48 protein-coding genes (1 of these 48 running past the window's edge) are annotated in these 50,930 nt (G+C 57.3%); 19 read left to right on the top strand and 29 right to left on the bottom strand.

From position 1 onward, the window contains the following. Nucleotides 1–266 precede the first annotated feature (266 nt). Nucleotides 267–1,028 (top strand): NAD kinase, encoded by a 762-nt coding sequence (locus AC2FIM_RS05320; protein WP_142632779.1) that lies wholly within the window; start codon nucleotides 267–269, stop codon nucleotides 1,026–1,028. Nucleotides 1,029–1,290: 262 nt separating this feature from the next. Here the strand turns inward: AC2FIM_RS05320 and AC2FIM_RS05315 are convergent, their stop codons facing one another. The 3 genes from AC2FIM_RS05315 to AC2FIM_RS05305 form a co-directional block, all read right to left on the bottom strand. Next, nucleotides 1,291–2,730 (bottom strand): amidase family protein, encoded by a 1,440-nt coding sequence (locus AC2FIM_RS05315; protein ID WP_271948036.1) that lies wholly within the window; start codon nucleotides 2,728–2,730, stop codon nucleotides 1,291–1,293. A gap of 73 nt (nucleotides 2,731–2,803) precedes the next feature. Continuing rightward, nucleotides 2,804–4,693 (bottom strand): propionate-CoA ligase PrpE, encoded by a 1,890-nt coding sequence (prpE, locus tag AC2FIM_RS05310; RefSeq protein ID WP_271948034.1) that lies wholly within the window; start codon nucleotides 4,691–4,693, stop codon nucleotides 2,804–2,806. A 265-nt stretch (nucleotides 4,694–4,958) separates the two neighbouring features. Then, nucleotides 4,959–7,232 (bottom strand): NADP-dependent malic enzyme, encoded by a 2,274-nt coding sequence (locus AC2FIM_RS05305; protein WP_142632785.1) that lies wholly within the window; start codon nucleotides 7,230–7,232, stop codon nucleotides 4,959–4,961. A 186-nt stretch (nucleotides 7,233–7,418) separates the two neighbouring features. Between AC2FIM_RS05305 and AC2FIM_RS05300 the strand changes: the two genes are divergently transcribed. From AC2FIM_RS05300 to upp, 7 genes are all read left to right on the top strand, one after another. Continuing rightward, nucleotides 7,419–8,111 carry a hypothetical protein gene (locus AC2FIM_RS05300; RefSeq protein ID WP_496731800.1) on the top strand — a complete coding sequence of 231 codons (693 nt, stop codon included), beginning with the start codon at nucleotides 7,419–7,421 and terminating at the stop codon, nucleotides 8,109–8,111. After that, nucleotides 8,086–9,177 (top strand): cupin domain-containing protein, encoded by a 1,092-nt coding sequence (locus AC2FIM_RS05295; RefSeq protein ID WP_271948028.1) that lies wholly within the window; start codon nucleotides 8,086–8,088, stop codon nucleotides 9,175–9,177. The genes AC2FIM_RS05300 and AC2FIM_RS05295 overlap by 26 nt, the downstream gene beginning before the upstream one ends. Before the next feature lie 102 nt (nucleotides 9,178–9,279). Next, nucleotides 9,280–9,672, top strand: coding sequence for a cytidine deaminase (locus AC2FIM_RS05290; protein ID WP_496677966.1), 393 nt, complete (start codon nucleotides 9,280–9,282; stop codon nucleotides 9,670–9,672). Between the two features lie 4 nt (nucleotides 9,673–9,676). Beyond that, complete coding sequence (locus tag AC2FIM_RS05285; protein WP_496677965.1) at nucleotides 9,677–10,984, top strand: thymidine phosphorylase; 1,308 nt, start codon at nucleotides 9,677–9,679, stop codon at nucleotides 10,982–10,984. Beyond that, the gene (locus AC2FIM_RS05280) at nucleotides 10,981–12,192 is read left to right on the top strand and encodes a phosphopentomutase (RefSeq protein WP_496677964.1); all 1,212 of its coding nucleotides are present in this window, start codon (nucleotides 10,981–10,983) and stop codon (nucleotides 12,190–12,192) included. The genes AC2FIM_RS05285 and AC2FIM_RS05280 overlap by 4 nt, the downstream gene beginning before the upstream one ends. Further along, nucleotides 12,189–13,175 (top strand): adenosine deaminase, encoded by a 987-nt coding sequence (locus AC2FIM_RS05275; RefSeq protein ID WP_282027861.1) that lies wholly within the window; start codon nucleotides 12,189–12,191, stop codon nucleotides 13,173–13,175. Before AC2FIM_RS05280 ends, AC2FIM_RS05275 begins: the two co-directional genes overlap by 4 nt. Continuing rightward, the gene (gene upp / locus AC2FIM_RS05270; protein ID WP_281994363.1) at nucleotides 13,172–13,804 is read left to right on the top strand and encodes a uracil phosphoribosyltransferase; all 633 of its coding nucleotides are present in this window, start codon (nucleotides 13,172–13,174) and stop codon (nucleotides 13,802–13,804) included. Before AC2FIM_RS05275 ends, upp begins: the two co-directional genes overlap by 4 nt. A 6-nt stretch (nucleotides 13,805–13,810) precedes the next feature. On the opposite strand, the gene AC2FIM_RS05265 is transcribed toward upp, so the two are convergent. After that, complete coding sequence (locus AC2FIM_RS05265; protein WP_496677962.1) at nucleotides 13,811–14,824, bottom strand: hypothetical protein; 1,014 nt, start codon at nucleotides 14,822–14,824, stop codon at nucleotides 13,811–13,813. A gap of 152 nt (nucleotides 14,825–14,976) precedes the next feature. Between AC2FIM_RS05265 and AC2FIM_RS05260 the strand changes: the two genes are divergently transcribed. The 3 genes from AC2FIM_RS05260 (at nucleotide 14,977) to AC2FIM_RS05250 (ending at nucleotide 17,472) form a co-directional block, all read left to right on the top strand. Next, entirely contained in the window at nucleotides 14,977–15,912 is a 936-nt protein-coding gene (locus tag AC2FIM_RS05260) for a DMT family transporter (protein WP_271948019.1), read from the top strand. Beyond that, on the top strand, nucleotides 15,909–16,556 hold the full coding sequence (locus AC2FIM_RS05255; protein ID WP_142632803.1) for a sulfotransferase family 2 domain-containing protein: 648 nt from the start codon (nucleotides 15,909–15,911) through the stop codon (nucleotides 16,554–16,556). Before AC2FIM_RS05260 ends, AC2FIM_RS05255 begins: the two co-directional genes overlap by 4 nt. A gap of 187 nt (nucleotides 16,557–16,743) precedes the next feature. Next, nucleotides 16,744–17,472, top strand: a complete 729-nt coding sequence (locus AC2FIM_RS05250; protein WP_246097113.1) for a Hint domain-containing protein — start codon at nucleotides 16,744–16,746, stop codon at nucleotides 17,470–17,472. A gap of 67 nt (nucleotides 17,473–17,539) precedes the next feature. On the opposite strand, the gene AC2FIM_RS05245 is transcribed toward AC2FIM_RS05250, so the two are convergent. The 8 genes from AC2FIM_RS05245 to AC2FIM_RS05210 form a co-directional block, all read right to left on the bottom strand. Then, nucleotides 17,540–19,741: a 3-hydroxyacyl-CoA dehydrogenase NAD-binding domain-containing protein gene (locus AC2FIM_RS05245; protein ID WP_496677960.1), complete on the bottom strand. Its 2,202-nt coding sequence runs from the start codon at nucleotides 19,739–19,741 to the stop codon at nucleotides 17,540–17,542. Beyond that, a complete protein-coding gene (locus tag AC2FIM_RS05240; RefSeq protein ID WP_496707883.1) occupies nucleotides 19,734–20,222 on the bottom strand; it encodes a cupin domain-containing protein in 489 nt (162 codons plus the stop codon). The genes AC2FIM_RS05245 and AC2FIM_RS05240 overlap by 8 nt, the downstream gene beginning before the upstream one ends. Beyond that, nucleotides 20,222–21,433 (bottom strand): acetyl-CoA C-acetyltransferase, encoded by a 1,212-nt coding sequence (locus AC2FIM_RS05235; RefSeq protein WP_142632809.1) that lies wholly within the window; start codon nucleotides 21,431–21,433, stop codon nucleotides 20,222–20,224. Before AC2FIM_RS05235 ends, AC2FIM_RS05240 begins: the two co-directional genes overlap by 1 nt. Before the next feature lie 10 nt (nucleotides 21,434–21,443). Beyond that, entirely contained in the window at nucleotides 21,444–22,082 is a 639-nt protein-coding gene (locus tag AC2FIM_RS05230) for a glutathione S-transferase family protein (RefSeq protein WP_496707884.1), read from the bottom strand. 79 nt (nucleotides 22,083–22,161) lie between these two features. After that, the gene (locus AC2FIM_RS05225) at nucleotides 22,162–22,374 is read right to left on the bottom strand and encodes a hypothetical protein (protein WP_142632813.1); all 213 of its coding nucleotides are present in this window, start codon (nucleotides 22,372–22,374) and stop codon (nucleotides 22,162–22,164) included. A 51-nt stretch (nucleotides 22,375–22,425) separates the two neighbouring features. Beyond that, the gene (locus AC2FIM_RS05220; RefSeq protein ID WP_496677959.1) at nucleotides 22,426–24,207 is read right to left on the bottom strand and encodes an acyl-CoA dehydrogenase C-terminal domain-containing protein; all 1,782 of its coding nucleotides are present in this window, start codon (nucleotides 24,205–24,207) and stop codon (nucleotides 22,426–22,428) included. Between the two features lie 48 nt (nucleotides 24,208–24,255). Further along, nucleotides 24,256–24,657 carry a MerR family transcriptional regulator gene (locus AC2FIM_RS05215; protein ID WP_142632817.1) on the bottom strand — a complete coding sequence of 134 codons (402 nt, stop codon included), beginning with the start codon at nucleotides 24,655–24,657 and terminating at the stop codon, nucleotides 24,256–24,258. 298 nt (nucleotides 24,658–24,955) lie between these two features. Further along, on the bottom strand, nucleotides 24,956–25,324 hold the full coding sequence (locus tag AC2FIM_RS05210; protein WP_142632819.1) for a MerR family transcriptional regulator: 369 nt from the start codon (nucleotides 25,322–25,324) through the stop codon (nucleotides 24,956–24,958). Nucleotides 25,325–25,437: 113 nt separating this feature from the next. Between AC2FIM_RS05210 and AC2FIM_RS05205 the strand changes: the two genes are divergently transcribed. The 3 genes from AC2FIM_RS05205 to AC2FIM_RS05195 are packed head-to-tail and all read left to right on the top strand — an operon-like array spanning nucleotide 25,438 to nucleotide 27,698. Beyond that, nucleotides 25,438–25,857 carry a PaaI family thioesterase gene (locus AC2FIM_RS05205; RefSeq protein ID WP_496677957.1) on the top strand — a complete coding sequence of 140 codons (420 nt, stop codon included), beginning with the start codon at nucleotides 25,438–25,440 and terminating at the stop codon, nucleotides 25,855–25,857. Further along, nucleotides 25,857–26,372: a PaaI family thioesterase gene (locus AC2FIM_RS05200; protein ID WP_496677956.1), complete on the top strand. Its 516-nt coding sequence runs from the start codon at nucleotides 25,857–25,859 to the stop codon at nucleotides 26,370–26,372. Before AC2FIM_RS05205 ends, AC2FIM_RS05200 begins: the two co-directional genes overlap by 1 nt. 9 nt (nucleotides 26,373–26,381) lie before the next feature. Next, nucleotides 26,382–27,698, top strand: coding sequence for an MATE family efflux transporter (locus AC2FIM_RS05195; RefSeq protein ID WP_496677954.1), 1,317 nt, complete (start codon nucleotides 26,382–26,384; stop codon nucleotides 27,696–27,698). On the opposite strand, the gene arsC is transcribed toward AC2FIM_RS05195, so the two are convergent. Genes arsC through AC2FIM_RS05175 form a run of 4 tightly spaced genes read right to left on the bottom strand, consistent with a single transcriptional unit; the run spans nucleotide 27,695 to nucleotide 29,854 of the window. Next, nucleotides 27,695–28,036, bottom strand: a complete 342-nt coding sequence (gene arsC, locus AC2FIM_RS05190) for an arsenate reductase (glutaredoxin) (protein WP_142632827.1) — start codon at nucleotides 28,034–28,036, stop codon at nucleotides 27,695–27,697. The genes AC2FIM_RS05195 and arsC overlap by 4 nt on opposite strands. Continuing rightward, nucleotides 28,033–29,091: a quinone-dependent dihydroorotate dehydrogenase gene (locus AC2FIM_RS05185; protein ID WP_142632829.1), complete on the bottom strand. Its 1,059-nt coding sequence runs from the start codon at nucleotides 29,089–29,091 to the stop codon at nucleotides 28,033–28,035. Before AC2FIM_RS05185 ends, arsC begins: the two co-directional genes overlap by 4 nt. Beyond that, nucleotides 29,088–29,519, bottom strand: a complete 432-nt coding sequence (locus AC2FIM_RS05180; RefSeq protein WP_142632831.1) for a DUF1330 domain-containing protein — start codon at nucleotides 29,517–29,519, stop codon at nucleotides 29,088–29,090. Before AC2FIM_RS05180 ends, AC2FIM_RS05185 begins: the two co-directional genes overlap by 4 nt. Next, nucleotides 29,516–29,854: a DUF952 domain-containing protein gene (locus AC2FIM_RS05175; RefSeq protein ID WP_142632833.1), complete on the bottom strand. Its 339-nt coding sequence runs from the start codon at nucleotides 29,852–29,854 to the stop codon at nucleotides 29,516–29,518. Before AC2FIM_RS05175 ends, AC2FIM_RS05180 begins: the two co-directional genes overlap by 4 nt. A gap of 107 nt (nucleotides 29,855–29,961) precedes the next feature. Between AC2FIM_RS05175 and AC2FIM_RS05170 the strand changes: the two genes are divergently transcribed. Beyond that, nucleotides 29,962–31,539: a bifunctional metallophosphatase/5'-nucleotidase gene (locus tag AC2FIM_RS05170; protein WP_142632834.1), complete on the top strand. Its 1,578-nt coding sequence runs from the start codon at nucleotides 29,962–29,964 to the stop codon at nucleotides 31,537–31,539. Between the two features lie 65 nt (nucleotides 31,540–31,604). On the opposite strand, the gene AC2FIM_RS05165 is transcribed toward AC2FIM_RS05170, so the two are convergent. Continuing rightward, nucleotides 31,605–33,263: a tetratricopeptide repeat-containing sulfotransferase family protein gene (locus tag AC2FIM_RS05165; RefSeq protein ID WP_271948003.1), complete on the bottom strand. Its 1,659-nt coding sequence runs from the start codon at nucleotides 33,261–33,263 to the stop codon at nucleotides 31,605–31,607. A 55-nt stretch (nucleotides 33,264–33,318) separates the two neighbouring features. Between AC2FIM_RS05165 and AC2FIM_RS05160 the strand changes: the two genes are divergently transcribed. Together AC2FIM_RS05160 and mnmH are read left to right on the top strand one after the other, a co-directional pair. Continuing rightward, the gene (locus tag AC2FIM_RS05160; RefSeq protein WP_271948002.1) at nucleotides 33,319–33,984 is read left to right on the top strand and encodes an SOS response-associated peptidase; all 666 of its coding nucleotides are present in this window, start codon (nucleotides 33,319–33,321) and stop codon (nucleotides 33,982–33,984) included. A 44-nt stretch (nucleotides 33,985–34,028) separates the two neighbouring features. Then, complete coding sequence (mnmH, locus tag AC2FIM_RS05155) at nucleotides 34,029–35,081, top strand: tRNA 2-selenouridine(34) synthase MnmH (protein WP_496707885.1); 1,053 nt, start codon at nucleotides 34,029–34,031, stop codon at nucleotides 35,079–35,081. Here the strand turns inward: mnmH and selD are convergent. The 7 genes from selD to AC2FIM_RS05120 are packed head-to-tail and all read right to left on the bottom strand — an operon-like array spanning nucleotide 35,072 to nucleotide 43,167. Then, on the bottom strand, nucleotides 35,072–37,231 hold the full coding sequence (gene selD / locus AC2FIM_RS05150; protein WP_496707886.1) for a selenide, water dikinase SelD: 2,160 nt from the start codon (nucleotides 37,229–37,231) through the stop codon (nucleotides 35,072–35,074). The two genes, mnmH and selD, sit on opposite strands and share 10 nt — an antisense overlap. Before the next feature lie 5 nt (nucleotides 37,232–37,236). Beyond that, nucleotides 37,237–37,623, bottom strand: coding sequence for a Na+/H+ antiporter subunit G (locus AC2FIM_RS05145; protein WP_142632844.1), 387 nt, complete (start codon nucleotides 37,621–37,623; stop codon nucleotides 37,237–37,239). Nucleotides 37,624–37,630: 7 nt separating this feature from the next. Next, on the bottom strand, nucleotides 37,631–37,900 hold the full coding sequence (locus tag AC2FIM_RS05140; RefSeq protein ID WP_142632846.1) for a K+/H+ antiporter subunit F: 270 nt from the start codon (nucleotides 37,898–37,900) through the stop codon (nucleotides 37,631–37,633). Next, entirely contained in the window at nucleotides 37,897–38,397 is a 501-nt protein-coding gene (locus tag AC2FIM_RS05135; protein ID WP_142632848.1) for a Na+/H+ antiporter subunit E, read from the bottom strand. The genes AC2FIM_RS05140 and AC2FIM_RS05135 overlap by 4 nt, the downstream gene beginning before the upstream one ends. Continuing rightward, nucleotides 38,394–39,938, bottom strand: coding sequence for a monovalent cation/H+ antiporter subunit D (locus tag AC2FIM_RS05130; protein WP_142632850.1), 1,545 nt, complete (start codon nucleotides 39,936–39,938; stop codon nucleotides 38,394–38,396). The genes AC2FIM_RS05135 and AC2FIM_RS05130 overlap by 4 nt, the downstream gene beginning before the upstream one ends. Continuing rightward, a complete protein-coding gene (locus AC2FIM_RS05125) occupies nucleotides 39,935–40,294 on the bottom strand; it encodes a Na+/H+ antiporter subunit C (protein WP_142632852.1) in 360 nt (119 codons plus the stop codon). The genes AC2FIM_RS05130 and AC2FIM_RS05125 overlap by 4 nt, the downstream gene beginning before the upstream one ends. After that, nucleotides 40,294–43,167, bottom strand: a complete 2,874-nt coding sequence (locus tag AC2FIM_RS05120) for a monovalent cation/H+ antiporter subunit A (protein ID WP_496677974.1) — start codon at nucleotides 43,165–43,167, stop codon at nucleotides 40,294–40,296. The genes AC2FIM_RS05125 and AC2FIM_RS05120 overlap by 1 nt, the downstream gene beginning before the upstream one ends. Before the next feature lie 226 nt (nucleotides 43,168–43,393). Here AC2FIM_RS05120 and AC2FIM_RS05115 point away from each other — a divergent pair, with 226 nt between their 5' ends. Then, nucleotides 43,394–43,867 (top strand): rhodanese-like domain-containing protein, encoded by a 474-nt coding sequence (locus AC2FIM_RS05115; protein ID WP_496707888.1) that lies wholly within the window; start codon nucleotides 43,394–43,396, stop codon nucleotides 43,865–43,867. Next, nucleotides 43,864–44,679 (top strand): CE1 family esterase, encoded by an 816-nt coding sequence (locus tag AC2FIM_RS05110; RefSeq protein ID WP_496707889.1) that lies wholly within the window; start codon nucleotides 43,864–43,866, stop codon nucleotides 44,677–44,679. The genes AC2FIM_RS05115 and AC2FIM_RS05110 overlap by 4 nt, the downstream gene beginning before the upstream one ends. Here the strand turns inward: AC2FIM_RS05110 and mdoH are convergent, their stop codons facing one another. From mdoH to AC2FIM_RS05085, 5 genes are all read right to left on the bottom strand, one after another. Next, nucleotides 44,680–46,548, bottom strand: a complete 1,869-nt coding sequence (gene mdoH, locus AC2FIM_RS05105; protein ID WP_496707890.1) for a glucans biosynthesis glucosyltransferase MdoH — start codon at nucleotides 46,546–46,548, stop codon at nucleotides 44,680–44,682. After that, nucleotides 46,545–48,044 (bottom strand): OpgD/OpgG family glucan biosynthesis protein, encoded by a 1,500-nt coding sequence (locus tag AC2FIM_RS05100; RefSeq protein WP_496677946.1) that lies wholly within the window; start codon nucleotides 48,042–48,044, stop codon nucleotides 46,545–46,547. Before AC2FIM_RS05100 ends, mdoH begins: the two co-directional genes overlap by 4 nt. Then, entirely contained in the window at nucleotides 48,041–49,258 is a 1,218-nt protein-coding gene (locus AC2FIM_RS05095) for an OpgC family protein (RefSeq protein ID WP_281994375.1), read from the bottom strand. The genes AC2FIM_RS05100 and AC2FIM_RS05095 overlap by 4 nt, the downstream gene beginning before the upstream one ends. 34 nt (nucleotides 49,259–49,292) lie before the next feature. Beyond that, nucleotides 49,293–50,663, bottom strand: coding sequence for a tetratricopeptide repeat protein (locus tag AC2FIM_RS05090; protein ID WP_496677945.1), 1,371 nt, complete (start codon nucleotides 50,661–50,663; stop codon nucleotides 49,293–49,295). A gap of 181 nt (nucleotides 50,664–50,844) precedes the next feature. Continuing rightward, nucleotides 50,845–50,930 carry the 3' portion of a CaiB/BaiF CoA transferase family protein gene (locus tag AC2FIM_RS05085; RefSeq protein WP_142632866.1) on the bottom strand. It continues 1,099 nt past the right edge of the window, so 86 of the gene's 1,185 nt are visible here — the last part of the coding sequence; its start codon lies beyond the right edge, outside the window — the gene reads right to left on this strand; it ends in the stop codon at nucleotides 50,845–50,847.

Raw genomic sequence — 50,930 nt, 5'->3', positions numbered from 1 at the left:
CGCTGACGGCCCAGCTCGGACGTGATCGAGCCGAACAGCTCTGGGTCGCGCGCTGAGAGAGACTGGGTGAAAAAACCGGTATCACGTAGATTGGCGTTCATGGGGGCTCCACAATGCTGGGATTTCTTGCGGATTTCCTATCGGAAACGGGGCATCGGCAAAAGGCTTAAAGCGACGATTTGGCCAACGGTGGCGTCAAGTCTGGTCTATAGGGGAAAGGTATGATTGTTTCGGAACCAAATGTGCAGCACTGGAAACCACAATAGATGATTCAAAGAATCGCTTTTCTTGCCAGCGACGCCAAGGTGGCTCAAACCGCACGCGACAAACTGGTCAGGCGCTATGGCAATGCGGCGCCGCGTGATGCAGGTGTAATTGTCGCGCTGGGTGGGGACGGCTTTATGCTGCACACTTTGCACAACATGCAGCACCTCGATACGCCCGTATATGGCATGAATCGTGGAACAATCGGGTTCCTGATGAACGAGTTCCACGAAGAAGATCTGATGGACCGTCTTTCCGCCGCTGAAGAAGAGGTCATCAACCCGCTGGCGATGCGCGCGATGGATCAGTCCGGAAAGATCCATGAGGCGCTAGCCATCAATGAGGTCTCTTTGCTAAGGGCAGGCCCTCAGGCGGCGCGGCTGAGGATCAGTGTGGACGGTCGCGTGCGCATGGATGAATTGGTTTGCGATGGCGCTTTGCTGTCAACGCCAGCAGGATCGACGGCTTATAACTATTCCGCGCATGGGCCAATCCTGCCGATTGGATCGGATGTTCTAGCCCTGACAGCGATTGCAGCCTTTCGTCCGCGACGCTGGCGGGGCGCGCTGCTGCCCAAAATCGCCCAGGTTCGGTTCGATGTGTTGGACGCGGACAAGCGGCCGGTCATGGCGGATGCGGATTCAAATTCATTTCCGGATATTGATTGGGTCGAAATTCGATCTGAACCGGCGATTCGGCACCGTATCCTGTTCGACCCGGGCCACGGCCTGGAAGAGCGTCTGATTTCGGAACAGTTCACCTAAATGGAAGGTCAGGTACGAATTAATCGCGCTTGTGTGAACCAGTTCACATGAATCCGATTAACATTAAGGTACTGTGAACTTGCCTGGAGAACACGCCATGGTGGAAGTGAGTGGCCATCAACGGCGGTTTCGAAATGAACGTGCAGTTTATGTGCGGGCGAGGGTAGGTGGTGCTACGCTCGTTATCGGATTTCTAGGCATATTTTAGAAAGCGGACCCCGGGTACAAAACCCCGGGGTCAATTTTTTTGGACAACGTTTATTTAGAAGGACGTCCCCATTTTCTTCCACAATGGCAGGCACATTTGCCCCACCCGGTCTTCTATTGCCGCGGCGGCGTCTACGGCCATATCCTCGCGCCATCTGCGGGCTGCGATCTGGATGTTGATCGGCTGCGGCCCATGCGGCAGCTCGGCCAGCCGCGCCGGAACACATGCCGCGGGCAGGCCGATGAAGTTCATCGCATAGGAATAGACCGCACAGCCCAGAACTTCATGCACGCCCTCGGCGCCCTCGGTGTCTCGGTCCGGTTTGAAGAACGGCTGTGGCAGGAATGGTGACAGGACCAGAGGATAGTTTTGCATGAACAGAGACCACTCGCGCGCATAGTGGCTGCGTTTGGCCAGCATTTCGATAAGGTCTGTGCCAACTATGGGTGGGAATTCCTGAAAGTAGACCTCGAATATGTCGCGGATTGTTTTTGATCCCGCAGCCTCGATATCGGCTTTCAACAAGGTCAGAACTTCACCCATCAGGGCGCGGTACCCACCACGACCAGCTTCAAAGATATCGGGTGGTGCGACCTCTTCCACTACATAGCCTGCTTCGATCAATGCATCGCGTGCCGTATCCAGAGCCTTGCCGACTTCGGGATGCAAATCGTATCCAAAGGTCTGCTTGGTGAAGGCGACCTTGATCGGGCCGGTTTGGTCCTCACCCCGCCACGGCATCGGCACGTGAAACGGATCGCGCGGATCGGGCGCGATCAAGCTGGGCATGGACAGGTGCAGGTCCGCTGCGGAGCGCGTGATCAGACCCTGCACCGACATCGATTGTGCCAGTATGCCCCGTTCTGCCGATTGGCTGGGATTCCACGCCGGAACACGACCCAGACCCGGTTTGACGGTGACCGCCCCATTGGCGGCGGCAGGAAATCGCAGGCTGCCCCCTATATCGTTGCCATGGGCCAGCGCACCGATCCCAGCCATCACAGCCGCGCCCGCGCCACCAGAAGATCCCCCGGGCGAGATATGACGCCCCCAGGGGTTATACGTGCGGCCATGCAGTTCGTTGTCTGTGTCAGCACGGAATGAAAATTCGGGCGTGTTTGTGCGACCGATGACGATGGCGCCCGCCTTTTGCAGGTTGGAAACAACCGGCGCATCATCCGGGGCGATCACGTCTTTCAGGGCAACGACCCCATTCGAGGTCGCATGTCCTTTTTGATCGACGTTGATCTTGATGGTGACCGGCACACCATGCAGGGGGCCAGGCTGCTCTCCGCCACTGACCGCCTTATCCAGATTTCGCGCACGGTCCAGCGCTTGTGAACTCAGATCTTCAACAACCGCATTCAGCGCAGGATTGACCTGTTGCATCCGGTCGATGGAGGCTTTGACGGCCTCTTCCGCGCTGATTTCCCTGTTGCGCGTCAACGCGGTCAGATCGGTGGCGTTCAGACGCCAGATGTCGGTTTCTGTCATGGGGCCTCACTGTCTTGGTCAGACAGTAGAGGCCCGGTGTCAGGTTGCAAGAGGCGGCAGGCGCGCCGATTTTCTACTGGGCGTAGCCGATGGATTTGAGGGCCTCGGTGATCTCGTCCAGAATCGCCGGATCGTCGATGGTGGCGGGCATCTTGTAGTCCTTGCCATCCGCAATCGAGACCATGGTTCCGCGCAATATCTTGCCCGACCGCGTCTTGGGCAGCCGGTCGACAACCACGGCCAGCTTGAAGGCAGCGACCGGTCCGATCTTTTCGCGAACCAACTTGACGACATCCTGAACGACGTCACCGTGGTCCCGATCACAGCCCGCATTTAGGCACAAGAAGCCAACCGGCATCTGGCCCTTCAGCTGATCCGACACACCGATCACGGCGCATTCGGCAACGTCAGGGTGCGCGGCCAGAACCTCTTCCATGCCGCCGGTGGACAGACGATGGCCCGCGACGTTGATCACGTCATCGGTGCGCGCCATGATGTAGAGGTACCCGTCCTCATCAACCATGCCCGCATCGCCGGTTTCATAATATCCGGGAAAGTGATTCAGGTACGAGCTTTTGAACCGGTCTTCGGCGTTCCACAGCGTTGGCAGAGTGCCGGGGGGCAGGGGCAGCTTTACCGCAATCGCGCCCAGCTCTCCGGGTTTCATCGGGTGGCCACCTTCGTCCAGGATCTGCACATCGTAACCGGGCATCGGCTTGGCAGGTGACCCTAGCTTGGTTGGCAGTTCTTCAATCCCCAGCGGATTGCCCGCGATGGTCCAACCGGTTTCGGTTTGCCACCAATGGTCGATGACCGGAACGTTCAGCGCGTCTTTGGCCCATTCGATCGTGTCGGGATCCGCCCGCTCTCCGGCCAGAAACAGGGCTCGCAGGCAGGAGAGGTCGTATTCAGGGATTAATTCCCCCTTGGGATCTTCACGTTTGACCGCGCGGATTGCGGTGGGAGCAGTGAAGAAACTGCGAACATTATGCTCGGATATCACCCGCCAGAAGGTTCCTGCGTCTGGGGTTCCAACCGGCTTGCCCTCGAACACTATCGTGGTGTTGCCGTGGATCAGCGGCGCGTAGCAGATGTATGAGTGGCCAACGACCCAGCCGACATCCGAGGCCGCCCAGAACACATCGCCGGGGTCTACGTTATAGATGTTCTTCATCGTCCAGTTCAGCGCGACCAGATGACCGGCAGTTGGCCGCACAACCCCTTTGGGCGCTCCGGTCGTGCCCGATGTATACAGGATATAAGCTGGATCATTGCCATCGACAGGAACACATTCCGCAGGCTCAACACCGTACTGGAACCCGTGCCAGTTGAAATCACGCCCCTCGATCAAATGCGCAACCTCTTGTTCGCGCTGGAATATCACGCAGAAATCGGGCTTGTGGCTGGCAAGTTCGATGGCACCGTCAAGCAGCGGTTTATAATGCACCACACGGCCCGGCTCCATCCCGCAAGAAGCGGCGATGATTGCTTTTGGTTTGGCGTCATCAATACGGACCGCCAATTCGTTGCTTGCAAAGCCACCAAACACAACCGAGTGCACCGCACCCAGCCGGGCACAGGCCAACATCGCCTCAAGCGCTTCGGGGATCATCGGCATATAGATGATAACCCTGTCGCCCTTTTCGACACCTTTTGCCCGCAATGCCCCGGCCAAAGTAGCGACCCGATTGCGCAGTTCGACATATGAGATCTCGCGCTTGGTGTGGGTGATTGGGCTGTCATAGATGATGGCCGTCTGTTCACCGCGACCATTCTCGACATGGCGATCAACTGCATTCCAGCAGGTGTTGACCCTGGCATCACAGAACCATTCATAAAGAGGAGCATTGTCGTCAAACAAAGCCTTGCTGGGTGGCCGAACCCAATCAATTCCTTTTGCAGCTTCCATCCAGAATGCCTCTGGATCGGATTTCCAGCTCTGGTAAACGTCCTGATATGCCACTTTGGTCTCCTCCGAAAAATCCCTGCACCGTGTCTAGGGCGGGGTATAGGGGGCAGACAAGCGGTCGAAGTGACGGGGCGTCACTTTATCGCAAAATATTTGCAGATGTATAAGAATTTCCCTGCTAATTTTTGCAAACCTGTCGGCAATTTATGGATTTTGCGCGCCGAATTCACAGTTTTGCAAAACTGCAAATGTATTGGTGCAAATATGAAGGAATCAGTCCGGGCACCTGTTTCGGTGCCCGGAGGGGATCCGTGACCCTTTACCCGTAATGAGCGACAGGCGTTCCTGCGATCGCCGCCATGTTCAGTAACCCGCGTGCGGTGATCGAGGGGGTCACGATATGTGCCTTGTTGCCCATACCCATCAGGATCGGGCCAACTTCCAGCGCGTTGGCCTTCATCTTCAGGATGTTGCGCACACCGCTGGCGGCATCTGCGTGGGCAAATATCAGGACGTTGGCGACACCTTCTAGACGTGAATGCGGGAAGATGCGCGACCGCAGTTCAGGGTCAAGCGCTACGTCCAGATTCATCTCACCCTCATATGTGAAATCGCGCGGCTCCGAGTCCAGAATCTCCAAAGCGGCCCGCAGGCGCTTGCCCGAGCCTTCGGCCTGATTGCCGAATTGAGATTGCGAACAGAACGCGATTTTTGGCTCCAACCCGAAACGCCGGACATGACGGGCCGCGCCCAGGGTGGTTTCGGCAAGCTCTGCAGGCGTTGGTAATTGCCTCACATGTGTATCGGCGATGAACAAGGGGCCGTCTTCAAGAACCATCAGAGACAAAGCGCCATGTGCGCGCAGGTCGCCATTGGCCAACACCTGTTCGACATAGCTTAGGTGCCAGCGGTATTCGCCAAAGGTTCCGCAGATCAGGCTGTCGGCCTCGCCACGCTGGACCATGATCGCCCCAATGGCTGTGCTGTTGGTGCGCATGATGGCCTTGGCCAGATCAGGGGTGACACCGCGGCGCTGCATGATCTGGTGATATGAGGTCCAGTAATCATAGTAGCGATTGTCATGTTCCGGGTTCACGATCTGAAAATCCTCGCCGGGACGCACGGTCAGGCCCAGGCGCTCGCATCGCGCTTCGATGACTTCGGGACGTCCGATCAGGATCGGTGTTTCCGTGGTTTCTTCCAGAATGGCCTGAGCGGCGCGCAGCACACGTTCGTCCTCGCCCTCGGCAAATACTATTCGGCGCGACGCAGCTGCTGCGGCCTCGAAAACCGGGCGCATGATCAGGGCGGATTTGAAAACCGTCTGGTTCAGGCGCTCTTTATAGGCCTCCATATCTGGAATCGGACGCCTGGCAACGCCACTGTCCATAGCCGCCCGGGCCACTGACGAGGACACAACAGCGACGAGGCGCGGGTCAAAAGGTTTTGGGATCAGATAGTCAGGTCCGAAGGTCAGTTGCTCGCCCTTATAGGCGGCGGCGGCTTCTGCACTGGTCGTTGCCCGGGCCATATCAGCGATACCGTCTACGCAGGCGATCTGCATAGCGTCGTTAATTTCGGTCGCACCAACATCCAGGGCGCCCCGGAAGATGAAAGGAAAGCACAGAACGTTGTTCACCTGATTGGGAAAATCACTGCGACCGGTTGCGATGATCGCATCGGGGGCCACTTCGCGAGCTGCGTCCGGCAGAATCTCGGGCGTCGGGTTAGCCAGCGCGAAGATGATTGGTCTGTTGGCCATTTTCGCGACCATTTCGGGTTTCAGGACATTCGGTCCGCTAAGCCCCAGAAACAGATCGGCATCCCCGATCACGTCATCCAGCGTGCGCAGATCAGTCTTTTGCGCAAATTGGCTCTTGTGCGGGTTCATGTCCTCGGCTCGCCCTTCATAGACAAGCCCGTGAATGTCACACAGCCAGATGTTTTCGCGTTTCACACCCAGCTTCACCAGCATGTTCAGGCAGGCGATCCCAGCCGCGCCTCCGCCGGTCGAGACGATTTTGATATCCTCGAACTTTTTCCCGGCAACGTACAGCGCGTTCTTGGCAGCGGCGCCCACGACGATTGCGGTGCCGTGCTGGTCATCGTGAAAAACGGGGATGTTCATCCGCTCGCGGCACAGTTTTTCGACAATAAAACAATCGGGGGCTTTGATGTCCTCAAGATTGATTGCCCCGAACGTGGGTTCCAGCGCGCAAACGATATCGGCCAGCTTTTCGGGGTCGGATTGGTCAACCTCGATGTCGAAACAGTCGATCCCTGCGAATTTCTTGAACAGAACCGCTTTGCCTTCCATCACCGGCTTAGAAGCCAGAGCGCCTATATTGCCCAGGCCCAGCACTGCTGTTCCGTTCGAGACCACGCCAACAAGATTGCCCCGCGCAGTGTAAAGCTCGGCGTTGGATGGGTCGGCCTTGATTTCCAGGCTGGCCTCGGCGACGCCGGGCGAGTAGGCGCGCGCCAGATCCCGACCGTTGGCCATGGGTTTCGTAGCCCTGATTTCGAGCTTTCCAGGCTTTGGGTGAGCGTGATAATCAAGCGCGGCCTGTCGCAGGTTGGGAGTGTCAGACATAGGCAATTCATCTCCGTTCCGAATTTGGTTGAAGGGTTAAACTATTTCTGGCGCCTTGGCTACGTGACGTCACTTCATAAATGGATTTTTGCCAAACACGGCCGTAGGTTGAATTATGTTCTAATATGGTTACGGTCGCGCATCTTCATATTCGGCACCGCTTCCACAGGAGATCGAAGGCCCAAGATGACCCCGGAAAAACAATCTCAGTCGATACCCGTCACAACCGATACCAAGCGGTCCTTTGGGCTGGACCAGCCGCTGTTTCGTGCAGCGATTGGAGTTGCGTTGCTGATCTTGGTGGTCCTCTGTATCTGGCCGGTGCAGGCGATGTCCCTCAGCCATGAGGGTGGCCCGTTCGAATCCATTTCGGCCGCGGCGCTTGTTCTGGCCGGGGGCATTGCGCTTTTCCGGTATCGCGGGATTTCCCGTCTCTATATCGGTCTCGTCTGTTTGCTGCTGGCAGAGCGCGAACTTGCTGCGGATATCTATGCCGTAGATAGCTTGCCATATGAGATTCTGAATGGGCTGGACACGCTGCTCGATATGAACGCGGTTCGCGTCATCCTGGCTGTTTTGGTTCTGGGCGGCTTGCTCTGGCACGGGGTGCCAAACGGGTGGCGTGCGTTCAAGCATCGGGTCCCGTTTCTAATGGTGTTCTTTCTGGCCGGTATGTGTGCGGTGGTTGCGCAGGGGTTGGAAGAAGTCAGTGGCGCACTGAAAGACGACCTGTCGGACCAGATGATCATGCGTTTGTTTGTGTTGGAAGAAACGCTTGAGATGTTCTTTTCGATTGGCATTTTGGCTTCTGTTCTGATCGGATGGCCCAAAGCCACGACCGAAGAGAACTTGAATGACCAGCAATCAGACCAAAGCTGAGATTCGTCTGCCGACGCAGGAATTACGTGACGACATCCCGTTTTTTACCAAGGTACTGGGGATGCGGATGGATATGATCTATCCGGCTGATGACCCTCGGGTCGCCGTGTTCTCGGGGCATGGATTGCGATTACGGATCGAACAGGATGCACCCGAGGCGCCCGGAATGTTGCGCATTCTGACCGAAAATCCGGATCAGTTTGCGGCTGGCCAGCGCAGTTTGGTCGCGCCGAACGGGACGCGTGTCGAAATTGATGAACTGAACCCGCCGATGGTGATGCCGGATACCGTGCATTCCTTTGTCGTGCGCAGACTCAAGGATCAGGCCCCGTGGGTCATCGGGCGCGCCGGAATGCATTATCGCGATCTGGTACCCGATCGCTTGGGCGGGTCGATCATTGCCAGCCATATCCGCATTCCCGATGGCGGTCCGGTTCCGGACATGGTGCATTTCCACAAGGTCGGGTTTCAGTTGATTTTCTGCATCCATGGCTGGGTCGATGTGGTTTACGAGGATCAGGGCGACAAGATGCGCCTGACCGCCGGCGATTGCTTTATTCAGCCGCCCGAAATCCGCCATCGTGTGTTGGAAGCATCGGACAATGTGCAGGTGATCGAAATTGGTGTTCCCGCCGAACATGTCACCGAAATCGACCACGAAATGCAGTTGCCAACCCCGCAATTCCGCCCGGATCGCGAATGGCAGGGCCAGCGCTTTGTCTACAACCGGGCCGAGGGGGCAGAATGGGGGCCGTTCCGTTTGCCGGGCTACATCTGTCGCGACACCACGATTGCCCAGAACACGATGGGTGTCGCAGGCGTTCAGGTGGTGCGTCGGGGGCAGGGTGACACCGCCTGGGCTAAACATGATACCGATATTCATTTCACCTTCGTTATGAACGGTGAGCTTACGCTTGAAGGCGAGGGGCGCGACCCGTATCGGCTGGAACAAGGTGATGCCTTTGTCATTCCACCGGGCATGCGGACACGCCTGTCTGATCCGACCGATGATGTTGAACTGCTTGAGGTCACGCTGCCTGGCGTGTTCAATACGGTTCTGGATTAAGCATTTTGGCTCAGGAATTCTGCGCTCGGGGCTTCAATTCCCCGGGGGCTTTCATTTAGGGTATGACTTTCTGACCAGATGATCAAAAAATGGGGAATCGCCATGAGCTTGAAAGACGCAGCCTTGTCCGTGCGGGAAAACGCCTATGCGCCTTATTCCAATTTCAAGGTCGGCGCGGCGATCCGGTCCCTGTCGGGGCAGATCTACTCCGGTTGCAATGTGGAAAACGTGGCCTATCCCGAAGGCACTTGCGCCGAGGCCGGAGCCATTGCCGCCATGGTCGCTGCTGGCGAGCAGGAACTGACCGAGGTTTACGTGGTCGCGTCGTCTCCTCAGCCAGTACCGCCGTGCGGGGGGTGCCGCCAGAAACTGGCCGAGTTCGGCAAGCGTGACGTCAAGGTGGTATTGGCCAGCTTGGACGGGGCGGAGTTGAAAACCACTATCGGGGATCTGCTGCCAGGCGCATTTGACGCCTCGCATATGGAGGTTGTCTGACCCCATGGACGCCCGCTCGATCATCGCAAAGTTGCGCCGCAAGGATATACCCTCCGCCGAGGAACTGCACTGGTTTGCCCAGGGGCTTGCCGATGGTGGGGTCAGTGACGCGCAGGCAGGGGCCTTTGCGATGGCGGTTTGCATGGGTGGGTTGGGTGCGCAGGGCCGTGCCGATCTGACCATTGCGATGCGCGACAGCGGCGATGTCCTGAACTGGGATGTGGAAGGTCCGGTAATCGATAAACACTCGACCGGGGGTGTGGGCGACAGCGTCAGCCTGGTACTGGCCCCCGCACTGGCCGAGCTTGGGGCCTATGTGCCAATGATTTCTGGCCGGGGACTGGGACATACGGGCGGCACGTTGGACAAACTTGAATCCATCCCCGGTGTGACCACCCAGATCAGCCAGGACCGGCTGGTGCAGGTGCTGAACGAAACGGGGGCAGCCATTGTCGGCACCACCGGGCAAATCGCGCCAGCGGACAAACGGCTTTACGCCATTCGGGATGTCACGGCGACAGTAGAAAGCCTCGACCTGATCACCGCGTCGATCCTGTCGAAAAAGCTTGCAGCCAGCCCGGATGCACTGGTGCTGGACGTTAAGGTTGGCAGTGGGGCCTTTATGAAAACCCTTGATGACGCGCACAATCTGGCACAGGCGCTGACTGAAACCGCCAACGCTGCAGGGTGTCGGACCTCAGCAGTCATAACCGATATGAACCAGCCGCTTGCCTCTGCGCTGGGCAATGCACTTGAGGTGGATGAGGTCATGAAGGTATTGACCCAAGCGCCTGACGCGCCGTTGGCTGTGATCTCTGCCGAACTGGGTGGGGTTCTGTTGGCTGACGCCGGTATGTTTGCCACTTCAGAAGAAGGCCGGGACAAAATCGCCAAGGTCATCCGCGATGGCCGTGCCGCAGAACGGTTTGGCCGCATGATGGCCGCAGTTGGGGCACCCATTCACTTTGTCGACGATTGGTCGCGCTATTTACCCGAAGCCAGCGTGATCCTGGAAGTGCCCGCTCCCGCTGCGGGCTATGTAACCACGATAGACGGAGAGGCGCTGGGCCTTGCGGTTGTCGAATTGGGTGGCGGACGTCAGGTTGAAAGCGATGTGATCGACCCTGCGGTCGGGCTGTCAGATCTGGTGCGACTGGGCGACCGGGTCGAAAAAGGCGTTCCATTGGCTGTCGTCCATGCCGCCCGCGAGGATGCCGCGCGACGTGCGGCTGATGCTGTTCAAAAGGCGATCACGCTTGGAACGGGTAAACCAGTGGTGCCATCCCTTGTCCACGAGAGGATCACGCCATGAGCCGCGCCTTCCTTGTGGTGATGGATTCTGTGGGTATCGGCGGCGCGCCCGATGCTGATCAGTTCTTTAATGGCGACATGCCGGATACTGGGGCAAACACTCTGGCCCATATCGCGCAGGCTTGTGCACAAGGTCAGACGGAAGAGGGGCGATCCGGGCCTTTGCATCTACCGCATTTGGATGCGCTGGGGTTGGGTGCTGCGGCACGGCTGGCCTCGGGTGCGGAAACGCCGGGTTTGCTGGCCCAGCCGACAGGTCTGTGGGGTTGCGCCTGTGAGGATTCACCGGGCAAGGACACGCCATCGGGGCATTGGGAGCTAGCAGGGCTGCCTGTGCCGTGGCACTGGCATTACTTTCCAAATACAACACCATCATTTCCGGCTGATCTGAGCAAGGCCGCAGCCGAGGCCGCCGGAACCGAAGGGATTTTGGGGGATTGCCACGCCTCGGGCACCACGATCATCGCCGAATTGGGGGCCGAGCATATGCGAACCGGTTGGCCGATCTGCTATACCTCGGCCGACAGTGTCTTTCAGATCGCCGCGCATGAAGAAAGTTTCGGCCTAGACCGTCTGCTTGACCTCTGCCGCGCGCTGGCCCCACGTTTGCACCAGATGAAAGTGGGGCGTGTGATCGCACGGCCCTTTGTCGGCTCGCCCGAACAAGGGTTCACCCGCACGACCAACCGCAAGGATTTTGCCATCGTGCCGCCCGCTCCGGTGCTGACGAACTGGTGTCAGGATGCGGGCCGCCGTGTTCATGCAGTGGGCAAGATCGGCGATATCTTTTCCATGCAGGGAATCGACACACTGCGCAAAGGGTCGGATGCTGACTTGATCGGTCATCTGTCCGATTTGGTCGATGAGGCTGAAGAGGGCAGCCTGACCTTCGCCAATTTTGTCGAGTTCGACAGTCTCTATGGCCATCGGCGCGACATCAGCGGCTATGCCCGCGCGCTGGAATGGTTTGACCAAGAGATAGGTGCAATTCTGACCCGGTTGCGCCCCGATGACCTGATGTTGTTGACCGCTGATCACGGCAACGACCCAAGCTGGATCGGCACCGACCACACGCGTGAGCAAGTACCTGTCCTGATTGCAGGGCAGGGTGCGGGGCAGATCGGTCAGGTCAAATTCGCCGACATTGCCGCCAGTATCGCGCATCACCTGAATATCCCGGCACAAGGGCCGGGGCGGAGCTTTCTATGACTGTCGTTGACCTACCCAAGATTGAACTGCACTTGCATCACGAAGGTGCCGCGCCGCCTGCCTTCATCCGTCAGCTGGCGCATGAAAAGCGCATCGACCTCAGCGGGATTTTCAAACCTGATGGGTCATATGATTTCCGGGATTTCGCCCATTTCCTCAGCGTATATGAGGCCGCCTGTGAAGTGCTGAAATCGCCTGAGGATTTCCGCCGTCTGACGTTGGCTATTCTTGAAGAAAGCGCGGCGAACGGGGTGGTGTATTCGGAAAGCTTTCTGAGCCCCGATTTCTGTGGCGGTGGCGATTTGGTGGCCTGGCGCGACTATCTAAGTGCCATTCAGGATGCCGCTGATGAAGCCGAGCGGAAGTACGATATCACTCTGCGCGGCGTGGTGACCTGTGTCCGGCATTTCGGACCCCAACAGGCCAAGCTCAGTGCATATTGTGCTGCTGAAACTGCGGGCGACTGGATTACTGGGTTCGGTATGGGGGGCAATGAATCCATGGGGGTTCAGGGCGACTATAAGTGGGCGTTTGACTGCGCGCGCGAGGCCGGACTGTGCCTGACCACCCATGCCGGAGAGTTCGGCGGGCCGGATAGTGTCCGCGATGCGATCCGTGATCTGGGAGTTGAACGCATAGGCCATGGCGTGCGTGCGATCGAAGATCCCGACCTTGTGCATGAGATCGTTGATCGTGGTGTGACGCTCGAGGTTTGCCCGGGCTCGAACGTGGTTCTGGGCCTGTTTCCCGACTTTGCCAGCCATCCGATTTCCAAGTTGCGCGAGGCAGGTGTCAAGGTCACCGTGTCCACCGACGATCCGCCGTTTTTCCACACCACAATGCGGCGTGAATATGAGATGTTGGCCAAAGCTTTCGGTTGGGAGGCCGAGGATTTTGCCGCCCTGAATGAAACCGCCCTGAATGCGGCTTTTTGCGATGAAGCGACCCGTGCGCGGGTCAAGAAAAGACTGGAGATATCATGAGCGAACACCTGACCGTCGTCGACCACCCGTTGGTGCAGCATAAATTGACGCTCATGCGGGACAAGGTCACTTCGACCGCCGAATTCCGTCAGTTGCTGCGTGAGATCACCTTGCTTCTGGCCTATGAAATCACGCGGGAAATGCCATTGACCACGCGCCATATCGAAACCCCGATGGAAGAGATGGACGCCCCCATCCTGGCAGGTAAGAAACTGGCGTTGGTCTCTATCTTGCGCGCCGGTAACGGAATGCTGGACGGCGTTTTGGAACTGATCCCCTCGGCCCGTGTTGGCTTTGTTGGCCTGTACCGCGATGAAGAGACTTTGAAGCCCGTCCAATATTACTTCAAAGCGCCCGAGGGGCTGAAGGACCGTTTGGTCATTGCTGTCGACCCGATGCTGGCAACCGGCAACAGCTCGGCCGCTGCGATTGATTTGCTGAAAGAGGCTGGCGCGACGGATATCCGTTTCCTCTGCCTGTTGGCCGCCCCCGAAGGTGTTGCCCGCATGAAAGAGGCGCACCCGGATGTTCACATCGTCACCGCCGCACTGGACCGTGAGCTGAACTCAAAAGGCTATATCATGCCAGGTCTGGGCGATGCGGGTGACAGGATGTTCGGGACCAAGTAAGCGGGCTTATCCGCCGCAGATATTCTGCAGCCGGACCCATTCGCGATCTGGCAGTATCTGTTGCAGAGGCTGGCCCGCCATCGGGTCGGCCTCGATCAGGCCCAGCACGGTTTCACCTGTGACGTCCGTCGCATAGGCAAAGGGGACCGAGGGCAAAGCTGCCTCGGCAAAAATTTCCAGCAGGTTCTCGTCTGGTACAGCCGGACGGGGTTCTGATAGAACTTCTTCGGTATAACTGTCGACAATCTGAGGTGTCAGCTCACCGGTTGTCAGCAGGCGGAACGCAGATCTGATGCCGGTCCGGTCCAGCAGATCATCCAGTGGGTCCTGTGCCTGCACACGTGCACGTTCCGCAAGGATGTACCCGGCCACGACCGAGGGGTCCTCGTGATCTTCGACCAGAGATCGGTTCAACAGGACAACTCCACCCGGCAGGGTCAGGCTGGTCTGTACTCCGGCTGGTAGGATAACGATTGCGCGCACGCCCGTTCTTGCAGCCAGATGATCCAGTGCTTCCTGAGTGCCCTCGGACACGCAGGCGCGGCCTGACACTCTTTCGATGCGCCTCAGGATCGTGTCGCCGATGTCGATACGTTTGATTTCGGGAACGACGGATACGACATGGTTTTGTAACGCTGACGGTAACCACAACAGCATGAGCGCGGCCACAGCAGCCACAACCCCGGCCACGCTGAACCACCGCAAACGCCCGGGGTGGGGGCGTGACCGGTCGATGGCACGCTGCAGACGGTCAATGGCTTCGATCATCGTGGTTTCGGATTGGGCCAGTTCCAACGTCTCTTGCGGGTCGCCATCCGGGTGGTAAATTGCAGGGAAAACACCGGGGTTCTGGCGCTCTAACGCGGCCAGCGACCAATGCGTCAGTGCCCGGTCGTTGAAATCCGATATCGTCAGCGTCGCTTCGCCAATCGACACAACAACCTCGCGCCGCTGAACATCGGGCGAGGGGCGCCACAGACCGGTGGCTTCGATCCGCTGGAACTGTTTCAGTGCCGTCATCGGGGTGATGTCTGCTCGTTCTTAATTGGAGCCAGCTTAACACGCTAAATTCAACCGGCGCAAACCTGTTGCGCGATGTTCAGGAAATGTGCTGGATACCTAGACGAGCGGAATATTCTGTTACCGCTCTCCATCATGCCGCGGGGAAAATGATGCAGGCGGACACCCAGACTTCACCGGTTTTGGCCTCGGTGCTGATGGTCAGTGCTATGGCAATCATCGGCGTGATTGATAATGTGGTCATCTTGGTGGCCGAAACGATCGGTCTGTGGCAGTTCCATTTCAGCCGGGCACTGCTCATGCTACCGCTGATAATGGGCCTGTCACTGCTTGGGCTGGGCCGCTTGCGCCCGATTAGGCTTGGCCCCGTGATCCTGCGTAGTGTTCTCATCACATTGGCCATGTTGTTCTATTTTGCCTCGCTTGCGCTGATGCCGATTGCTCAGGCGTTGGCGGGTTTGTTCACGTCGCCGATCTTTGTGCTGTTGATTACAACCGTCGCCATGAAGCAACGGATAGGCCCATGGCGTATTCTGGCCGTTGCAGTAGGGTTTGCTGGGATTTTGTGCGTGTTGCAGCCGAATCCCGGCGAGTTTGATGCAAAAACGCTGTTGCCGGTCGCCGGAGGGCTGTTCTACGCGTTCAGTTCAGTCATCACCCGAAGCCACTGCGCGCAGGAAAGCACAACGGCATTGCTGGCGGCTATGGTGACAACCTTGGGAGTGGCCGGAGCGGTAGGGCTGATCGTGTTATCCTTGTTTCCGGGGGTTCCGGTCGCTGGGCCGGAGGGCTTCGTCACCCGTGGCTGGGTCTGGCAAATGGGACCGGCAATTCCTTGGATTATAGTTCAGGCAATAGGGTCGACGATTGCGGTATTCATGCTGATCAAATCCTATCAGATCGGTGAGACCTCTTATGTGGCGGTGTTTGAATACTCGGTGATGATATTTGGACCCTTGTTCGCCTGGAGGGTCTTTGGGCAGAATATCGGTGTTCTGCAGATCCTCGGCATATGCCTGATCGCAACGGCCGGAGTTCTGCTGGCCTGGCGGTCCACGCGTTCCGCCGCTACAGAGTCCGCATCGTGATCATTTCGCGCGGTCGCTCTTATATCTTCGTCCACATTCCCAAAACTGGAGGGACATCTTTGTCGCTGGCTTTGGAACAGCGCGCGATGAAGGATGATATTTTGCTGGGAGATACGCCCAAGGCAAAGAAACGCAATAGGCGGATCAAACAGCTATCGGCACGTGGCCGCCTTTGGAAACATTCAACCCTCGCCGATATCGAAGGTGTTCTTTCACCGGATGAGTTGTCGGGGATGACAGTCTTTACCCTGGTCCGAAATCCCTGGGATCGGCTTGTCAGCTATTATCACTGGCTCAAGGTGCAAGGCTTTGATCACCCCGCAATCGCGCTGGCCCGCGCCCATTCGTTTGAAGGATTTGTCTGCCACCCTGCGACGCAACAATCGCTCCGTCAGCATCCGGCGCGGCACTACGTGACGCGAGCCGATGGTATCGAGCAGTGCCAGTATTTCATCAGACTCGAAGCGTTTGATCAGGACGCAGAGCCTCTGTTTGACCACCTGGGGTTCCGGATCACGCTGCCGCATCTGAATCGTTCAGAGCGGGCGAAAGATTACCGAAGCTATTATTCAGCCGCATCACAAGAGGCCGTCGCCGAGGCATGCGCTGAAGATATAGACAGATTCGGATACTCTTTTGATTAGATGACAGAAATATAGTTTCCCTGCCGGACTTAATACCGGGCGATTACAGATCGTTGTTCCGTTTTTAGCGTTATCCAACGGGGTTTGGGACCCAAATCAGGCTCAAATGTGTCAAAATTTGGACGCGTGATCGGTTTGGATGCTAATGAATATCTATTGTTTTTGGTGCCAGCAGGGGGGGAGGCACGTGTTTGAAGTAGTGAGTGACATGGGTATTTCAGATGTTCCGGAAAGCCGGACACAATTCGAAACCAGAGTAGAACTGAACGCGCGCCGTGGCGGCTTGATCCACGGGACCAGGGTTGCAACTGTCGACGGCTGGACGCCGATTGAAGACATTCAGCCTGGTGATCTGATCCGGACAGTCGAGAACGGCTTTAAGGCAGTAAGGCGCATTTCTGTCGATACGATTTCGGTTCCTACCGAAGAAAGTCGGATCGAGTATTTGCCAGTCCGCGTACCCCCAAGTGCCGTCGACAGCCCAGGTACGATTTGGATCATGCCTGAACAGGGTATAGCATTGGAGCATGGCACCGCAGATCTGACTGTTGTGGCAGCACGAAAGTTGAGCGGTTTGTTCCGCATCAAGTCGGACGTCCCGGCATCATCATTCGATGTCAGCGCACTGTTCTTTGACGAGGATGAAGTGGTCTATATGGAAGGCGGCATGCGCGCCTTCTGCCCGTCAGGGCGTTTCGGCGGCCACAGCGGCACAAGTGCGGGCTATCAAATTGCCGAAAGCGAAACAGCGGCGGAATTGGTCGAAGATATACGAACTGAGGGCCGCGTGGCAGCCCTTGCCAACCCGTTGGGTGCGCTGCCTGCACCCATCTCGCTGGAACAAGTTGTCCCTTTGAGACCCAGCAGGGGCGCGCGTCGCCCGGGTCGTCCGGGCCGACCTCTCCCAGTGATCTGAACGGCAGACCAACCAAACACGACAAGCAGGGTGCTGGCGTAAGGTCTCTTACGCCAGCACCAACTGTTTAGGCAGCCTTGGCTTCGGGGTTGAAACGCCCGTAGAAGCTTTGGCCTTTATCTGCCATCTCACGCAGCAGCGGCGGGCAGGTAAACCGTTCCCCATATTGTGCGGTCAACTGATCGCAGCGCTCGGCCGCATAAGGGGTGCCGATGATGTCCAGCCAGCTCAGTGGGCCACCTGACCAAGGTGCAAAGCCCCAGCCCAAGATTGCGCCGACGTCACCCTCGCGGATGTCTTCCAGAACGCCTTCTTCCAATGCGCGGACGGCCTCCAGAACCTGAGCGAACATCAGGCGTTCCTGCACTTCGATCAGGTCGGGCTGATCCTCTGCCAGCGGATACTTGTCCTGCAGACCCTTCCAATATTCGACGCGCTTACCTTTTTCGTCATAGTCGAAGAAGCCCGCGTTTGCCTTGCGGCCCAGACGGCCCTGTTCTTCCATCCAGAAGATCAGATCATCGGACGGGCTTTCAGGATATTCGTTGCCCATCGCGGCCTTGGTCGCGCGTGCGATCTTGGCACCCAGATCAATCGAGGTCTCATCAGTCAACTGGATCGGCCCGACAGGGAAGCCCAACTGGCGTGCCGCGTTGTCGATCAGAACCGGGCTGACGCCTTCGGTCACCATCCGGGCACCTTCATTGATGTAGGGAATGATGCAGCGGTTGGCGTAGAAGAAGCGGGCATCGTTGACCACGATCGGCGTCTTGCGGATCTGGCGCACATAGTCCAGCGCCTTGGCCACTGCGCGATCACCGGTTTCCTTGCCTTTGATGATCTCGACCAAGAACATCTTCTCGACGGGCGAGAAGAAGTGGATGCCGATGAACTGATCCGCACGCACCGAAGCTTTGGCCAGGTCGCTGATCGGCAGGGTCGAGGTGTTCGAGGCAAAGATGCAGTCCTCGGGAATGATTGCCTCGACCTTTTTGGTCATCTCGGCCTTGACGCCCATGTCTTCGAAGACGGCTTCGATGATCAGGTCACAGCCCTTCAGATGATCAAGGTCAGGGGTCGCGGTGATGCGGCCCAGCATGGCCTCTTTCTTTTCAGCCGTAACCTTGCCGCGCTTCATACCTTTGTCCAGGTACGTCTCGGTATAGGCTTTGCCTTTGTCTGCTGCTTCCTGATCGCGGTCGACCAGAACAACTTCCATACCGGCCTGCGCCGACACAAGTGCGATACCCGCACCCATCATGCCAGCGCCCAGAACACCGATCTTCTTGACTGACTGATCCGGTACGCCCGCAGGACGCACGGCGCCTTTTTCCAAGGCTTCCTTGTTCAGGAACAGTGATCGGATCATGGCACCCGAAGACGGGTTCATCAGAACGGAGGTGAACCAACGGGCTTCGATCTTCAGCGCGGTGTCGAAATCAACCAGCGCACCTTCGTAAACAGCGCTTAGCAACGCCTTGGCGGCAGGGAACGCACCCTGAGTTTTGCTATTCACCATTGCCGAGGCGCCGACGAAGTTCATGAAACCGGCAGGGTGGTAAGGCGCGCCACCGGGCATTTTGTAACCCTTGGCATCCCAAGGCTTCACAATGTCCGCATCTTTGGCGTTCAGCACCCAATCTTTTGCCGCGGCAACTGGATCCTCTGCGATCTCATCGATGTAGCCTGCACTTTTCGCCTTTTTGACGTCCAGCATCTTGCCTTCCAGCAACAGCGGAGCGGCTGCAATCGCACCGACCTTGCGGACCATACGGGTGGTGCCACCAGCGCCGGGGAAGATGCCAACCATGATTTCAGGCAGGCCGTATTTCGCCTTTGGGTTCTCAGCTGCAAAGATGCGATGCGTCGACAGCGGTAGTTCCATGCCAATGCCTGCGGCTGTACCGGGCAGGGCGGTTGCAATCGGCTTGCCGCCTTTCTTGGTCTTGGGGTCCATGCCCGCCAGCTCGATCTTGCGCAGCACGCCGTGCATATTCATGGTGCCTTCGAACAGGCCCTTGGCTGGGTTGTCGCCCGCCTGTTCTTTCATCACCGCAAGCAGGTTCAGGTCCATGCCACCGGCGAACGATCCTTCTTTCCCGCTGGTGATAACGATGCCTTTGATCTCGTCATCGGCAAGTGCCTGATCGATGCAATCGCTCAACTGTGCGAAGCCGTCAAAAGACATCACGTTCATGGATTTTCCTGGAACGTCCCAGGTGATAATGGCGACGCCGTCCGCGTCTTTGCTCAGAGTGAAATCAGTCATTGTCATCTCCAATCTGGTCAGCCGTTAGCGGGCTGCCATCTTTCCGGGTGAAGGAGAATCCGTTCTCATCATCCTTCACCATCATGTCTAAGTCGCTGTAATAGCCGGTCTCGTTCGGGGTCCGTGTGCCCACCACCAGAAAGGTTGCAGGCGCATCGGTGTTGTTCACAAGGTGATGGCCGTTGGCTTCACCTGCGGGCCATGCGGCGCAATCGCCGGGCTGCATTTCATGCTCGCCATCGTCGTCGATCAGCGTACAGGTGCCGCTTAGCACGATTGCAAACTCGTCCTGCTCCATATGGTAATGGCGCAGCGAGGACATGCCCTGCGGTTCCAGCCGCACGATGTTCACACCGTACTGGGTTAGCCCGCCCGCATCCCCGAGGCGCTGAACAAAACGGCCTGCGGTCGCCTCGGCCAGCTTGCCGGGATAGGCCGAGCCGCCCTGAAACGGAATCTGAGAGAGATCCAGCTTTGGCATCAGACGCGCTCGATGATCGTTGCTGCACCCATGCCGGATGCGATGCAAAGCGTGGCCAGCCCGGTTTCCTTGTCCTGACGTTCAAGCTCATCCAGCAGGGTGCCGATGATCATCGCGCCGGTCGCGCCCAGCGGGTGGCCCATTGCGATCGAGCCGCCATTGACGTTGACCAAAGCCGGATCGACATCGAATGCCTGCTGGAAGCGCAGAACAACCGAGGCAAAGGCTTCGTTCACTTCGAACAGGTCGAGATCGCTGATTTTCATGCCGTTGTCGGCGAGGATTTTCTCGGTCACCGGAACCGGACCGGTCAGCATAATGGTGGGGTCGGTGCCGATCTTGGCCGTGGCCTTGATGCGTGCGCGCGGCTTCAGGCCGTATTTCTCGCCGAATTCCTTGTTGCCGATCAGAACTGCCGCCGCACCATCCACGATGCCCGAGCTGTTACCCGCGTGGTGGATATGATTGATCTTTTCCAGATGCGGGTACTTCAGCTTTGCGACGTTGTCGAAGCCGGGCATCTGCTCACCCATCATCTGGAAGGCGGGGTTCAAGCCACCCAGGCTTTGCATGTCCGTGCCGGGGCGCATGTATTCATCATGGTCCAGAATGGTCAGGCCGTTCTGATCCTTAACGGTGATGACCGATTTAGAGAACCGGTTGTCGTCCCACGCAGCTTTTGCACGGCGCTGCGATTCCATCGCCAGCGCATCAGCCTGATCGCGTGTGAACCCGTATTCGGTCGCAATGATATCAGCCGAGATACCCTGCGGAACGAAATAGGTGTTCATCGCCAGTGAAGGGTCAGCAGCAATCGCAGCGCCATCGCTGCCCATCGGAACACGGCCCATCATCTCGACCCCACCTGCGATATAGGCGTCGCCTGCGCCGCCTTTGACCTGGTTGGCCGCCAGGTTCACAGCTTCCATGCCCGAGGCGCAGAACCGGTTGATCGCCAGCCCGGGGATCGATTCATCCAGATCAGAACCCAGCACTGCGGTTCGTGCCAGACAGCCGCCCTGTTCCATAACCTGGGTTACGTTGCCCCAGATGACGTCCTCTACGGCGTGGCCCTCTAGATTGTTCCGCTCTTTTACGGCGTTCAATGTCAGCGAGGACAGGCGCGCCGAAGTCAGCTCGTGCAGGCTACCATCCTTGCGGCCTTTGCCGCGCGGAGTACGCAGGGCGTCATAGATATATGCGTCGGTCATAGTTTTCTCCTTAAGCTCGATCCGGCACAGAGCCGGGCATCAGGTCGTAGGGGTGTTTCCAGCCAGGCTGCTGGGACAAGCGTGTCAGCCAGGCGTCGATATTTGGCCATTCGGTGCGGTCAAAGCCGAAGGGTTCAGGATAGTAGAGATAGCCACAGCAGCTGAGATCAGCATTGGTTACACCGTCCCCAACGATCCAGTCGCGACCGTTCAGATGTGCATCCAGGACTTGATACGCAGCCTTCAGGCGACCCTGGTTGAATGCGATCACATCTGGGTTGCGATGTTCTTCGGGCAGAAAGTTGATCAAAAAACGGGTCAGGCCTGCCATCGAGCTGAGTTTGTGATTGTCCCACAGCACCCAGCGCAGTACCTCGTATTTCTCTTCCTGCGTCTTTCCTCCGAACATGCCTGTCTTTTCAGCTATATAAGTCTGAATGGCCCCGGACTGACTGGTGCGAAAGTCGCCATCAATCATGACGGGCGCTTCACCCATTTCGTTGACAGTGGCACGAAATTCGGGAGTGCGTGTCACTCCTTTGAAGAAGTCGACTTCGACGGCTTCCCATTCTAACCCTGATAACTCCAGAGCCAGCGCCGCCTTGTACGAGTTCCCGCTGACGCCGAAACAATGCAGTTTGATGGTCATCATTTGCCTCCCTTGGCACATGAGTCAGTGCGATGTGCTGTATCATGTAGCCCGCCCTTTTTCGGGCGGGTCTGGTTTCTTATCGTTTGCGCTCTTCAAGTTCGGAATTGAAGATACGCAAACGGTGCGTCAGGCTCTCTTCGTCGATGACGCTGTTGAAGTTCTCGAACAGGAATGACAGTGCCTCACCTTCGTCCAGACCAGCTTCGCGCGCGAACCCTCTGAGTTTGCGATAGCCGTCTTCGGTCATGGCGACCGGGAAACGGCGAGTCAGGCGAAATCGTTTTGGCATATCGAGCCTTTCGAATGGCCGGCCCCAAGATGGTTTGGGGCCGGTCAGAGATCAGAAGCTTGCCGCGTCCAGGCCCATGACAGTATCCGCACCGCTCTGGATGCGTGTCAGATGAAGGCCGGTGGCTGGCAAGCGACGCGCCATATAGAACTGGCCGGTGGTAATCTTTGTCTCGTAGAACTCGGTGTCCGAAGTCCCGGCTTCAAGTGCGGCATAAGAGGCTTTTGCCATCTGTGCCCACATCAGGCCCAGGCAGACATGACCGAACATGTGCATGAAGTCATTCGACCCAGCCAGCGCATGGTTGGGGTTCTTGGTGCCGCTTTGCATAAAGTACATGGCAGCGGCCTGCAGATCCTTGGAGGCCGCTTTCAGCGGTTCGATAAACGCCGTATCATAGGCTTCGTTCTGACCTGCGTTTTCCTTGCAGAAGTTTTTGACCATTTCGAAAAACGCCATGACGTGTTTGCCGCCATCTTGGGCAAGTTTACGGCCCACAAGGTCAAGCGCCTGAACGCCGTTTGCGCCTTCGTAGATCATCGCGATCCGGGCGTCGCGGGTATATTGCGACATGCCCCATTCTTCGATGTAGCCGTGGCCACCATAGACTTGCTGCGCCTTGACCGTCATGTCATAGCCTTCGTCGGTCAGGAACCCTTTGAGGACCGGCGTCAGCAGTGAGATCAGGCCATCGGCGGCATCGTCACCAGAGCGGTGGGCCTTGTCGATCATGGTCGCTCCCCACAGAACAAAGGCACGGGCACCCTCGGTAAAGCTCTTCTGATCCATCAGGCTGCGGCGGATGTCGGGATGCACGATCAGCGGATCGGCTGGACCGTCCGGATTTTTCGCGCCGGTCACATCGCGGCCCTGCAGGCGGTCCTTGGCGTATTCCACCGCGTTCTGATAGGCCGCGTCGGCCTGGGACAGACCCTGCATGGCTACACCCATACGAGCTTCGTTCATCATGGTGAACATCGCGCGCATGCCTTTATGCTCTTCGCCCAAAAGATAGCCGGTTGCCTCGTCATAGTTCATGACGCAGGTCGAGTTGCCGTGGATGCCCATCTTTTCTTCGATGTTGCCGACCGATACGCCGTTGCGTTCACCCAGGCTGCCATCTTCGTTCACCATGAATTTAGGAACGATGAACAGGGATACACCCTTGATGCCTTCGGGGCCGCCCACGATCTTGGCCAGCACCAGGTGAATGATGTTGTCGGCCATGTCGTGTTCACCAGCCGAGATAAAGATCTTCTGACCGGAAATCTTGTAGGAGCCATCCGCCTGCGGTTCAGCCTTGGTGCGCATCAGACCCAGGTCGGTGCCGCAATGCGGTTCGGTCAGGTTCATGGTGCCGGTCCAATCGCAGCTAACCATGTTCGGCAGATAGGTTTCTTTCTGCTCTTGGGTGCCGTGCGCCAGAATGGCCGAGGCTGCGCCGTGGGTCAGACCTTGATACATGGTGAACGCCTGGTTCGAGGCGGAAAACATCTCGGCCACGGCAGAGCCAATGACATAAGGCATGTTCTGGCCGCCGAACTCTTCGGGCATGTCCAGGCCGGTCCAGCCGCCTTCCTTCATCTGAGCGAATGCGTCTTTAAAGCCAGTAGGGGTATATACCACACCGTTTTCCAGACGACATCCTTCGGTATCACCGATTGTATTCAGCGGGTGCAGAACATTTGTCGCCACCTTACCGGCTTCTTCTAGGACAGCGCCGGTAAAATCAGGTTCAAGCTCGCTATAACCCGGGATGTCCGATCCCGATACATTGAGCACTTCGTGCAATACGAACTGCATGTCTTTGGTTGGTGCATTGTATACGGGCATTGGGAACTTCCTTAGTTTCGCTTGTCCGGTGGGTGGGTGCCGCCGGGGTTATTCTGCGGCCTTTTTGTCGCTCTTGATCGAGGCGATCACTTTCTCGCCCCATCTCAACTGTTCTTTTAGATCGTCAATGGCCTGGGTCAGCTCTTCACGCCGGGATTCCATATCGGCAAGCCGCTCGCACGCGATCTCATAGGTGCGGGTCATCTGCGTAACCTGCTGATCACCTACGTGATACAAATCAAGAAGCTGGCGAATTTCTTCCAGGCTGAAGCCAAAGCGTTTGCCTCGCAGGATCAGCTTGAGACGCGCCCGGTCGCTTTTGGTGAACAGTCGTTTCTGCCCTTCGCGGATCGGAAACAAAAGTTCCTTTGCCTCGTAAAAACGTAATGTGCGCGGCGTGACATCATAGGTCTCGCACATTTCACGAATGGTCATCAGATCTTCGGTCATGGTTTCTGCACTCTTGTAACTGGCCTTCGTTAAGCTGATTTGCGCAGTCGATGCGCGTCTTACAGCACGTAGATGCCGTTCACGTAACGCGAACGCTGCGTCACAAATAAGTTGACGTAACTTCCGTTCGCGTCAAGGTTTCTACTGCAGGGAATTTCAGGACGTCACGTCAGATCACCTTCCAGATGCAATTTCCCAAACACGGAAAAGCATGCTGAAAGTGTAAAAGAGCCGAGGAAGGGTCTGTTTTTGGCTTTGGCAAATCCGATTGTAAACGCGGTCAGCCGGGCAGCAATGCCTAGTCTAACAATTTCGCGGTCTGGTCACGCATTTGTTCCAAGGCATCTATGGCTTCATCCAACTGTTTTTTCTGATTGTTCAGTTCGACAAGCTGATGTTCGGCCATTTCGATGAAGGCCTTCATCTGTGCCTGATTCCCCTGATCTTCGTAGATCAGCAGCCACTGGCGGATATCTTCCAGAGGAAATCCGTATTTCCGTCCCCGCATGATCAGCGTCATCCGAGCGCATTCCCTAGGCCCGTAAAAGCGAGTTCGGCCTTCGCGGTCAGGCTGCAGAAGTTCGATATATTCATAGTAGCGCAGGGTACGTGGAGTCACGTCAAACTCGGCGCACATCTCTTTGAATGACAAACGGTTGTCGGGCATTCCTGGTCTCCTTCGAAACAGCGTAGGACGTGGCGACTTCAAGCGCAACAGGCGGGCTTGCTCTTTTGCTAGCCTGACGCTCATAAAGGGAGAAACAGAGAGGACACAAGTAGATGGTCGACAAAGCTGCTATAGCACGACAGTTTATTGAGGCCATTCCGCATGCCAAAGCTTTGGGTTTGACACTCACCAAAATGGGTAATGGCGAGGCCGAGATTTCGATGCCCTACAAGGCCGAACTGATCGGTGATCCACGCACGGGTGTGATACATGGCGGGGCGGTTTTTGCCCTGCTTGACACCTGCTGCGGTTCCGCGGTCATGTGCCATCCTTCTTCGCCCGGCGCCACCGCGACAATAGATCTGCGGATAGACTACATGCGCCCGGCGACGCCAGGACAGAGCATTACGACACATGCTGTCTGTTATCACGTCACCAGAAACGTGGCCTTTGTCCGCGCAACTGCGATGGATGAGGACAAGGACCTGCCCGTGGCAACCGCCACCGGTTCATTCACAGTGGAGAGCCGATGATGTCACGACCTCGGCCCGAAGCCATGCAGCTCATCGAACAGCGTCGCGATGCAGCACTGAAGGCAATCGTGGATGGTGTTCCATATATTCAGTTTCTCGGAATCGAATTTGACCGGCGGGGAAATGAGTTGACCGGGGTACTGAACTTTGACCAAAAGCTGATCGGAAACCCGATGCTTCCGGCGCTTCATGGTGGTGTGACGGCTGCCTTTCTGGAAGTAACCGCGGTTATCACCCTGAGTTGGGAGTATTTCTTTCCCCGGATCGAAAACGGCGAATTGGATGCCAGCACGGTCTTTCAAGATGAAACCATCATGTTTCCAAAAACAGTAGATTTTACCGTTGATTACCTGCGATCGGGCTTGCCACGGGATGCCTATGCGCGTGCCTTTGTTCGCCGATTAGGGCGCCGGTATGCGTCGGTTCGTGTCGAAGCGTGGCAGGACAATCATCAGCGTCCTTTCGCACAGGCCAGCGGGCATTTTCTGATGCCGCAGTCCAAATCGAAAGCTTAGTAGATTTCCATGCAAGACGCCTCGGCACCCATCACGCACAGGCGCGTGCTTAAAATTGCAGCGCCCATCGTGCTGTCGAATGCCACGGTTCCGATCCTTGGGGCCGTGGATACTGGCGTAGTCGGGCAGATGGGTCTGGCTGCGCCGATTGGGGCTGTTGGGATGGGGGCCGTGATTCTGGCCTCGATCTACTGGATATTCGGCTTTCTGAGGATGGGGACCACCGGCCTGGCGGCGCAGGCGCGCGGGGCAGGTGACACTGCAGAAACCGGTGCGCTGCTGATGCGGGGCATATTGCTGGGCAGTGCGGCAGGTATGGTTTTCATATTGGCCCAGGTCCTTTTGTTCAAAGGGGCTTTTGCCCTTTCCCCCGCCAGCCCCGAGGTTGAGGCGCTGACCCGCGACTATCTGCGGATACGCATCTGGGGTGCGCCGGCAACGATTGCGCTGTTCGCCATCACTGGCTGGTTGATTGCGATTGAACGTACGCGTGGGGTCTTTGTCCTGCAGGTCTGGATGAACGGACTGAATATTCTGCTGGATCTGTGGTTTGTGCTTGGTCTGGGTTGGGGCGTCGAGGGGGTGGCCATCGCGACGCTCATCGCCGAGTGGAGCGGGCTGGCACTGGGTCTCTGGCTGTGCCGCAGTGCTTTTACCGGGAATCAATTGCGTGACTGGCCGCGAATTTTTGATCCCACGCGTCTGCGTCGGATGATGCAGGTGAATGGTGACATCATGGTCCGTTCGGTATTGCTGACCGGCGCCTTTACCACATTCCTCTTCGTCGGGTCGGATCTGGGGGATGTTAATCTGGCAGCCAATCAGGTCTTGCTGCAGTTTCTCGAAATTACCGCCTTTGCACTGGATGGGTTCGCCTTTTCCGCCGAAGCACTGGTCGGCGGCGCCATTGGCGCGCGGGATCGGCATCAGGTGCGCCGAGCCGCGGCCATGGCTTCGCAATGGGGGGTAGGGGGTGCATTTGTACTTGGTGCGGTTTTCTATCTGGCCGGGCCAGCGTTGATCGACCTGATGTCAACTGCACCTGAGGTGCGACTAGCCGCACGCGAGTATCTGGTCTGGGCGGCGCTGGCACCGGTGATCGGTGTGGCAAGCTGGATGTTTGACGGCATCTACATAGGTGCGACCTGGACGCGCGCAATGCGCAATGCGATGATCCATTCGGTTGCGATTTATGTTTTGGCCCTGTTCATATTGGTGCCTGCGCTCGGCAATCACGGCCTTTGGGCCGCGCTGATGATCTTGAACATCGCGCGTGCCTGCACGCTGGGATGGCGATACCCCAAGCTTGAGGCTTTGGTCGCCTAAAGAAGGTCCAGAAGGGATTCCGTAGGGCGACCAATGGCTGCGTTGTCCCCTTTGATTGCAAGCGGACGCTCGATCAAAATCGGATGGGCCGCCATTGCTGTGATCAGGTCATCCTGAGCGGTATTCTTGGTTAGGCCCAGTTCCTTGAACAGCTTTTCGCTAGTCCGCATCAGGTCGATGGCGGGGATATCAAGGCGTGTAAGTACGGCCCGGATTTCGTCTGCCGAGGGCGTATCCTCAAGGTATTTGCGAATTTCGACCTGCGCTCCGTTTTCCTCAAGCAAAGCGAGCCCTGCGCGAGACTTAGAGCATCTGGGATTGTGCCAGTATTCGATCATATCCAGTCCTGTCTTTTGCTTCCAACGGCCTGCGCAACGGTTTCAAACCCGTCGCGCGCCAGCAAGTCATCCAAACCTCGCGCGATTTCCGCCGCAAGTGAGATACCACCGAAAACCATCGCTGTGTAGAATTGCACGGCCGAAGCACCGGCGCATATCTTGGCATAGGCCTGTTCTGCTGTGCTGATGCCACCAACACCGATCAACGGAATCTGACCGTCGGTCAAATGGCTAAACCGGGCAAGAACGCGGGTGGATTTTTCGAACAAAGGTGCGCCGGACAGGCCGCCTGCTTCGTCTCTGTGTGCGCTGCGCAACCCATCGCGCGACAAAGTGGTGTTCGAGGCGATGACCGCATCAACGCCCGATTCATGGGCCACTTCGGCGATATCCCGCAGCTCATCCTCGGTCAGATCGGGGGCGATCTTGAGGAATACTGGTAGAGGGCGCATTAGGGTGTTTCGGGTTTCGATCACGCCGCTCAACAGAGCGCTCAGCGCCGCTTTGCCTTGCAAATCCCGCAGCTTTTCAGTGTTCGGAGATGACACGTTGACCGTAGCGAAATCCAGATGCGCCCCACAATGGGCCAGTACCTTGGCAAAGTCGCCGGGTCGATCATCGCTGTCTTTGTTCGCACCAAGGTTCAGTCCGATCACCGCATCCCTGGGGCGCGCCGCCAGACGACGGGCCATGGCCTCCATCCCTTCGTTGTTAAAGCCAAAGCGGTTGATGGCAGCCTGGTCTTCGGTCAGGCGGAATAGGCGCGGCCTGGGATTGCCGGGCTGCGGGCGTGGAGTAACGGCACCGACTTCGATGAACCCAAACCCGGCGCGAGACAGGGGGCCAAGAACCTCTCCGTTCTTGTCGAACCCTGCGGCCAGACCAACCGGATTGGGCAGATCCAGCCCGGCGATTTTGGTCTGCAAACGCTGTGACGTGACCGGCCCTGGTGCAGGCGCAAGCCCTGCCTTCAGGGCTTTGATCGACAGGGCATGTGCAGTTTCCGGGTCCAAGCGGTGCAGGGCAGCCAGCCCCAGCTTTTCAGTCAGTTTCATCCAAACATTTCTCCGCCTTCGGTCGGCGCGCACCGGATCAGGCGAGAGGTCTTCACCGCAGCCTGACGATGCACGATCGCCTGTTTGTAATCAGGGTCGGATATCATTTCCAGAAAGGCATGCGCCGATGGGTAACGCGCGATAAATACCGCGTCCCATGCCTCATCCTTCGGGCCAATCAACGTATTCTGAAACGCGCCGCGCCAAATGATCTTTGCCCCAAGGCGGGTAATGATCGGCGCGGTTTCGATCCCATAATTTCGATAAGCCTGAGCGCCCGACAGACCGCTTTTGGCCAGTTCGTGCCCCGATGGATATTCGGCCCGGCTGCGGAACCTCACCAGGTTCAGCATCTCGATCGGGTGGTCACGATCCAGCACCTTGAAGGCTTCGAACTGGGCGCGATCCGGGTCGATATATTCCGTCATTTCATGTCGTCCGGGAAGCGATGCGCGTTGCCGTCAAAGGGCAGGGGGCAAGACCAGATAATGTCGGTCATACGGATTTGACGGTAGAGATGCGGAAACAGAGCCTCCCCCCGCGAAACCTCCCACTTCAGTTCCTCGCCCATCGCGTCAGCATCGCAGGCCAACAGCGTCAAACCTTCGGCGCCGGCAAAATGCTTGGCAGCGGTTTCCGCAGCTTGTTCAGCTGTCGAAAAGTGGACAAAACCGTCCGAAACATCAATCGGAGCACCATCCGTGGCGCCATCGGTCTGCAGCGCCGTCCATTCGTTGGCGCGGAAAATCTTGTAAATCAGCATAGAACGGTCATGCCCCGCGCTGCGGCTAGATTCAAGCCGGATTTCCCCCTTTGACTCTTTGCTGAAGGCGGCGCAACATCTTGGCAATTAACAAAGGGAGTTAAAATATGTTCACCCGTTTCCTAGCCTCGGCTGCTGTGCTGGGTTTGACTGCAGGAATGGCCGCCGCCGAATATAAACTGACCATTCTGCACACCAACGACTTTCATTCGCGTATCGAGCCGATCAACAAATATGACAGTGGCTGTAGTTCAGATGACAACGCCGAAGGCAAGTGTTTTGGCGGATCTGCCCGTCTCGTAACAGCAGTGGAAGAAGCCCGCGGACGTGCCGAAAACTCGATCCTGGTAGATGGCGGCGATCAGTTTCAGGGCTCGTTGTTCTATACCTATTACAAGGGCAAGGTCGCGGCCGAGTTCATGAACAAATTGGGCTATAACGCTATGACCGTGGGCAACCACGAATTCGATGATGGCCCGGAAGTCCTGCGCGGCTTTATTGACACGGTTGATTTCCCGGTGCTGATGTCGAACGCGGATTTTTCCGGCGAAGAATTGCTGAACGGCAAGATCAAAAAGTCTACAGTGATTGAAGTCGGCGGAGAAAAAGTCGGCCTTGTTGGTCTGACGCCGGAAGACACGCATGAACTGGCCTCTCCTGGCCCGAACATCACATTCTCGGACCCGGTTCCCGCGGTTCAGGCCGAAGTGGACAAGCTAACCGCGGAAGGCGTGAACAAGATCATCGTTCTCAGCCATTCGGGATATGCTGTCGACCAGCGTGTTGCACAGGAAACGACCGGCGTTGACGTAATCGTAGGTGGGCATTCCAATACATATTTGTCCAACGTTTCCGACAAGGCTGTTGGTCCCTATCCGACAGTGGTCGATGGCGTGCAGATCATTCAGGCCTATGCCTACGGCAAATTCCTGGGCGAGCTGAATGTCACTTTTGATGACGACGGAAATGTTGTCGCGGCGGCTGGTGAGCCGCTGATCATGGACAACAACGTGGCCGAAGATCAGGCCTCGCTGGACCGTATCGCGGAACTGGCCGCTCCTTTGGACGAAATCCGCAATAAGGTCGTGGCCAGCACGTCTGAGGCGATTGAGGGTGACCGTTCGATCTGTCGTGTTCAGGAATGTCAGATGGGCAATTTGGTCGCTGATGCTATGCTTGCGCGGGTTGCTGATCAGGGCGTTCATATCGCGATTGCGAACTCTGGCGGCTTGCGTGCTTCGATTGACCCTGGCGACGTGACCATGGGTGAAGTTCTGACCGTGCTGCCGTTCCAGAATACGCTTTCAACCTTTGAGATCAGCGGACAAGGCATCGTTGACGCGCTTGAAAACGGCGTGAGCCAGGTAGAAGAGGTCAAGGGCCGCTTTCCGCAGGTTGCCGGTCTGACCTTTGTTTGGGACGCATCGGTGGCACCAAACGAAGGGCGCGTATCAGAGGTCATGGTATCCAACGGCGATGGGCTTACCCCGATTGATCCGGCGGCGACTTATCTTGTCGTTACCAATAACTACGTCAGAAATGGCGGTGACGGGTACAGTATGTTCGAAGGTGACGATAAAAATGCCTATGACTTTGGCCCGGATCTTGCAGATGTCACGGCGGAATACCTAGCCGAAAACGCGCCTTACCAGCCTTATCTGGACGGTCGCATCAAGCAAAAGTAAGGCGACCAGAGCGAAACGAAAAGGGCCGCACCTTGGGATGCGGCCCTATTTCATTCAGCTAACCTTCAGCCTTGATCAATGTCGTATTCCGGCCAAAGCCCTGTATCAAAACCCGCAAGCATGGGCTGGATATGTTCCGACACAGATCGCCATCCCCCAATGGATTTGGTTGAGATTTTGTTGCGAACCTGGTCGATACTGGCAGTCCGGACCTGTTTGGTATTCTCTTCCGGATGCATCATCGTCTCGGTCCATTCGAGGTCGCAGAAAGCGGCGACCTGCTTGCTATAGGTTTCGGGGTCCGCGACCAGCTTTTCATATGGAACGGTCAGGATCTTGTCGCCAAAAACAGCATCCCAATGCGCCATATAGCGACGATACAGGTTGGCAGAGTGGGCAATGGTCTCAAGATTCGAGGCATAGTTCATGCCCCCCGCAGGGAACCGGCGGATCCATTTCGAAAGACCGACATCGCGCGGATCACGCAGCATGTTTATTATCTTGGCGTTTGGGAATGCCGACAACAGGAAGCCGACCCGCTGAAAATTGTGGGGCATCTTGTCAACAAAAGCGGTCGAGCCATCGGGGATCGGCGGCATCAACTCTCGGAACTCTTTGGCATATATCGCTGCGGCAGTGGAATCGAAGGTCTTGCGATGTTGTGCGTAGTCGCGGGAAAGATCGGCCCCAACCGTCAGTTCGCCGCAGCCAGCAATGTCTGGCGCGGAGCTCAGCATCATTTCCATGAGCGTCGTGCCAGAGCGCGGCTGGCCCAGAACGAAGATCGGAACCGGCTGATCGGTTTGTTCGGACCAAGGAACTCTTCCTCCTACAGGGAACAGGCCAGTGATACGTTCGAACTTCTGTTCTTCCGCCTCTAAATCATAGGGTTTGACGTTGTGTTGGATAGCATTGGCACGTGCAAATTGCGGCAGTGCTGCGCCAAGGCTATCGGCTTTTTGGATCAGGTGGGCCTTGGCAAATTCCAGTTCCGACAGCTCGTGTACGCTTTCGGATATCGCTGCTTCTACCGCCTCCATCAGTTTCGGGGCGTCCTCTTTGCTGGACATTGTCGAAAGCTGAAGAAGGGTGGCAACATGGAAAGGTTCTTTGGCGTAGATGCCCTGCAGAATATTGGCGCATCCCTTTTTGTCGCCGCTCTGGTGCAGATTTACGGCTTTTTGAAAGGCTATCTTTTCGTTTTCCGGATCCAGTTCATACGCTTTGGAAATATCGCGCGAGTTGTGCTCGACATAACCAATACGGCCATACGCGCGTGCGCGGGTGGACAATAGGTTGACACTCTCAGGGTCGCTTTGAAGCTTTTTGGTCACGTGTTCGATGATCAGACGCCAGTTCTTACCTTTCAGGGTGATCTCATCGATGACCCGGTTCAGTTCCTTGCTGGCTGGGAACTTTTCGACCTTGAGTTCGGCGTACTCCAAGGCTTTGGCAATCTGACCGGTCTGCATAAGGGCATTCGCCAGGTTCTCGGCGAACTGTGGGTCATCGGGTTTCATCCGCGCGGCTTCGACAAAATGCGGGATCGACCTTTTATACTGTTTCATCTCGGTCAGAACAAAACCGGAAATGGCATGAAAATCCGAGTCGGTCGGAAACTTTTTTACACCAAGTTGAGCCTTTTTCAGCGCAGCCTGGAATTTGCCTTCTTCCAGCGCTGCGACAGCTTTGACTTTTAAGGTTTTCGCCGTTTGATTTTGCATATGACCCCGTGAGAACCTGTGCCTGTAGAAAACGATTGTTGAAAGTTCATTACCTATGTGCGGACGGTTTGCAATAACCCTTCCAAATGATGCCATGGCCCAGTTGTTTTCTGCGCGCCCGGCCAATGCTCTGCCTGTTGTCCCGAATTTCAACGTTTGTCCGACATGTCAGGTGCATGTGGTCAGGGCAGGCGAAACCGGGCGTCAGCTGGATGCCTTGCGTTGGGGGTTTTTACCACACTGGTACAAGTCAAAAACCGATGGGCCATTGTTGATCAATGCCCGCGCCGAAACGCTAGCTGAAAAACCGGCTTTCAGGGCGGCCTGCAGAGAACGCAGATGTCTGATAGTTGCCAGCGGGTTTTATGAATGGACCAAAACCGAGAGCGGAGACCGGCTGCCCTGGTATATTGTCAGAAAAGACGGGGCCCCGATTGCTTTTGGCGGGGTATGGCAAGATTGGGGCCCCGAGGGCGACCAGAAGGGAACATGCGCTATCGTTACGACACCAGCAAACCGCAATCTGGGCAGAATTCATCACCGCATGCCCCTGATTGTTGAACCCGAAAACTGGCCTTTATGGTTGGGTGAAGTGGGCAAAGGGGCTGCGCGGCTGCTGTCTCCGGGGCAGGAAGATATTCTTGGCTTTCATCGTGTCGATCCGAGCGTCAATTCCAATCGGGCCAGTGGACCGACGCTTGTCGATCCCATCGCAGGTTGACACCGTGCCTTTCCATCCGGTTCAACGCGGGTTAGATCGTTGACATGGTTCTGAAAATCACCAGCCTTCAGCAGTTATACGCGCATGAGTTCGACACAACCATAGACGTGCGCAGCCCGGCTGAATTTGCCGAGGATCATTTGCCCGGGTCCATCAACCTGCCAGTTCTGGATAACGACGAACGGGCGCGCGTCGGGACGATTTATGTCCAGGAAAGCCCGTTTCTGGCCCGCAAGCTGGGGGCGGCTCTGGTTTTCAGGAATGCGGCCAACCACATTGAACACAGCCTTTCCCATCACGAAGGGGGGTGGAAACCCCTTGTATATTGCTGGCGCGGTGGGCAGAGATCTGGTTCGTTTACCTGGATGCTACAACAGATTGGCTGGAGGGCCGAGGTTGTCGAGGGCGGCTATCGGGCTTATCGCCGCTTGGTGAGCCGGTATCTGTATGACGATCCGTTGTCGTTTCAATTCGTCCTTCTGGATGGGTATACGGGCACAGCAAAGACCGAGCTGCTTACACACCTTCAGGAACGTGGTGTCCAGGTTCTGGATCTCGAAGGGCTTGCCAATCACCGGGGGTCGTTGCTGGGGGCAATGCCGGGCGGACAACCCAGTCAAAAGGCATTCGAATCCGCGCTGGCCGCAGAACTTTGTGGTTTTGACCCCACCCGTCCCGTCGTAGTCGAAGCGGAATCGTCCAAAATCGGCTCTTTGATCCTGCCGCCGAGGCTTTGGTCCGCCATGTGTGCGGCCGTGCGCATTCAGATTGATGCCCCGATAGAAGCGCGCGCGGAATATCTGGTCTCGGCATATGACGATGTCCTCAGCGATGCCGAGCGGTTGAAAGATCTCCTGTCGCCGCTGAGGTCTCACCGTGGGCATGAGGTGGTGGATGGGTGGTTTGCGCTGATTGACGGCGGTAACAAGTTGGCCCTTACACGGTCACTTATGGAACAGCATTACGACCCGGCTTATGCCAAGTCGGCGCGCGTACACAGCGCCGAAATTGTAGCCTCGATCCAGGTGCCCTCGCTGGCAAGTACCGGTCTGAAAGAGGTCGCTTTGCGGGTCGAACAGGTCCTGGATCAGTTCTGAAGTTTTAAACCCGGCGTATCGTCGATCATGCCGATGATTGCTGCCGGATATCCAGCCGCACGTAGGTCTGCACACAGGCCTGGCGCGTCATCGGCTTGGACAGCGGCCAATAGCCCTCCGGCGGTTTGAGGATCGAAAAGAAGATCAGCCTTGGGTCCATTGATGAGTTCAGGCGCGATGGCGCGGTTGTCCTCGAAGATCGTGGACCGAACGCCGCTTGCGCTGAGTTCTACGGCCCCGGTCATCACGGGAACCGCATCCAGAGCAACTACCGCACCGCAACCCGAGGCACCGCAAATACCTTGCAGATGCCCTACCAGACCAAACCCGGTCACATCGGTCATCGCATGGGCGCTGAACAGAATGCGCGCAGCTTCGCCTTGCGGCTGAACCATGTGGCGGAACGCCTCTGCGACCCAGATGCCATTGGCCAAACCGGCCATTTCGGCGGCCATGATCACGCCGCTGCCAATCGGCTTGGTCAGGATCAAAGCGTCGCCCTTGCGGGCTCCGGACAAGATGATCGGGTCGTTTTCGCACAGGCCGGTCAGAGTGAACCCGATGGTCATCTCATCCCCCATCGAACTGTGGCCTCCGACGATTTCGGCCCCGGTTGCGCGGATGACGTCACTGGCGGTGGCCATGATTTCTGACATTGTACGTTGTTGCAGTGCGGGTGACATCCGAGGCAGAATAATCGTCGCGGTGGCGGCCTGCGGTGCCGCACCCATCGCCCAGATATCACCCAATGCGTGAATGGCCGTGATCCGTGTCATCAAAACCGGATCATTGGTAAAGCTGCGCAAATGGTCCGAGGTCATCACCTGTCGCGCGCCGCCGGTGAGAAGCAAAGCCGCATCGTCACCTGAAAGCGGTATAACGTCTTGCCGATCGGGGGGCGGCAAATCAGACAGAACACTGCGCAAAGCGCGACGCCCAATCTTTGCGCCGCACCCACCGCACATGGGCTTTTCACCCAGGACTTCGGGCACGCCCAAAGCGTGGTCGCGGGGCAACTCTGCTGCTTTCATCTGCGGCAGATTCCGGAACTTATTCATGAAATTCTGGTCGATATGGTTCTTCCATTTCCACATCAACGGACCACTGAGCGAGGTTCCCAATCGCTCGGCCAATGCGGATTTCCCACCCAGCGATATCAGCTTGAGGTAATCTTTTTGCGGATGATAGGGGCGCATCTTTCCGACACCCAGCGAGGCCCGAAGATTGTCATAAAGAATCGGGGCTTCTCGGACGGCATAGACACCTGCTTTTGGTCTGGGGTTTTCTGACAGATGGGCACAATCGCCGGCTGCGAACACAAAAGGATTGCTGGACTGCAGCCTGCTATTCACCGTGATATATCCATCGTGAAGATCCAGCCCGGACTGCGCCATCCAACCATAGGGTTTGGCCCCCGCCGCCCCCGTCACGAATCCAGCCGCAATCTGGCGCCCGTCCTCCAACCGGATGTGATCCGCATGAATTTCGACGATGGCGGCCTGTTCGATCACGTCGATGCCAAGGTCAGCCATCGCATTGCGAATGATCGAGGCCGCCTTAGCGCCAATCGCGGTCAGGGCCCGAGCATTGTCGATCAGGGTCAATCGGGCGCTGCGGTTTGCGGAACGCAGAGCGTGCGCCATCGCCATGATCAACTCGACACCGGCAACACCACCACCGATCACGGCAACCGAGGCGGCGCCTGCGCCAGATTGGTACTCGGCCCACCTGGCGGCAAAAGACCCTAACGGTTTTGCGGGGACCGCATGGTCGGAAAATCCAGGCAGGGCCGGCATGTCGGATGTAATGCCAACATTAATCGAGGCTACATCATAGGCGACGGGCGGTCGGCCGGGCACATGTACCTCTTGCCGGTCAGGGTCTAACCCTTCGACGGCACCCAATATCACCCGTGCCCCGGCAAAGCGAGCCAGACGCACCAGATCAATATCCAGGTCACCCCGGCGGTAATGACCGGCAACGAAACCGGGCAGCATCCCTGAATAGGGGGCTGAAGGCGTGGGGTTGATGACCGTCAGGCGCGCGCCAGGCAGGGGGTTCATTCCCCATTTTCGCAACACCAGCGCGTGCGTATGACCGCCGCCGATAAGAACCAGATCGCGGGTCAGGGGTAGCGGAGGTCTATGCATAGGTATCAGGTGTTTCTGTGATCAGGAACGTCTTCGACCTGTTCGACCGCATGTGTAGCCCAGATTTTGTCCTCACCCGCGTCCGGCAGATCCTGGGGCTTTTCATGGCGGTGAATATGCCATTTGGCAATAAACAGGGCCGTGATCGGAGCAGTCAGGAATAGAAACAGCGTGATCAGCAGCTCGTGCAGAGACAGGTGATGTTCGATCAATACGGAATGGATGATTGAGGCGATCAGAACGCCACCCACCCCAAGCGTTGTCGCTTTGGTGGGGGCGTGAAGCCTGGACATCGGGTCCTTTAGCTTGATCATCCCGTACGATCCGACAAAACCAAATATGCCTGAAACAACCAGGAAGAAGGCGACCAGAAATTCAAAGATTACCGACATGTCGCCCTCACTCGATGATATTGCCGCGCAGCATAAAGCGCGCGTAGGCAACGGTTGAGACAAAGCCGAGCATGGCGATGATCATGGCAGCCTCGAAGAAGATTTCGGTCCCCAGAAACAGCCCGTAAAGCACCATAAGGGCAATTGTGTTGATCACCATCGTGTCCAGCGCCAGAACCCGGGTGCCCACTCCATCGGCCGTAATGATCCGCCACAGGCACATCATGATGGCTGCGCCGAAACAGGCAAAGGCAAAGTAGATTGCTAGCTCGATCATTCGAAAATCTCCTTTAGCCTGCGCTCGTATCGTTGCTTGATTTGATCGCGTACTTCGTCCGGGTTTGGCGCATCGAGGCAGTGGACCAGCAGGTTGTGACCCTGCGCGGACAGATCGCAACTGACGGTGCCGGGGGTCATGGTGATTGTCCCGGCCAGAACCGTAATCGCCTCTGGTGTGCGCAGTTCCAGCGGAATGCAGACCCAGTTCGGTTCACGGTCGGAATCCCGTTTGAAGAGGATGATCCTAGCAACTGTCATGTTGGCGACAACAATGTCCCATAGAACCACCAATATGTATTCGGCGATCATCGGCCAATTCCGAAGAATGGGCCGGTCTGGCCAATACGGCTGTGTGACGAAGGGGATGATAATCCCCAGCACAAGGCCAAACACCAGTGAATTCAGCGATGGTGTGTTTGCCAGCAAAATCCACACGACCGTCAGCAGGAAAGTCAGATGCGGGTGCGGGAATATCCGGTGAAGCAGTTTTTTCATTCTTCCACCCCTAACACGGCCGAGATGTAGTTTTCGGGTGCAAACAACTGTTCCGCTGTGCTGGTAGCGTAGTTCATTGCAGGCCCGGCAAACAATGTCAGCATGACCAGACCGATGATCAAAGCAAATACCGACGTAAAGGCCAACCCGGGCGAAGGTTCCGGGGCTGCCTGAAAGGCGGTCTCGCCGTCAGCTGTATCGGCTTGGTCGGTGGCCAAGCTGGCGTCATGGCTTTTCCAAAAGATCAAAGTTCCGGCGCGGGCTAGCCCTACTATGGTTACGAATGAGCCGATCAATACCACAGCCCAGACCGTATTTGCGTCTGGTGCATCTCGCGCGGCGTCCAGGACCAGCAGTTTGCCAATGAACCCGGACAGGGGCGGCATCCCGGCCAAAGCAATCGCACCAATAAAGAACAGTGCGGAAATCAGTCCGGTCTGTGCCATAGGGTGCTTTGGGGCAATCGCGCCTCCGCGCCGCTCGATCACCAGATCAGCAATCAGGAACAACAGCGCCGTCGCAAGCGTCGAATGGTAGATATAGAACAAAGCGGCGGCGGTTGCTGTTTCGGTGAACAGGGAAATTGCAATCAGCAGGGTACCCATTGACGCGATGGCGCAAAAAGCCACTAGGCGCGCGATGTGTCGTGAGCCCAATATGCCGATTGTACCAACGGCCAGAGTTACCAAAGCGGCAGGTTGCAGCCAGTTGATCACAAGATCATGCGCAACCAATACCTCGGGGCCAAAGCCAAGCGTGTACATGCGCAAGATCGAGTAGGCCCCGACCTTTGTCATGATCGCAAACAGCGCTGCAACTGGCATAGGAGCATTCGCATAGCTGGCCGGTAGCCAGAAATGCAGCGGTAGAACTGCAGCCTTAATGCAGAATACCAGCAGCAACAGGGCAGCACCCACTCTTATCAGAGCGGTGTCTTCGAGCGGAAGCTCGGCAATCCGTACAGCCATATCCGCCATGTTCAGCGTGCCGGTCACTGAATAGAGTGTGCCAAGGGCAAACAAAAACAGCGTTGAGCCCAAAAGGTTGTAGGCGACATATTGTACGCCTGCCTTGAGCCGAACGGCTCCACCGCCGTGCGTCATCAAACCGTAGGACGCGATCAGCAATACCTCGAAGAACACGAACAGGTTAAAGGCGTCACCTGTCAGAAAGGCACCGCATACGCCCATAAGCTGAAAGTGGAATAAGGGATGAAAGTGCTTGCCGCGTGCATCCCATCCGGAGGCAATTGAATAAAGCACTATCGGAAGGGCTAAAAGCGCGGTCAGCAAGACCATCATGGCAGATAACCGATCCAGCACCAGCACGATTCCAAAGGGCGCTGGCCAGTTGCCCAACTCATAGACCAGAATGTCTCCACCTGCGGCCTGTGCGGTGATTGTCAGGGCGATGCCAAGCAGTGCCACGACACCGGCGACCGAGAATATGCGCTGCAAATCAAGGTGGTACCGCAGGACCATGATGATGAACGGAGCCAGAATCGCGGGCAGGACGACTGGCGCAACGATCCAATGGTTCATGCGTCTTCTCCCGGCGCGTCCGTATTGTCATGAGCGGCCATGTCGATGTGGTCATCCTTGGCCGACAGGTAAGCCGAAAGCGAGATCATCACGATCACCGCAGTCATCCCGAATGAAATCACGATGGCGGTCAGCACCAGGGCCTGCGGCAAGGGATCGGTATAGGCGACCTCTTCATATTTGTTCAGAACCGGCGGCGCGTCCAAAGCCAGCCGCCCGGTGGCAAACAAAAAGACGTTCACCGCATAGGTCAGTAGAGACAGTCCCAGAATGACCGGAAAAGTCCGGCGACGCAGGATCAGGAAAATCCCGGCGGCGGTCATCACGCCAACCGCAGAGGCTACGAGCGCTTCCATCAGACCTGCTCCTTTTCTTCTTGTTCTTCTTCAGGCGGATCGTCCCGCAGCGGGTTGATATCCATCGGGAATTCCTGCGCCATGCCGGGCTGCCAGGCCAAGCGGGACAGGCTATCCAGTGCCAGCATCACCGCGCCTAAAACCGCAAGGAACACACCGGTATCGAACAGCATGGCGGTTGCCCATTCGAACTCTTCCAGCGGCGGCCAATTCAGATATCCGAAATCGCTGGTCAGGAAGGGACGTTCATTGAACCATGCGCCAATTCCAGTTGCTGCGGCGATCAGAACGCCCCAACCGATTGTGCCGTGGTAATAGAACCGTTGCCGTTCGATGGCCCAGGTATAACCGCTGGCCATATATTGCATCAGATAGGCGATGGCGACGACCAGACCGGCGATGAACCCTCCACCTGGCTGGTTATGGCCGCGGAAAAAGATATAGGCCCCGACCATCAGCGCGATGGGCATCATCACACGGGTTGCCACAACCATCATCAGCGGATGCGAGTCGCCCGATTGTGGCCAATGCGGTTTGCGGTTCAGCAGATAGGCCCGGACATTGGTTTCCAGCACCGCCTCGGTCAGGGCAAAGATGATCAGGGCGGCAATGCCCAGAACGATAATCTCGCCGAAGGTATCAAAGCCCCGGAAATCCACCAGGATCACGTTGACGACATTGGTGCCTCCGCCGCCCTTATACGAATTGGCCAGATGGAATTCGGAAATGCTGGGAAAGCCGAAATCCCGCAGCATCAGCGCATAGATCAATGCACCTGATCCGATGCCTGCCACGACCGAGATCGCGGCATCCCGCCAGCGCCGTGCCGCGCTGCTGTCCCAGGGGGTGTCCGTGGGCAGGAAGTTCAGCGACAGCAACAGCAGGATCATCGTCACCACCTCGACCGAGATCTGCGTCAGGGCCAAATCAGGGGCGGACAGATAGTTGAACGCCATCGAGACGATCAGGCCAACGACTCCGATCAGCACCAAGGACAGCAGCCGGTTGCGGTGGAACCACATGATGGCCAGCGTCGCGGCGATCAGGCAGATCCAGCCAATGAACGGAATGATCTGAACGGGTAGGGGCGTGCGTGTTTCAACGCCAATAGATCCGGTGGCGAATGCATAATATCCCAGCCCAACCGTAAAGACGATCAGGATGGCCGCATACCGGCTGAGGACCCCGTTATGCAGAGTATCTGTGACCCAGCGGCTGGTCGCCGTAAGCGCAGCGATCACTGCGTCAAAAATGGTTTTCGCCTCGGGTCTGGGCAGGGCATTCCAGATGAACTCACCACGCCGATGCTGTGCCAGCAAGGCCAGGCCACCCAGTGTGGCGAACGCGGACATATACAAGGCAGGCGTAAACCCGTGCCAGAGTTTCAGCGAATAATAGGGCAGCTTCTCGCCCCCGATTACCGCACTTGAAACAACCGCCACCAGCGGACCTACGATGGCGTTGGAATAAAGACCGATCAGGACGACAAGCACGACCAGGAAAGCGGGTGCAAGCCAAAGCCCGGCCGGTGGGTCATGTGGATGGGTTGGGTAATCGTCGCGTACTGGACCAAGGAACACGTGACCAACAAAGCGGAACGAATAGGCTGCAGAGAACAAGGCCGCCAGCAGCGCCAGTCCGGGCACAAGATAATGCGAATGCAGCCAGGTTGTGTGGACCGTTTCCTCCAGCATCATCTCCTTGGACAGAAACCCGTTCAGCGGAGGTAGACCGGCCATGGAAAGTGCGGCAATCGTCCCGATGGTGAAGGTGATGGGCATCAAATGGCGCAATCCGCCCAGTCGCTTGATGTCGCGGGTCCCGGCCTCGTGATCCACGATACCGGCGGTCATGAACAGGGCTGCTTTGAACGTCGCATGGTTGATGATGTGGAAGATGGCAGCAACGGCGGCGATCTTGGTTCCAAACCCCAGCAGCATGGTTATCAGGCCCAGATGCGACACGGTCGAAAACGCCAGCAGCGCCTTGAGATCGTCTTTGAACAGGGCGATGCAGGCCCCGATCAGCATGGTTACCAGGCCGGTTGTGGCCACAATGTAGAACCACGCATCAGTACCCGCCAGAACGGGCCACATGCGGGCCATCAGGAACAACCCTGCCTTTACCATCGTGGCCGAGTGCAGATAGGCTGATACTGGCGTAGGGGCGGCCATCGCGTGTGGCAGCCAGAAATGGAAGGGGAACTGTGCCGATTTGGTGAAACACCCCAGCAAAATCAGGACCAGCGCTGGCATGTAATAGGGTGAAGACTGGATCAGCTCTTTGTTCTGGAGAATGACGCTTAGGTCATAAGAGCCAACGATATTGCCCAGGATCAGCATCCCCGCAATCATCGCCAAGCCGCCAGAGCCGGTCACAGCCAGCGCCATACGTGCGCCCTGTCGTCCCTCGGGGAGGTGTTTCCAATATCCGATCAAAAGGAATGAACTAAGCGAGGTAAGTTCCCAGAATATCAGCAAAAGTAGGATATTGTCCGACAGAACGATTCCCACCATCGCGCCCTGAAACAGCAGCAAATAGGTGTAAAACTGCCCCATCGGGTCTTCGCGCGACAGGTAGAACCGGGCGTAGAGGATGATCAGCAAACCGATGCCAAGGATCAGCAGCGCGAACAGAAACCCAAGGCCGTCCAACATGAAATTGGCGTTTAGGCCCAGTGCCGGAATCCAGTCGAACCGGGCGGTAACGACCTCGCCGCGCATCACGGTTGGGATGTGAATCAACAGCCCCATCAGCGCCAGAAAAGTGGTCAACCCAGCGGCCGAGGCTGCTGCGTTTCGTCCAGCCCGGATCAAAAGGGCTGGGAATACAGCTCCGAGGAAGGGAAGGGCCGCGATGAGGAATAGGGACAACTGCGATACTCCGGTCTGGGCGGTCAAAAGTGCTATTGATTTTGTAAGGATAATTCGCGGAGTGTCCAGCGATTGCAAGCCATTCTGCCTGTTCAGGGGCCCCAAGGCAGAGGATGGTACAGGTAAAGCGGCGATGACACGAACTTGAACAGGCAGGTTAATTTCGACGCGGAACTGGATAAGCTGCTGTGATACATAGGACTGCATCGGATCAGGAGGGATTACAGTGGCTGCTGGGGCAAACCGGACACGGCGAATTGTTTTGCTGTTTGGTGCGGCTGCTGTTCTGGGCGGTTTTGCAATCCGTGAATACCGCCTGATCCCGCAGAGCTATGCGGGCGGTCGGATCAGTGTCGGGGATGCGCATCAGCAAGCTAAGCTTGGAGATATATTTTTGGTGGACATCCGTACCCCACGCGAATGGGATGCCTCAGGCGTGGGCGAAGGCGCGCATCCCCTAGACATGCGTCGCGATGATTTTGATGAGGCGCTGCTGCAGATTGTCGGCGGAGACCTCGACGCCCCAATCGCCCTGATCTGCGCGCGCGGTGTGCGCTCGGCCCGGCTGAGCAACCAGCTGTCCGAGGCGGGGTTCGCAAATATCATCGACGTGCCCGAGGGTATGTTAGGCTCAGCAGCAGGGCCGGGCTGGGTCCGGGCAGGCCTGCCGGTTCAACACTATGATGGGAAAGCAGAATGATCCGAAGCTTGTTTCTGTCGGTCGGGATGGCCGTGATCGCGAATGCAGGAATGGCCGCCTGTGTCGATCAGGAAGACATGTGCGAAACGCCGTCGGGTGGGTACCATATCGAACTTCCCGAAACCGAAAACCCACCGCTGGTGGTGTTTCTGCACGGTTATGGCGGGACTGCGACCGGAACGCTGAAGAACCGCAGCTTGGTTGATCCTCTGCTTGCGCGCGGATATGCGGTTATGGCACCGGAGGGGTCCGAGCGTAACGGCCGCCAAAGCTGGAATTTCTTCCCGGGTTGGGAAGGGCGTGACGAAACGGCTTTTCTGCGCGAGGTGGTTCAGGATGCGTCGGACCGGTTCGGGGTCGATGATGACCGCGTCGTGTTGGGCGGGTTTTCTGCGGGGGCCTTCATGGTCTACTACCTCGCCTGCGCGGCGCCGGATACGTTTTCGGCCTATGCTCCGGTTTCAGGTGGGTTTTGGCGACCGCATCCCGAGGCCTGCGATGGCCCGGTGCGCATGTTTCACACCCATGGCTGGACCGACAATGTAGTCCCGCTGGAAGGGCGTCTTTTGGGCGGTGGTCGATTCCATCAGGGCGATATCTTTGCCGGTCTGGAAATCTGGCGGGTCGCAAACGAATGCGCCGATACCAAACCCAGCGGATTTTCCACGACCGGGCAATTCATGCGCCGCAGATGGACCGGATGCGCCGATGGCGCGATGTTGGAATTCGCACTTTTCCCAGGTGGTCACAACGTGCCGCAGGGATGGTCGGATATGATGGTAGAGTGGTACGAAGGCCTGCCGGGTGGTTGATCACTCGGCAGGGGTCATGACGGTTTTGCCTTCGACCAGGCGCTTCAATTCATCCCTGTGGAGACGTGCGGACCGGGTGATTGCCGGTTCCTGAACATCTTCTTTCATTCCGACCATGCGCCGCGCCGGTGAGGTTGAAACGCCGCTGAGTGCGGAAAGCGGGATGGCAAAGGCCAGGCTTATGGCAATCGGAGCCAGCCAGATTGACACCAGACCCGATAGGATGCCGGCGCCCAAGGCTATACCGCTGATAGTTTCCAGCGTGTGACATAAGATCAGCGTCCGCAGTCCATAGCTGCCACCATCCCGCGCCTGAGGAGACCAGCCTTTTTGAATACCAAGAATTGTCCGGAAGACGGCGATCATCTGTTGCACCATAAGGATCGGCGCATAGAGGATCGACAGGATGACTTCCGAGATGAATGAGGTCATGAACTTACCTGCGCCACCGAAATCCGCATAGCGCACACCGCTAAGTGGCAGGGCAAGCACGCCAAGTACCTTGGGGGCCAGCAACATGGCATACATGACCAGAATGATCAGCACGTGGCGGGTTTCCGACATCTCGGGCCATTGCGGGAACAGCGGATTGTCGGGGCTGAAATAATGAAGGACCGAGGCATCCTCGCCCTGACCGATCAGCGCCCACATCACCAGCAAGGCAAACCACAGCGGCGACATCAGATACCCGACTGCGCCGTGGAACATATGGAACCGCGATACAGCGCGGAAACCGGTTGAGCCCAGCAGCTTCAGGTGCTGCAAATTGCCCTGACACCAGCGCCGGTCGCGCAGCGCATGGTCGATCAGCGTGGGCGGGGTTTCCTCGTAAGAGCCCCGGATACGCGGCAGGAACCGCACGCCCCATCCGGCGCGCCGCATGAGGCCGGCCTCGACGAAATCATGGCTCATGATCAGCTTTTCCTGACCATTCATCGCGCGCAGTTTCGGCAGCCCGGCGCAGTTGGCAAACGCTTTGGTGCGGATAATCGCGTTATGGCCCCAATAGTTGCCTTCCTGACCGCACCAGCGGGCCAGACCTTCGGCGAAGGCGATACCATAAACACCATTGGCAAATTGCTGCATCCGAGCAAAAACCGACTGAGCGCCAATTAACTGAGGGTAACTCTGGATCAGGCCCGCACCGGGGTCGCGCGCCAGAGAATCCGTCAGGCGCAGGATGGCGCGGCCGGTCATCAGGCTGTCGGCATCCAGCACGAGCATCGCATCCCAATCCGCACCCCAACGGCTGACCCAATCTGCGATATTTCCGACCTTGCGGTCTGTGTTCTGTTCTCGCCGACGATAATACAGTTCCAGTCCCGGCGCGAGGGTGGTGCGCAACGCTTCGACGCTGGCTTGTTCCTGTGCCGCGGTCTCGGGGTCGCGGGTGTCAGAGAGGATGAACATCGCATAGTGGTGCTGACCATCCCGCGCGCGCAGGTCTTCCAGCATGGTTCGGGCGTTGCCCAGCACGTTCCAGGGTACTTCATTATAGACCGGCATAAGAAGCGCGACGCGCAGCGCCTGTGGGCGGCCCTGACGTTTGGGCTGTTCCTGCCGCGACAGGGAAATCATACCCAACAAAACGGTGCAGACCGTGAAAGAGATCCAGAAAAAGTTGAATGAGATCAGAGCCAACAGAATCGCTTCGATCAGGTTGATCCCTTCGGCTCCGAACCAGTCGGTCATGACCCAAAGCAAGCCCAGCGTAGCCGCCATCGCAGGCGAGAACGCCAGCGCACGCCAGAATCCCGCAGATGCCTGCCTGCTGCGGGGCGCCTGAGCGTCACGGAACCCAGCGCTGAAATTCTGCTCCGGCATCGCCAGGGGTGCCTCAGGCGGCATGATATGCAGATCGTTGCTCATGATGTCCAACGATACAGCCAGACTTCGGAGGCAGGCTGCTTGTCTTTCAGCAACTGTGCGCGCAGTTCCACATGGTTCCGGTCTCCCGGCTCGAAGGAAAAGGCCAACCGCAGGCCGCCAGTATCGGGGTTGCGCTGTAGGACGCCTTCCGAGGTCTCTGCATGGGGCGAGTCCACAAAGATCGTCATCGCCTCAGGTTCGTCGAATAGCTCGCTGGCCTCAAAGTCGATCACCGCCAGACGGCCCTCGCCAAATGTATTGTCACCCATCGCGGTGTTGATCACGCGTGGCATCGGGGTGCGCTCTGGTTCCTCACCCCAGATAAGGCGGTAGGACAGGTCCACCTGGCTTCCGGCCGCATAGGGCTCCATCGGGCGCCAATAGGCGACGATATTGTCGTAGATTTCCTGATCAGCCGGGATTTCGACCAGAGTGACCGCGCCTTTGCCCCAATCGCCGGTTGGCTCGACCCAGAGGCCGGGGCGTTTGTGGTAACTCGCCTCAAGATCGGCATAATCCGAGAACGCGCGTTTCCGCTGCATCAGGCCAAACCCGCGCGGGTTCATGTCAACAAAGGACGAGAACTGCAGGCGGGTCGGGTTTGCCAAGGGCCGCCACAGGACCTCGCCAGCGCCGTTGCGGATCAACAGCCCGTCGCTGTCATGCACCGCAGGGCGGAAATCGTCGAAACGGCTGTGATTGGTCTGATCGAACAGGAACATCGACGTGCCGGGTGCAATGCCGACATGGGTCAACTCGGTGCGTGGGAACAGCGTCGCCTCGACCTCCATCACGCAATCCGCGCCGGCCGTGACGTTGAACCGATAGGCACCGGTCACGCTGAGGCTGTCCATCAGGGCATGAACCACCATGTTGCGCTGACCGGGCTTGGGACGTTCCAGCCAGAAACGGATGAATTCAGGGAATTCCTCACCGTCCGGGTCGCCGGTTTTCAGGGCCAAACCGCGGGCCGACAGGCCATAGACCTCGTGCAGGCCGATGGCGCGGAAATAGCTGGCGCCTTGAAACACACAGAACTCATCGGTTTTTCCGGGGCGGTGCATTTCAGTCCGCAGGCGCAGGCCCGAAAAACCCAGCGTGTCGTCAACGGGCAACTGAGGGACCTCGGTCGACTTGTCAAACATCGACAGATCGAAGGCTACGGGTTTTGCCATGCCGTTTTCGACGGTCGAGACCTGAACCGTACGCGGAAAATAAAGCCCGGGCGTAAAGAAATCTACGTTGAAAGGCGTCTCAGATTCGAACCAAAGCGCACGATCCAGGCGGAACCGGATCGAGCGGTATTGCTCATAGGTCAGGTCCTGCCATTCCTGCGGGACCATCTCGCGCTCGGCAAAGGGCTTTGCGGCCAACTCGCGGGCCAGCGAGATCACGTCACTGCGGTCAAACGGGACCTCTCCGCCCACGGCAAAGGTGGCCGGGGCGAAGGCAAGCGCCGAAGTCGTGGCCAGAAATGCGCGACGTGTGAATTTCATTTCTTTGATTTCCAGGGTTGTGACTTAAACCACGCGGCCAAATAGGCCACGCTGATGATCATGGCAAAGCCAATCATATTAGCGACAAAGACAGTGGCAAAATCCCGCCCAAACAAATCGAGCCCAACGCCGATAAGTCGTGCTGCTGCCATGGAAAATACGAATACGGCAAGTGATTGCTGACCCACTTTGGTGACCAGGGTCAGCACGATTTGCCAAGCTTTGGCGCCTGCGCTCTGACCGGTTGCGATCAGGCGGTGTCCATGCTCGCCAGCAGCGACCCAGCCCAGATAGGCCAGCGACAGGAAATGCATGTAGCGAAACAGACCGAAATCGGTCTTGTCGCGGAATTCCTTCGTGATGGGCCAGACTTTGCGGATTTCATCGGCCAAATCCGGGGCTGCGGCATTCACCCATGTGAACACTTTCCACGACCCGAAAGGCATTGAAAAGATCAGGAACAGCGCCGCTGCCCAAATCAACGTTTTTGACACCGGAGGGGCCGGGATCCAGCCGCGCATGAATGCAAAGCCAGTAAAGAAAAGCAACTGCCAGCCAAAAGGGTTAAAGAACCACTGACGATCCGACCAGGGCTCGGCGGGCAGGTCCAGAACGTCGGTCTGCGCCACGAGCCAGATAGCAACGGATGTGGCTGCAACCGCCCAGAATCCGATGCGGGACAGGCCCATAAACAGCGGCATCATTGCAAGAACCACCAGATACATGGGTAGAATGTCGAAATAATTCGGCACGTAGGTCAGGGTGAACAGGCCGACGATCTGCGGCGCAGGATCATTGAAGAAATGCTGCAGGTTCAGGGACGAGATGTAGTTCTTCTCAAACAGGCCTGTTTGATTCAGCGCAGCCATCGTCATCGCGACAAAGAAGAACAGGCCGATATGCGCCCAGTAAACCTGCCAGATCCGGTATGATACCCGCGCAGTGCCCATCCACCAGCCCTTGCGCAGGAACGCGCCGCCAAAGGCGATGGCCGAGGCCATGCCCGAACAAAAAACAAAAATCTCGGTTGCATCCGAAAAACCAAACCGGGCAGGGATCCACTTGGCCCAAGGGTCGTTGGGAATATGCGCAATCAGGATGATGAACATCGCAATTCCGCGATAGAAATCCAGACGCGGGTCGCGCGTACTAACAGGGGCGGCCGAGGTGGCTGCCACAGGTGCAAAATCAGAAGCGGGCGATAGAGTCGCCATACGAGTTCTGTCCTTCTTCAGTCTTTTTGTTTTGTTATTCTGCCGGAACGCTTTGTGCGTCTTGGTTATCGCGGGCCGCATCGATCAATGCGCGGCGCGCCATAGCATAATTGTCCTCACCCCCGGCCCGCTTGGCACGGCGGTCGTCTAGAATGCGCTCGACAGCATCCAAACGGCCGGCACGCAGGCCGGAATCAATAGTGATGCGCTCGAATACATCACGTTGGGCGTGGCTACCACCGGCCAGTTGCATTCCGTCCCGTGCATTCGACAGGAAATCAAATGCTTCGCCGTAAAGGCCGTCGCCAAAAGCCTCAAGCCCTTTGGCTGCGGCAATACCGGGATCCGACATCCGGATCGGAGTGTCGCCCTGATTGCGCTGGGCATCTTTCTGGATGCGCTGCAGCATTTTGCCGGTCGCTTCGGTCCGGTTGTCGCCGGTCAGGGCCAGCAGATAGTGAAGATCGGCGAAGATCAGGCAGCCATCTTCGGTCCGGGCGGCGCTGAGGTCGGCCAGTTCCTCCCAGCGGTTTCCAACTTTGACGCCCTCAAGCTCGAGCCGGGACAAAAGCGACGTGGCATTCGATATGTCACGGTAATCGTCGGTTTTGTCCTGCCGGACATACTGGTCATACAGTTCCATAACCTGATCGACCTGACCCAGGTCCAGATGCATCAGCGCCTTGTGCCACCAGACATGATAGCGAAAGTTGTTGCAATGCGCCCAGGCATCCTCGCGTCCGGCCAGCCAATCAAGACCTTGCTGCGCATTGCCGGTCATCTCGTGCACATGGGCCACTGCGTGCAGACCCCAGGCATCATCCGACACCATCCACAGTGCCTGACGTCCGGCGATTTCGGCTTTTTCATAGGCCCCGGTTTCCTCAAGCGCGAAGGAATGGCACCCCAGAAGATATCCGCGACCGGCGTGGTCGGGTTCATAAGCGGGCAGGACACGTTCGATCGACCGTCGCATACCAGCGGCATCTCCCAAGACAAACCGTGTTGCGTGGCTGAGTTTCATCGCCAGCGAGTCCTGTGGGTGTAGGCGCAAAATTTCTTCAAACTTCTGGATTGCATGTGAGGGCAGGTCGGACAGGTAAAGGGCCAACGCGTCGACATAAAGCCGCTCGCGCTCAGTTACCGGTTGGCGATCCATAGCGGTGTTGGCAGCATTCAACGCTTCCGCTGCAACTGGCATCATCTCGCGCCGACCCAGCAAGACCAGGAACAGGCCTTTGATGGCGTGACCAAGCGCGAATTCGGGCTCAAGCTCTAGCACTTTGCCCAGATGCTGGGGTGTGACAGCTGAATGCGCCATGAAACCAAGCAGAACACCATTCCACGCCTCGACACTGGCCGAATGGCAAAGAGTGTTCATCTGTCCGAAAACATCTTGTTTCATGCGCGGGATCCAATCCATTTGCGATTTATTACTTTATTCGATTTAGCAGAGAGTCAGGCGGGGTCGTATCAGTATCGGCCCTGCTCTCGAATTGGTGAAAAGCTGTGTGTGGAAAACGTGAAAAAATCCGCCGATTCAACGGCATGTTTCAGCAATATGCCGCCTAGTAAGGCATTGTGTTTCAATCTTCAAATGGGTTCTTCGCGTTCAAGACTGCTGCAGTGTCCGCTCCGAACTGTGGCGGAGCCGTCCGGTAGGTAACCGGTG

The organism is Ruegeria sp. CDSC052, assembly GCF_059610685.1.
The sequence above is the reverse complement of the archived record's forward strand: the minus strand, read 5'-3'. Positions and strand labels throughout refer to the sequence as shown.

What these genes read in the sequence shown, in the direction of transcription:
- AC2FIM_RS05320 (WP_142632779.1), top strand. Translation starts at nt 267, where the DNA reads ATGATTCAAAGAATCGCTTTTCTTGCCAGCGACGCCAAGGTGGCTCAA.
- AC2FIM_RS05315 (WP_271948036.1), bottom strand. Translation starts at nt 2,730, where the DNA reads ATGACAGAAACCGACATCTGGCGTCTGAACGCCACCGATCTGACCGCG.
- AC2FIM_RS05305 (WP_142632785.1), bottom strand. Translation starts at nt 7,232, where the DNA reads ATGTCTGACACTCCCAACCTGCGACAGGCCGCGCTTGATTATCACGCT.
- AC2FIM_RS05300 (WP_496731800.1), top strand. Translation starts at nt 7,419, where the DNA reads ATGACCCCGGAAAAACAATCTCAGTCGATACCCGTCACAACCGATACC.
- AC2FIM_RS05295 (WP_271948028.1), top strand. Translation starts at nt 8,086, where the DNA reads ATGACCAGCAATCAGACCAAAGCTGAGATTCGTCTGCCGACGCAGGAA.
- AC2FIM_RS05290 (WP_496677966.1), top strand. Translation starts at nt 9,280, where the DNA reads ATGAGCTTGAAAGACGCAGCCTTGTCCGTGCGGGAAAACGCCTATGCG.
- AC2FIM_RS05285 (WP_496677965.1), top strand. Translation starts at nt 9,677, where the DNA reads ATGGACGCCCGCTCGATCATCGCAAAGTTGCGCCGCAAGGATATACCC.
- AC2FIM_RS05280 (WP_496677964.1), top strand. Translation starts at nt 10,981, where the DNA reads ATGAGCCGCGCCTTCCTTGTGGTGATGGATTCTGTGGGTATCGGCGGC.
- AC2FIM_RS05275 (WP_282027861.1), top strand. Translation starts at nt 12,189, where the DNA reads ATGACTGTCGTTGACCTACCCAAGATTGAACTGCACTTGCATCACGAA.
- upp (WP_281994363.1), top strand. Translation starts at nt 13,172, where the DNA reads ATGAGCGAACACCTGACCGTCGTCGACCACCCGTTGGTGCAGCATAAA.
- AC2FIM_RS05265 (WP_496677962.1), bottom strand. Translation starts at nt 14,824, where the DNA reads ATGACGGCACTGAAACAGTTCCAGCGGATCGAAGCCACCGGTCTGTGG.
- AC2FIM_RS05260 (WP_271948019.1), top strand. Translation starts at nt 14,977, where the DNA reads ATGCAGGCGGACACCCAGACTTCACCGGTTTTGGCCTCGGTGCTGATG.
- AC2FIM_RS05245 (WP_496677960.1), bottom strand. Translation starts at nt 19,741, where the DNA reads ATGACTGATTTCACTCTGAGCAAAGACGCGGACGGCGTCGCCATTATC.
- AC2FIM_RS05240 (WP_496707883.1), bottom strand. Translation starts at nt 20,222, where the DNA reads ATGCCAAAGCTGGATCTCTCTCAGATTCCGTTTCAGGGCGGCTCGGCC.
- AC2FIM_RS05235 (WP_142632809.1), bottom strand. Translation starts at nt 21,433, where the DNA reads ATGACCGACGCATATATCTATGACGCCCTGCGTACTCCGCGCGGCAAA.
- AC2FIM_RS05230 (WP_496707884.1), bottom strand. Translation starts at nt 22,082, where the DNA reads ATGACCATCAAACTGCATTGTTTCGGCGTCAGCGGGAACTCGTACAAG.
- AC2FIM_RS05225 (WP_142632813.1), bottom strand. Translation starts at nt 22,374, where the DNA reads ATGCCAAAACGATTTCGCCTGACTCGCCGTTTCCCGGTCGCCATGACC.
- AC2FIM_RS05220 (WP_496677959.1), bottom strand. Translation starts at nt 24,207, where the DNA reads ATGCCCGTATACAATGCACCAACCAAAGACATGCAGTTCGTATTGCAC.
- AC2FIM_RS05215 (WP_142632817.1), bottom strand. Translation starts at nt 24,657, where the DNA reads ATGACCGAAGATCTGATGACCATTCGTGAAATGTGCGAGACCTATGAT.
- AC2FIM_RS05210 (WP_142632819.1), bottom strand. Translation starts at nt 25,324, where the DNA reads ATGCCCGACAACCGTTTGTCATTCAAAGAGATGTGCGCCGAGTTTGAC.
- AC2FIM_RS05205 (WP_496677957.1), top strand. Translation starts at nt 25,438, where the DNA reads ATGGTCGACAAAGCTGCTATAGCACGACAGTTTATTGAGGCCATTCCG.
- AC2FIM_RS05200 (WP_496677956.1), top strand. Translation starts at nt 25,857, where the DNA reads ATGTCACGACCTCGGCCCGAAGCCATGCAGCTCATCGAACAGCGTCGC.
- AC2FIM_RS05195 (WP_496677954.1), top strand. Translation starts at nt 26,382, where the DNA reads ATGCAAGACGCCTCGGCACCCATCACGCACAGGCGCGTGCTTAAAATT.
- arsC (WP_142632827.1), bottom strand. Translation starts at nt 28,036, where the DNA reads ATGATCGAATACTGGCACAATCCCAGATGCTCTAAGTCTCGCGCAGGG.
- AC2FIM_RS05185 (WP_142632829.1), bottom strand. Translation starts at nt 29,091, where the DNA reads ATGAAACTGACTGAAAAGCTGGGGCTGGCTGCCCTGCACCGCTTGGAC.
- AC2FIM_RS05180 (WP_142632831.1), bottom strand. Translation starts at nt 29,519, where the DNA reads ATGACGGAATATATCGACCCGGATCGCGCCCAGTTCGAAGCCTTCAAG.
- AC2FIM_RS05175 (WP_142632833.1), bottom strand. Translation starts at nt 29,854, where the DNA reads ATGCTGATTTACAAGATTTTCCGCGCCAACGAATGGACGGCGCTGCAG.
- AC2FIM_RS05170 (WP_142632834.1), top strand. Translation starts at nt 29,962, where the DNA reads ATGTTCACCCGTTTCCTAGCCTCGGCTGCTGTGCTGGGTTTGACTGCA.
- AC2FIM_RS05165 (WP_271948003.1), bottom strand. Translation starts at nt 33,263, where the DNA reads ATGCAAAATCAAACGGCGAAAACCTTAAAAGTCAAAGCTGTCGCAGCG.
- AC2FIM_RS05160 (WP_271948002.1), top strand. Translation starts at nt 33,319, where the DNA reads ATGTGCGGACGGTTTGCAATAACCCTTCCAAATGATGCCATGGCCCAG.
- mnmH (WP_496707885.1), top strand. Translation starts at nt 34,029, where the DNA reads ATGGTTCTGAAAATCACCAGCCTTCAGCAGTTATACGCGCATGAGTTC.
- selD (WP_496707886.1), bottom strand. Translation starts at nt 37,231, where the DNA reads ATGCATAGACCTCCGCTACCCCTGACCCGCGATCTGGTTCTTATCGGC.
- AC2FIM_RS05145 (WP_142632844.1), bottom strand. Translation starts at nt 37,623, where the DNA reads ATGTCGGTAATCTTTGAATTTCTGGTCGCCTTCTTCCTGGTTGTTTCA.
- AC2FIM_RS05140 (WP_142632846.1), bottom strand. Translation starts at nt 37,900, where the DNA reads ATGATCGAGCTAGCAATCTACTTTGCCTTTGCCTGTTTCGGCGCAGCC.
- AC2FIM_RS05135 (WP_142632848.1), bottom strand. Translation starts at nt 38,397, where the DNA reads ATGAAAAAACTGCTTCACCGGATATTCCCGCACCCGCATCTGACTTTC.
- AC2FIM_RS05130 (WP_142632850.1), bottom strand. Translation starts at nt 39,938, where the DNA reads ATGAACCATTGGATCGTTGCGCCAGTCGTCCTGCCCGCGATTCTGGCT.
- AC2FIM_RS05125 (WP_142632852.1), bottom strand. Translation starts at nt 40,294, where the DNA reads ATGGAAGCGCTCGTAGCCTCTGCGGTTGGCGTGATGACCGCCGCCGGG.
- AC2FIM_RS05110 (WP_496707889.1), top strand. Translation starts at nt 43,864, where the DNA reads ATGATCCGAAGCTTGTTTCTGTCGGTCGGGATGGCCGTGATCGCGAAT.
- mdoH (WP_496707890.1), bottom strand. Translation starts at nt 46,548, where the DNA reads ATGAGCAACGATCTGCATATCATGCCGCCTGAGGCACCCCTGGCGATG.
- AC2FIM_RS05100 (WP_496677946.1), bottom strand. Translation starts at nt 48,044, where the DNA reads ATGAAATTCACACGTCGCGCATTTCTGGCCACGACTTCGGCGCTTGCC.
- AC2FIM_RS05095 (WP_281994375.1), bottom strand. Translation starts at nt 49,258, where the DNA reads ATGGCGACTCTATCGCCCGCTTCTGATTTTGCACCTGTGGCAGCCACC.
- AC2FIM_RS05090 (WP_496677945.1), bottom strand. Translation starts at nt 50,663, where the DNA reads ATGAAACAAGATGTTTTCGGACAGATGAACACTCTTTGCCATTCGGCC.